The following is a 57,671-nucleotide window of genomic DNA, read 5'->3' on the forward strand; positions in this document are numbered from 1 at the left end:
TATAATCATACTGCGCCGGAATGCTGGCGTGGCCCCAGGCATAGAAGAAGAACTGGAGATACCACATCAGACCGCCGAGGGCGGAGAGCAGAAGGTTGCTGATGATAAGCGGTTTGGCCAGCGAGAAATCGGCTTTGATTGACAGGTTCTTCACTTTCGCCAGACGAATAAAGCAGAAGCCAAGGTTAACCAGCGCCCCGCCGCCCATAATCACCACGTAGCTTGGCAGCGCTGCGTACAGCGGGTCGACGCCGAGCGCCGCGGCGGCATCATGCATCGGTTTGGCGGCGTTCATCGCGAACGACATCCCTGCGGAGAAGATACCGCACATTACCGCCAGCAGAAGCCCTTTCTTCAGATTGAACTCTTCGGCTTTGATGCCCATTTTGCGCTCTTTCAGCTGGCCTGCGCGGGTGACGATGCCGACGCCAATCACCGCCACCAGCACGCCGAGCAGCGTCATTTGACCGCCCTGGGTGTGCATCAGCACTGCAAACTGACCGTTAATAATCGGCGTCATCAGCGTGCCGACAATCAGCGTGATACCAATGGCGATGCCAATCCCCATCGACATGCCAAGATAGCGCATGGTCAGGCCATAGTTGATATTACCAATGCCCCACATGGCGCCGAACAGAAAGACCGGCAGCAGCGTGGAGGCGCTAAAAGAGCGGTAGTAGGCCCAGAAGTCGGGTAACAGCGTGGCGCTGATGGCCCAGGGCAGAATCAGCCAGGAGACGATCCCCCCGACCGACCACATGGTTTCCCACGACCAGTGTTTTACTTTCTTGAACGGGGCATAGAAACAGGCGGCACTGGCGGCCCCTATCAAATGCCAAAAAATACCCATCGTAATCGCGTGGTTCATTGATTTTATCCTCATCTTTTTTTATCGGAGACGGCGGCTTCCGATGGGATGAGTGTAAAAATTGGCCGCTTTGGCCGCCTTCAGGACGTTGCCACAGGATGGCGAACCCTGGCAACCATGGGCTTAATTAGTTGTTCTACATCACAAAACGACGGGTATTTCTTCTGGTTATATCCATATGAAAAATACGGCATTGATAAGCATTTTCAATACCATTTAATTAACTATAATGGACAAACTGCTTACGCGGCGTTAACACTTGAGCCGCTCGACAATAATGGAGATGATTATGAGCTATACCCTGCCATCCCTGCCTTACGCTTACGATGCTCTGGAACCGCACTTCGACAAGCAGACGATGGAGATCCATCACACTAAACACCACCAGACCTACGTGAACAATGCCAACGCCGCGCTGGAAAGCCTGCCGGAGTTCGCTAACCTGTCCGCTGAAGAGCTGATTACCAAGCTGGATCAGCTGCCGGCTGACAAAAAAACCGTACTGCGTAACAACGCCGGCGGCCACGCGAACCACAGCCTGTTCTGGAAAGGCCTGAAAACCGGTACCACCCTGCAGGGCGACCTGAAAGCGGCTATCGAGCGCGATTTCGGTTCCGTGGAGAACTTCAAAGCGGAATTCGAAAAAGCCGCTGCTACCCGTTTCGGCTCCGGCTGGGCGTGGCTGGTCCTGAAAGGTGACAAACTGGCCGTTGTCTCCACCGCCAACCAGGATTCCCCGCTGATGGGCGAAGCCATTTCCGGCGCTTCCGGCTTCCCGATTATCGGCCTGGACGTCTGGGAACACGCTTACTACCTGAAATTCCAGAACCGCCGCCCGGACTACATCAAAGCCTTCTGGGACGTAGTGAACTGGGACGAAGCTGCAGCGCGTTTTGCCGCCAAAAAATAAGGTTGCATTGCGCTAAAAGAGAAGCGAGTCTGATGACTCGCTTTTTTTATATCTGTAGCAAGGAGAGCAGCCATGCATTATCCGGTGAATGTCTTTGTCGGCAAAATCAGGGACTACGCGGGCAGTCGCCCCAGCGCGATCGACAAAATCCAGGTCGACGGAGAATTGCAGCTCGGCGATCTCGGTCTCGATGGGGACCAGCAGGCGGAGAAGAAAATCCACGGCGGGCCGGACCGCGCGCTGTGTCATTATCCGCGTGAACACTATGCCGACTGGATCCGTGACTTCCCCCAGCAGGCCGAGCGGTTCTGCGCGCCGGCGTTCGGCGAAAACCTCTCCACCACCGGGCTTACCGAGCAAAACGTTTATATCGGCGATATTTTTCGCTGGGGCGAGGCGCTGATCCAGGTCACCCAGCCGCGATCGCCGTGCTTCAAGCTCAACTTTCATTTTGCGATCAATGATATGGCGCAGCTGATGCAAAACAGCGGAAAAACCGGCTGGCTGTACCGGGTGATTGCCGGAGGGCAAGTTTCCAGCGATGCGCCGCTCGAGCTGGTTTCCCGGCTGAGTGATGTCAGCGTTCATGAGGCCGGGGCGATTGCCTGGCAGATGCCGTTTGATGATGATCAGTACCACCGCTTACTGTCGGCAGCGGGCCTGTCTGTTAGCTGGAGCCGAACGATGCAGAAACGGCGTTTAAGCGGCAAGATAGAGGATAGTTCGCGGAGATTATGGGGGAAATAACCCCCCATATTAAGTATTCCCGGGATGCTCCCGGCGCAGCGCCGCACAGCGCAGGCCGGGTCGGCGTCAGGTTCGTTTATACAGCGGCAGCCAGATTGTTAAACGCAGACCACCCAGCGGGCTGTCGTCGGCCTTCACCCAGCCGCGGTGCTGCTGAATAGCGGTTTCGACAATCGCCAGCCCCAGGCCGGTGCCGCCGGACTCGCGGTCGCGCGCCTCGTCGGTCCGGTAGAATGGCCGGAAAATCTGTTCGCGATCCTCCGGGCTGACTCCCGGGCCGTCGTCATCGACGTTAACCGTAATCCCGTCTTTATCCACCGAGAAGCTGACGGAAATTTTCGTATGCGAGTAGCGCAGGGCGTTGCGCACGATATTCTCCAGCGCGCTTTCCAGCGCATTGGGGTTACCGTACAGCGGCCATGGGCCCGGCGGATACTCAACGGTGAAAGATTTCCCCATCTGCTCGGCTTCAAACGCCGCATTGTCCAACACTTCGTTCCATAGCTGATTGGCTTTCACCGTCTCGCTGACCAGGGCGTTTTTCGCCTGATTGCGCGACATCACCAGCAGGTCGTTGATCATGCTGTCCAGCCGGTGCGCTTCGGTTTCGATACGCTCCAGCTCCTTGCTCTCTCCGCTGCGGCGGCGCAGCAGAGCGGTGCCCAGCTGCAGGCGCGTAAGCGGCGTGCGCAGCTCGTGCGAGATATCGGACAGTAGCCGCTGCTGGCTGGTCATCATCCGCTCCAGGGCCGTCACCATCTGGTTAAAACTGGCGCCAGCGGCTAAAAACTCCTGCGGCCCGGCTTCCAGCTCCGGATGCTGGCGCAGGTTGCCCTGGGCGACTTCATCGGCGGCATTTTTCAGCTTACGCGCCGGTTTCGCCAGGCTCCACGCCAGCCACAGCAGCAGCGGGGCGCTGACCAGCATCGTGACGATCAGCAGCAGCAGCGGCCGGTCAAACAGCAGGTTGATAAAGTCGGATTGTGAGGTGCTGGCGGGACGAATCAGATAGAGCTGATAGTTATCCTCCCCGTCCCGGACGGAAAACGGGCCCACCATTTCCAGGCGGCCATAGCGTTTTTTCTGCGGATGATCGGCGTTATCGGCCTGGCCGATAAAGTTACGAATGATCTGCATTTCGTTGCGTTCTGCGCCGATCACGCGGCCTTCGCTGGTCACCAGCAGCAGGCGTTGTCCCGGAGGCGCCCATTTATCGATGGCGCGAAACAAACGACGCCACCACATCAGGTCGTTTGGCGGATCGTTGGCCAGCTCGGCCTCGACGTGCTGCTCGATCATGATGCCCTGACGCTGCTCGCTTTCCAGCAGCTCGGTCATCTGCCGGGAATCCAGTTTGGGCAACATCAGCACCAGCATCAACACCAGCGCCAGCGTGAGCCAGAAGATGGCGAAGATGCGTGCAGTCAAACTTCCAATCATGAAGCGGAAACCATCAGATACCCGCGGCCACGCAGCGTTTTAAACCACGGATGGCCATCTTTGCGCTCCGGCAGCTTACGCCGCAGGTTGGAAATATGCATATCGATGGCGCGGTCGAACGGCGTCAGGCGCTTGCCTAACACTTCCTGGCTTAAATGCTCACGGGAGACTACCTGACCGAGATGCTGCGCTAACAGATAGAGCAGGGTGAACTCGGTGCCGGTGAGCTCCAGCGTCTGGCCATCGAAATTGGCTTCCTGGCGGCCCGGATTGAGGCTTAAGGCATCCACTTCCAGGGTTGGTGAGCCGGCTTCGGTCGTCTGCTGCTGCTCGCTCCAGTGGGAACGGCGCAGAATCGCGCGTATACGGGCCACCAGCTCGCGATCGTTGAATGGCTTAGGCAAATAGTCATCCGCGCCCAGCTCGAGGCCGAGAACGCGATCCAGCTCGCTTCCGCGCGCTGTTAGCATGATAACCGGAGTCTGGTGTGTCTGACGCAGCTCTTTCAGCGTATCGATACCGTTTTTCTTCGGCATCATCACGTCGAGCAGCAATAAATCAACGCTGTCGTCCAGAAGGGCCAGCGCCTGTTCCCCATCATGGGCCACCAGCACGTTAAAACCTTCCATATCGAGCAGCTCTTTTAACAGGGAGGTGAGCTCCCGGTCATCATCAACTAACAGGATTTTATTCATTGTTTAAATACCTCCGAGGCAGAAATTACGTCATCAAGGCCCGCTAATCCATGACTTTACGTTGTTTTACACCCCCTGACGCATGTTTGCAGCCTGAATCGTAGACTGTCTCTCGTTGAATCGCGACACAAACGTTTTGGGAGTATGTGATGCGCAATGTTATCGCTGCCGTCATGGCCTCAACGCTGGCGCTAAGTGCATATAGCCAGGCCGCTGAAGTCGTTACCAGCGTTAACTGGCTCCCCGGAGACGAAGGGGGACAGCGCGGTAGCCAAAGCCATATGTTTGACGGCATAAGTTTAACCGAGCAGCAACGTCAGCAGTTACGGGATCTTATGCAACGGGCACGCCACGACAGGCTCCCCGTTAATGTTAGCGAAATGGAGACAATGCATCGCCTTGTCACCGCAGAAAATTTTGATGAAAACGCTGTGCGCGCTCAGGCAGAAAAGATGGCGCAGGAACAGGTTGCCCGCCAGGTCGAGATGGCTAAGGTTCGCAACCAAATGTACCACCTGCTTACGCCAGAGCAGCAAGCGGTTTTAAATGCTAAGCACCAGCAGCGTATGGATCAGTTGCGTGAGGTTGCAAGGATGCAGAAAGGCTCAGCGATGATGCTTTCGAGTAGTAGCAACACCCTGCAACCCCAGTAACAAACCCTGTTTTCCTTGCCATAGACACCATCCCTGTCTTCCCCCACATGATGTGGGGGTTTTTTTTGCCCTTTTTACGGTAAATCAACTCCTTCGCCTATCCCGTGAGCGTCACAAGTTCGGGTTATACTAAGCGCATTGCAGGAGAAGGAGCCTATATGAATCAATCTTATGGCCGGTTGGTCAGTCGCGCCGCTATCGCCGCGACGGCTATGGCCTCCGCGTTACTTTTGATCAAAATTTTTGCGTGGTGGTATACCGGTTCTGTCAGTATTCTGGCTGCGCTGGTGGATTCGCTGGTGGACATTGCCGCCTCGCTGACCAACCTGCTGGTGGTTCGCTATTCGCTACAGCCTGCTGATGAAGAACATACCTTTGGTCATGGCAAAGCGGAGTCGCTGGCGGCGCTGGCGCAAAGCATGTTTATCTCCGGCTCGGCGCTGTTCCTGTTTCTCACCGGCATTCAGCACCTGGTGCGTCCGGAGCCGCTGCAGGCCGCCGGCGTCGGTGTCGTCGTCACATTGATCGCCCTCGTTAGTACGCTGGCGCTGGTGACTTTCCAGCGCTGGGTGGTGCGAAAAACCCAGAGCCAGGCGGTGCGGGCGGATATGCTTCATTATCAGTCTGATGTTATGATGAACGGCGCCATTCTGGTGGCGCTGGGCCTCTCCTGGTACGGCTGGCATCGCGCCGACGCGTTGTTTGCCTTGGGGATTGGCATCTATATTTTATATAGCGCGCTGCGGATGGGCTATGAGGCGGTTCAGTCACTACTCGACCGCGCCTTGCCTGACGAGGAGCGTCAGGACATTATCACCATCGTGACCGCATGGCCCGGCATCCGCGGGGCGCACGATCTACGAACGCGGCAGTCAGGGCCGACCCGCTTTATTCAGATTCATTTGGAAATGGAAGATAACCTCCCGCTGGTGCAAGCCCACGTGATTGCAGACCAGGTGGAGCAGGCGATTCTACGCCGTTTCCCGGGGTCCGATGTCATTATCCATCAGGATCCCAGCTCTGTGGTGCCAGCGGCGCAGCAGGGCTTTTTTGAGCGTTAGGTTATAGTCTGTAAACTCGATGTAAAAATGTGGGGCAGATCGGCATTTTTTGTATAAATTACCGCCGTTTGGTCTGACCTGAATCAATTCAGCTTGAGGCGTTTGATATACTATTGTCATTAGCGTCGTGCACTCCTGGTGAGGGAGCGCTTCAGGCAACAGAATTATTTTTTGCTTCCTAAGTTCAGAGGTAGTCATGATTAAGAAAATCGGTGTGTTGACAAGTGGCGGTGATGCGCCGGGCATGAACGCAGCAATTCGTGGCGTTGTGCGCGCGGCATTAACGGAAGGTCTGGAAGTTTTTGGAATCTATGACGGTTACCTCGGATTGTATGAAGACCGTATGGTTCAGCTCGACCGTTACAGCGTTTCCGACATGATCAACCGCGGCGGTACCTTCCTGGGCTCCGCTCGCTTCCCGGAATTCCGCGAAGAACACATCCGCGCTGTGGCTATCGAAAACATGAAGAAGCGCGGCCTGGACGCGCTGGTGGTTATCGGCGGTGACGGTTCCTATATGGGGGCGATGCGCCTGACCGAGATGGGCTTCCCATGCATCGGCCTGCCGGGCACTATCGACAACGATATCAAAGGCACTGACTACACCATCGGCTTCTTTACTGCCCTGAGCACCGTGGTGGAAGCGATTGACCGTTTGCGCGACACCTCCTCTTCGCACCAGCGTATCTCCGTGGTGGAAGTGATGGGCCGTTACTGTGGCGACCTGACCCTGGCGGCGGCGATTGCCGGCGGCTGTGAGTTCATCATGGTGCCTGAAGTGGAATATACCCGTGACGATCTGGTGGCAGAAATCAAAGCCGGTATCGCGAAAGGGAAAAAACACGCTATCGTGGCCATCACCGAGCACATGTGCGACGTTGACGAGCTGGCAAGCTACATCGAGAAAGAGACTGGCCGTGAAACTCGCGCCACCGTCCTCGGCCACATTCAGCGCGGCGGTTCCCCGGTTCCTTACGACCGCATCCTGGCTTCCCGCATGGGCGCCTATGCGATTGAGCTGCTGCTGCAGGGCCATGGCGGCCGTTGCGTCGGCATCCAGAACGAGAAGCTGGTGCACCACGACATCATCGATGCCATCGAGAACATGAAGCGTCCGTTCAAGAACGACTGGCTGGATTGCGCGAAGAAACTGTACTAAGTTACGCGCCGGATAAACAAAAGGCCTTCTCATGGAGAAGGCCTTTTTTATGGCGGAAGGTTTATTCGATATCCAGCGGGTCTTCCGACAGGATCATCCCGGTGTTATCGGCATACAGATGGTCGCCGGAGAAGAAAGTCACCCCGCCGAAATTGACGCGCACGTCGCTTTCGCCGATGCCTTCGCCAGCCGCGCCGACCGGAATCGCCGCCAGCGCCTGAATACCAATGTCCAGTTCCTCAAGGTCGTCAACCTGGCGCACCGCGCCATAGACCACCAACCCTTCCCATTCATTCTGGACGGCCAGACGCGCCAGGTCAGCGTCAATTAACGCGCGTCGTACTGAGCCGCCGCCGTCGATCAGGAGAATATGACCACGGCCATTCTGCTCGAGCAGATCGTAGAGCAACCCGTTATCCTCGAAACATTTAACCGTAATGATCTGTCCACCAAACGACGACCGTCCTCCAAAGTTAGAGAACAGCGGTTCCACGACGTTGACATCTTCCTGGTAGATGTCACAAAGCTCGGAAGTATCGTATTTCATAGGCTTAACGTTCAGTTGCTGCGAGAGTTTTTAGTATATCCCGCGAATCGCATTGTTGGCAAAATCATCAATTGTTAATTGATATTTGTCAGTTAAGCCATCAGCTTACTGGCAATAATTCCGATAACAAACAGCAGGTTGGTCAGTAAGGCCCCTTTGACCGTCTTTTCGAGCATTGGCCGCATCGCCAGCGGATCGGATTCGCGCAGGACGTAGCGCGCCTGTTTCACCAGCAGCGGCGTGGCGAGAATAAACAGCCAGCCCCAGGCTGAATGCAGCGCCAGCAGGTTAAACAGCGCCAGACACAGCAGGGCGCCGAGCAGCAGGCAGGCATGATAGCGGCGGGCATTGACCGGGCCCAGGCGCACGGCGAGGGTGTTCTTCCCGTTCTGCCGGTCGCTGTCGATATCGCGCAGATTATTGATGTTCAGCACGGCGGTCGCCAGCAGACCGCAGGCTGTCGCCGGCAGAAAAATGGCCGCTTCCACATTATGGGCTTGCAGATACCAGCTGCCGAGGACGCTCAGCCAGCCGAAGAAAACGAGTACTGAGATATCACCCAGACCAATATATCCATACGGACGGGTGCCCACCGTGTAGGTGATGGCGGCCACGATAGACAGGCCTCCCAGAGCGAGGAAGCCGATGAAATCGCCGACGCTCTGCCAGGCGGCGCACAGCAGCGCCAGACCAAACAGGCAGATGAGTACGACGGTGACGATCAGAGCGCGCTTCATCTGCTGGGGGGTAATCACCCCTTTCTGCATCCCGCGCAGCGGCCCGATGCGATCCGGTTTATCGCTCCCCTTAACCGCGTCGCCGTAGTCATTGGCGAGGTTGGAAAGAATTTGCAGCAAGCCGGCGGTGATCAGCGCCAGCAGGGCAACCCAGGGATCAAAATGGCCCTGCTCCCAGGCAAGGACGGTGCCAACAATAATCGCGGCAAATGCCAGCGGTAACGTTTTAGGACGCAGGCTTTCCAGCCACGCCTGTGAACGGCTGATATCAGTCATAGTTATTCTAGCCAATAAAAATGGGGGCGATAGCCCCCATCAACAGTGATGAAAATGCATTGCACCGGATTATAGGATAAAACGGCTCAGATCTTCATCTGCCACCAGAACATCCAGGTGTTTACTCACATATTCGGCATCGATAGTGACGGTCTGGCCGTTCATCTCGCTGGCATCATAGGAGATATCTTCCACCAGGCGCTCCAGCACGGTGTGCAGGCGACGCGCACCGATGTTCTCGGTGGTTTCGTTTACCTGCCATGCGGCCTGGGCGATGCGCTTGATGCCGTCTTCGGTGAATTCGATGTTCACTCCTTCGGTCGCCATCAGCGCCTTGTACTGCACGGTGATGGAGGCATTCGGCTCGGTCAGGATGCGCTCGAAGTCGTGGGTGGTCAGCGCCTTCAGCTCAACGCGGATCGGCAGACGCCCCTGCAGTTCCGGGATCAGATCGGATGGGCTGGCCACCTGGAATGCGCCGGAGGCGATAAACAGGATGTGGTCGGTCTTGACCATCCCATGTTTGGTGGAGACGGTGCAGCCTTCCACCAGCGGCAGCAGGTCGCGCTGTACGCCTTCGCGGGAGACGTCCGGGCCGGAGGTGTTGCCGCCGCGCTTACAGATTTTGTCGATTTCGTCGATAAAGACGATACCGTGCTGCTCTACAGCGTCGATGGCTTCCTGCTTGAGCTCTTCCGGATTGACCAGTTTGGCCGCTTCTTCTTCAATCAGCAGCTTCATCGCGTCTTTGATTTTCAGCTTACGCGGTTTCTGCTTCTGGCCGCCGAGGTCCTGGAACATAGACTGCAGCTGGCTGGTCATCTCTTCCATGCCCGGAGGGGACATGATTTCAACGCCCATCGGCGCCGCAGCGAGATCGATTTCAATCTCTTTATCGTCCAGCTGGCCTTCACGCAGTTTTTTACGGAACGCCTGGCGCGCTGCAGACGGTTCCTGCGACGGCTCAGTCTGGCCCCAGTTGTTCTTCGCCGGTGGGATCAGCACGTCGAGCACGCGCTCTTCCGCCAGCTCTTCCGCGCGGTAACGGTTCTTATCGATGGACTGCATGCGAACCATTTTGATCGCCGCATCGGTCAAATCGCGGATGATGGAGTCCACTTCTTTACCGACATAGCCCACTTCGGTGAACTTCGTCGCTTCAACTTTGATAAACGGCGCGTTGGCCAGTTTTGCCAGACGACGGGCGATTTCGGTTTTACCGACGCCGGTTGGGCCGATCATCAGAATGTTTTTCGGCGTGACTTCATGACGCAGCTCTTCGTTAAGCTGCATCCGACGCCAGCGGTTACGCAGGGCGATAGCAACAGAACGCTTGGCGGCGTCCTGACCGATAATGTGTTTGTCCAGTTCGCTGACAATTTCGCGTGGGGTCATTTCAGACATGGGAGATCCTTACGCTTTAGAAGGTAATTCTTCGATGGTGTGGAAATGGTTGGTATAGATGCAGATATCACCTGCAATATCCAACGCTTTCTCGGCGATGTCGCGCGCGCCCATATCGGTATTTTCCAACAGCGCGCGGGCCGCGGCCTGGGCGTAAGGACCGCCGGAGCCGATAGCAATCAAATCGTTTTCCGGCTGTACCACGTCACCGTTACCGGTGATGATAAGCGACGCGTTTTCGTCCGCGACGGCCAGCAGCGCTTCCAGTTTGCGCAACATCCGGTCAGTTCGCCAGTCTTTGGCCAGCTCAACGGCGGCCTTCACCAGATGGCCCTGGTGCATTTCCAGTTTACGTTCAAACAGTTCGAACAGCGTGAAGGCGTCGGCGGTGCCGCCAGCGAAACCGGCAATCACTTTGTCGTTGTACAGACGACGCACTTTCTTCACATTGCCCTTCATCACGGTGTTGCCCAGCGTGGCCTGGCCATCACCGGCAATAACAACATGGCCGTTACGGCGAACACTTACAATTGTAGTCACGAGCAGACCCCTTGGTTGCAAAAGCGGAACAGGGGCCCCGCGCTGTCCGCGGGGCCGAATGCAATTATAGATGGGGGGGATTTTGAGGGTTTCAACCCCTGGCGGCGAGACGAATGCAGTTCGCGTGTCCAGCCATCTTCAGGCGGGTGATCATCTCGTTGGCGCTTTCTTTGCCTTTCAACGGGCCAATAACCACGCGGTTCCAGCCGTTGTTAGTGGTAATGTGCGAAGCAAACCCTTCGAAAGCCAGCTGAGCGCGGACGGTTTCGGCCTGCTCGGCGCCTTTAAAGGAGCCGCACTGGATCATCCAGCTACGATCGTCTTTCTTCTCGGCGGTGGTTTTCGGCGCTTCTTCCACCCGAGTTACCGGCGCCGCGGCCTGGGTACGCGGCTGCGTGGTATTGGTATGCGCTGGCGTCTGCAGCAGATCCTGGTACGGCTGCTGGTTTGACGCGGTCTGCTTCGGCTGTTGCTGCTGAACCGGCTTCGGCTGCTGAACGCGCGGCGGCTGCTGTTGGACGGTCTGCGCCTGAGTCTGCGCCCATTGTTGCTGCTGCGCCTGCTGCTGTTGCTGCGCTAAACGCTGACGCTGAAGCGTCTGCTGGCGCTGCGCCGGCGTTTGTTCGTTCCACGGCACTTCGGTCAGCTGGGTCGGCTGCTGGCGCATATCGGCCTGCATCTGGGCGAGCAGCTGGCGCTGCTCGTCGGTCAGCTGTTCCGGTTTCATGACTTCGCCACCGGCGGTCGGTTCGGTCGGCGCGCGGACGCCAGGCTGGCGGCTTTCCAGCTCTTTAATATAGCGCCAGCGCTCTTCCGGTTTGGGCGGCAAGCCGTTGCCGGCGGCCTGGCGATTTTGCATCGCTTCCGCTTCTTCTTTCTTATGATGCGTAATGAAATAGAGGCCACCGATAAAGGCCACCAGCACAGCCGCCGCGATCGCCACCATCGCCGGTGAAATCGCCGGAAGGCTGCTTTGCTTATTCCTTGAGCTTCGGGTCGTGCTCTTTTTGCGCCGCGAAGAAGCCGGTTGGCTGCGGCGTACATAATCTCGTTGTGCCACTATCGTTTCGCTGTCTTATATTCGTTCGTCAGCCCGCCATGTTACTTAAGCGGCGGGCCTTTGACCAGAAGAGCAGGCCCGAAAGCCTGATGGTTATCGTCTGATTTTTTGCGTACTGCCGCGAACAATCAGTTCGCAATCGAGCAGACGCGAGCCGCTGTTCACGTTATGCCCCTGCATTTGCTCCAGTAATAGCAGCATTCCTTCACGGCCGATATCAAACCGTGGCTGTGAAACCGTGGTCAACGGCGGATCGCAAAATTCAGACAACGCGATGTTATCGAAGCCGACAATTGACAGGTCGTCCGGCACTTTCAGACCGCGACGTTTTGCCAGCGATAAGGCGCCCAGCGCCATCACATCGCTATGGCAAAAGACCGCCGTGGGCGGCACCGGCTGCGCCAGCAGCTGCTCCAGCGCATTGGCGCCGGCTTCGAAGGTAAAGTTGCCGCGAGCAATATAGTGCGGATCGACGGTGATACCGCTGCGGCGCAGCGCCTGCACATAACCCTGCAGGCGATAATGGCACAACGGCATATCTTCCGGGCCGGCGATACAGCCGATACGCTGATGTCCCAGCTCGTGGAGATAATTTACCGCGTTAAAGGCCGCCGTCAGGTTATCGATATGGACGGTGGGCAGCTCCAGCTCCGGCGCAAACTCATTCGACATGACCATTGGCGGCAAATTGCGCTGCTCTTCCACGCTGGCGTCAAACGGCAGGCGCGAGCTGAGCAGCACCATGCCGTCGATCTGCTTGGTGATGATAAGGTCGATAAAGGTTTTTTCTTTCTGATTCTGGTGGGCGCAATCGCCGATTAACACCAGATAGCCGTGCTCGGCGGCAGTGACTTCAATACCGCGGATCACTTCACTAAAGAAGGGATCGCAGATATCCGGGACGATCACGAGGATCGTCCGCGATTCGTTGCGCTTCATATTGCGTCCGAGCGACTGCGGTAAATAGCCGACTTCCAGCGCCGCCTGCTCGACCCGGTTACGGGTGGCTTGCGACACCTTATCAGGGTTCATCAACGCTCGGGACACGGTTGCCGTGGAAACGTTTGCCTTGAGGGCGACGTCTTTCATGGTGGCGGCAACCACTTGTTTTTTGGGCTTCACCTGGTTTCTCCTCGCTGAATGGCGCTGGCATTTCCCTTGGGCGCTAACTGCTGCATCATTTTTATCAGATAGTCGCGGCAGTGAGTTACAGAATTTTCATGAAAAACGTGATGCTTGTTAAATTTTTCGATCCGGCTCGCAAGAGAAGGCTTATCCTTCAATCGGATCGACATCCAGCACCCACTTCACTTTTCTCGCCTCCGGAAGCGTATTGATCAGCGCCAGCGTACCGCTAACGATATGTTGCAGACGCACCCGCGAAGGATGCTGCAGCAATATTTGCCAGCGCCAGCGGCCGCCGCGCTTTGGCGCCAGCGCCGGAACCGGACCGAGCACCCATAGCTTTTCGTCGGCCAGCGGGCTGGCCTGCAGCAGATTGCGCAGCTGTTGTAAAAACAGCGGCGCCTGCTGGTTGTTATGGTCTTCCGCACGAATCAGCACATGGCTGGTCCACGGCGGCAGCTGCATCGTCTGCCGCTCTGCCAGCGCCTGTTCGGCAAAGGCGTCGTAGCCTTTATACAGCAGGGTCTGCAAAAGAGGGTGTTCCGGATGGTGGGTTTGAAGAATGACCTCGCCCTGTTTTCCTGCCCGGCCCGCTCGTCCGGAGACCTGGGTATAAAGCTGAGCGAAACGCTCTGCGGAGCGGAAATCAGCGGAAAACAGCGCCCCGTCGACATCCAGTAGGGAGACGAGGGTGACGTCCGGGAAGTGGTGCCCTTTGGCCAGCATTTGGGTGCCAATCAGAATACGCGCCCCGCCGCGATGGACGGCGGCGAGATGCTCCTCCAGCGCTCCTTTGCGGCTGGTGGTATCGCGGTCGATACGCGAGATAGGCACCTCAGGGAACAGCGGCGCCAGGGCCTGCTCCAGCTGCTCGGTGCCGATCCCTACCGGCACCAGATGCGTGGAGCCGCAGGAAGGACACTGGCGCGGGATTGGGCGCTGGCTGTCGCAATGGTGGCAGCGCAGATGGTGCTGCGCCTGGTGCAACGTATAGTAACTGTCGCAGCGCGGGCATTCCGCTATCCAGCCGCAATCGTGGCACAGCAGCGCTGGCGCAAAGCCGCGGCGGTTAAGAAACAGGATCACCTGGTTATCCGCTTGCAGGTGCTGGCGCATACGGCTAATCAGCGCGGGAGACAGGCCCGCCTGCAGCGGTAGCCCTTTGAGATCGAGCACGTGCTGCTGGGCCGGGCGCGCATTGCCCGCGCGTTTGCTTAAGGTTAACTGGCGGTATTTACCCTGGCGGACGTTATGCAGAGTCTCCAGCGCCGGCGTCGCCGAGCCGAGAATTATCGGGATCTGCTCGCTATGGGCGCGCCATACCGCCAGGTCGCGGGCATGGTAGCGCCAGCCTTCCTGCTGCTTGTAGGAGCTGTCATGCTCTTCGTCGATGACGATGACGCCGAGATCTTTAAATGGGGTAAACAGCGAGGAGCGGGTGCCGATCACAATGGCCGCTTCGCCATTTTTCGCCTTCAGCCAGGCCGAGAGACGTTCGCTGTCATTGAGCCCGGAGTGCAGCACTTCCACCGGCGCGTTAAAGCGCTGGCGAAATCGGGCGATGGTTTGCGGCGTCAGGCCGATCTCCGGCACCATCACCAGCGCCTGGCGCCCCTGCGCCAGCACATTCTCCAGCACGCTCAAATAGACTTCCGTTTTCCCGGAGCCGGTAATACCCGCCAGCAGCCAGGCGGAGAAACGATCGGCGGCGCTGTGGATCGCCCCGACGGCGGTGGCCTGCTCGGTATTCAGGCGCAGGCGTTCGCCGGCAACCGAATACTCGCTGCGCCAGTCGGTGAGGGCGGGCGCTTCGCAGGTCAGCTCCGCCAGCCCTTTACCGCGCAGCGCCTGCAGCGCCGCTTCATTGAATTCCAGTTCGCCAACCTGATGACGCCAGATTTTGCCCTGGCGCAGCGCCGCCAGCGCCTGCTGCTGCTTCCGGGAGCGTTTCAGACCGTTAAGGTCGACAACCTGCCCCTGCTCGGTGGCGAACCAGTACCACAGCGGCGTGGCGCTGGCGGGTTTGCCCTGGCGCAGCATAACGGGTAATGCATGGAACAGCACATCGCCGATCGGGTGATGGTAATACTCAGCCGCCCACATCAGCAGTCGCCAGACAGTCGTGGAGAAGACCGGCTCGTCGTCCAGCGCTTCGGCGACCGGTTTTAGCTCATCCAGCGGCAGTTCGCTGCGCTCGCTCACCGCCGCGACAATGCCGATCCGCTCCTGTTTGCCGAACGGCACCCGCACCCGACAGCCCGCTTTGACCGCCATGCCTTCAGGCAGCAGGTAGTCAAAAGTGCGCGGTAGCGGAACGGGTAGGGCAACGTGGGCGACGGACATGTCATCTTCCTGACTTGAAATCTGGCGGGATAGTATACACATTACGATAAGGCGGCGCGGATCAGTTTGCATATGCTGGTCAAATTCTGTATGATTCGCCGCCTTTGATGCGCTTTATATCGCATTGAAGATTGACCATTACCGCGTGCTTCACGCTGTCAGCAGCGTAGAAGGCGACGGGAAATTACTAATATCGCGTGGTGTCTGGCGTTAGGGCTGGAAGAGCGACGCGGCCTTAACTGAGGTTCTCCCATGAAAAAAGGTATTCACCCAAATTACGACGAAATTACTGCTACCTGTTCTTGCGGTAATGTCATGAAAATCCGCTCCACCGTTGGTCACGACCTGAACCTCGACGTGTGCGGCAAATGCCACCCGTTCTTCACCGGCAAACAGCGTGATGTTGCTACCGGTGGCCGTGTTGACCGCTTCAACAAGCGCTTCAGCATCCCGGGCAGCAAGTAAGTTGCCAGAAGAAGCCGCCTCAGGGCGGCTTTTTTGTCTCTTCCGCCTGCCTGGGCGGGAAAGAAAAAAGGGCGGAAGATTATTCCGCCCTTTTTATCGTCTCAGTATTCCCACGTATCCGGGTCGATTCCCAGTTCACGCATAATCGCTTTCGCCGCTTCCGGGATCTCATCGCTGCGCTCTTTACGCAGGTCTTCATCGTTAGGCAACGGTTGTCCGGTAAAGGCATGCAGAAACGCTTCGCACAGCAGCTCGCTGTTGGTCGCGTGACGCAGGTTATTCACCTGACGACGCGTGCGTTCATCGGTGAGGATTTTTAACACCTTCAGAGGAATGGAAACCGTAATTTTCTTTACTTGTTCACTCTTCTTACCGTGCTCAGCGTATGGGCTGATATATTCGCCGCTCCATTCAGCCATGAGATACCTTAATCCTCTGTTTATTAGTGAAGGGCCAGAATATTCCGCCCGGGCTATAATTGCGCGTAGTTTACCGTATGCGCGGGCTTTCTGACATGAGATAAGCCGCCGACGACGTGCGCTAATGCATATAATTTTAACGGCTATTTGCACTTTGCTCAATCTATACGCAAAGAAGTTTAGATGTCCAGATGTATTGACGTCTATTGTGACAATGATTACTCTGGAGCCTGACTTTTCACCGATTCAGCCCAGGAACTTCCCAACATGACGCGTAAACAGGCCACCATCGCAGTGCGTAGCGGTTTAAATGACGACGAGCAGTACGGTTGCGTTGTCCCGCCGATTCACCTCTCCAGTACCTATAACTTCACCGGCTTTAATGAACCGCGCGCCCACGACTACTCCCGTCGTGGCAATCCGACGCGCGATGTGGTGCAGCGCGCCTTAGCGGAGCTGGAGGGCGGCGCCGGCGCGGTGCTGACCAATACCGGAATGTCGGCGATCCTGCTGGTGACGACAGTGTTCCTTAAACCGGGCGATCTGCTGGTGGCGCCGCACGACTGCTACGGCGGCAGCTACCGTCTGTTCGACAGCCTGGCGAAGCGCGGCTGCTATCGCGTCCAGTTTGTCGATCAAAGCGATGAGCAGGCGCTGCGGGCGGCGCTGGCGGAAAAACCGAAGCTGGTGTTGGTGGAAAGCCCAAGTAATCCATTGCTGCGGGTGGTGGATATTGCGAAAATCTGTGGTCTGGCGCGTGAGGCCGGGGCAATTAGCGTGGTGGACAACACCTTCCTGAGCCCGGCGTTGCAAAACCCGCTGGCGCTGGGCGCCGATCTGGTGCTGCATTCCTGTACCAAATACCTCAATGGTCACTCCGATGTGGTGGCCGGGGTGGTGATTGCCAAAGATCCGGCAACTGTCACCGAACTGGCATGGTGGGCGAATAATATTGGCGTCACCGGCAGCGCCTTCGACAGCTATCTGCTGTTGCGCGGGCTGCGGACGCTGTCTCCACGGATGGAAGTGGCGCAGCGAAATGCCCTGGCGATCGTTGAGTATCTGAAAACCCAGCCGCTGGTGAAAAAGCTGTATCATCCATCGCTGCCGGAAAACCAGGGGCATGAAATTGCGGCGCGTCAGCAAAAAGGTTTTGGCGCAATGTTAAGCTTCGAACTTGACGGTGACGAGCAGACGCTGCGCCGTTTTCTGAGCGGGCTGTCGCTGTTTACACTGGCGGAATCGCTGGGGGGCGTTGAAAGCCTGATTTCCCATGCGGCAACGATGACGCATGCCGGCATGGCGCCTGAAGCGCGTGCCGCCGCCGGAATTTCAGAAACGCTCCTGCGTATATCGACCGGTATTGAAGATGGTGAAGATTTAATTGCCGACCTGGAAAATGGCTTCCGGGCAGCAAACGAGGAATAAAGATGAGTGTGATTGCGCAGGCAGGGGCGAAGGGTCGTCAGCTGCACAAATTTGGTGGGAGTAGTTTAGCGGATGCGAAATGTTACCTGCGCGTCGCGGGGATCATGAAGGAGTATTCGCAGGCGGGGGATATGATGGTCGTCTCCGCCGCTGGCAGCACCACCAACCAGCTGATCAGCTGGCTTAAGCTTAGCCAGAGCGATCGCCTTGCTGCGCATCAGGTTCAGCAGTCGCTTCGCCGCTATCACACCGAGCTGATTGGCGGTCTGCTGGAGCCTGCGGCGGCGGATACGTTGATAGCCGCCTTTATCCACGACCTTGAGCGTCTGGCTGGTCTGCTGGACGGCGGGGTTTCCGAAGCGGTCTATGCGGAAGTAGTCGGCCATGGGGAAGTGTGGTCCGCGCGCCTGATGGCGGCGGTTCTCAACCAGCTGGGTATGGAAGCCGCCTGGCTGGACGCGCGCGCGTTCCTGCGCGCGGAACGCGCCGCGCAGCCGCAGGTGGATGAGGGATTATCTTACCCACTGCTGCAGCAGCTGATGGCGCAGCATCCTAACAAACGTCTGGTGGTGACCGGCTTTATCTCCCGCAACCAGGCCGGCGAAACCGTCCTGCTGGGCCGTAACGGGTCTGACTACTCTGCCACCCAGATCGGCGCGCTGGCGGGCGCCTCCCGGGTCACTATCTGGAGCGACGTTGCCGGGGTGTACAGCGCGGATCCGCGCAAGGTGAAAGACGCCTGCCTGCTGCCGCTGCTGCGTCTGGACGAAGCCAGCGAGCTGGCGCGCCTGGCCGCGCCGGTGCTCCATGCCCGCACGCTACAGCCGGTTTCCGCCAGTGATATCGATCTGCAGTTACGCTGCAGCTACACGCCGGAACAGGGTTCCACGCGCATTGAGCGCGTGCTGGCCTCCGGTACCGGCGCACGGATTGTCACCAGCCATGACGACGTCTGCCTGGTGGAGTTCCAGGTGCCGGCCGGTCACGATTTCAAACTGGCGCATAAAGAGCTGGACGCTCTGCTCAAACGCGCCCAGCTGCGCCCGTTAGCCGTTGGCGTCCATGCCGACCGTAAGCTGCTGCAGTTCTGCTACACCTCCGAGGTGGCCGACAGCGCGCTGAAATTGCTCGATGAAGCCGGTCTGCCGGGCGAGCTGCGTCTGCGTCAGAAGCTGGCGCTGGTGGCGATGGTGGGCGCGGGAGTCACCCGTAACCCGCTGCACTGCCACCGTTTCTGGCAGCAGCTCAAAGGGCAGCCGGTGGAGTTCACCTGGCAGTCTGAAGAGGGGATCAGCCTGGTGGCGGTGCTACGCGCCGGGCCGACGGAAAGTCTGATCCAGGGGCTGCATCAGTCCTTGTTTCGCGCCGAAAAGCGTATTGGCCTGATGCTGTTCGGCAAAGGGAACATTGGTTCCCGCTGGCTGGAGCTTTTCGCCCGTGAACAAACTACGCTGTCGGCGCGTACCGGTTTCGAGTTTATTCTCGCCGGCGTAGTCGACAGTAAACGCAGCCTGCTGAATTACGACGGGCTGGATGCCAGCCGGGCGCTGGCTTTCTTCAACGATGAAGCGGTGGAGCAGGATGAAGAGTCGCTGTTCCTGTGGATGCGCGCGCACCCGTATGATGATTTAGTGGTGCTGGACGTCACCGCCAGCGAACAGCTGGCCGACCAGTATCTTGATTTCGCCAGCCATGGCTTCCACGTCATTAGCGCCAACAAGCTGGCGGGCGCCAGCAGCAGTGATAAATATCGTCAGATCCACGACGCGTTTGAGAAGACGGGGCGCCACTGGCTATATAACGCCACCGTGGGCGCCGGCTTGCCGGTGAACCATACGGTGCGCGACCTGATCGACAGCGGCGATACTATTCTCGGCCTGAGCGGTATCTTCTCGGGAACGCTCTCCTGGCTGTTCCTGCAGTTCGATGGCACCGTGCCGTTCACCGACCTGGTGGATCAGGCGTGGCAGCAGGGGCTGACCGAGCCGGATCCGCGCGTCGATCTGTCCGGTAAGGATGTGATGCGTAAGCTGGTGATCCTCGCGCGGGAAGCGGGCTATGACATCGAACCGGATCAGGTGCGTGTGGAATCACTGGTGCCGGCGCACTGTGAAGAGGGGTCGGTCGATCACTTCTTTGAGAATGGCGAAGAGCTGAACGAGCAGATGCTGCAGCGTCTGGAAGCGGCCCGCGAGATGGGGCTGGTGCTCCGCTACGTGGCGCGCTTTGATGCCAACGGCAAAGCACGCGTCGGTGTGGAAGCGGTACGCGAAGAGCACCCGCTGGCGGCGCTGCTGCCGTGCGATAACGTGTTTGCCATCGAAAGCCGCTGGTATCGCGATAACCCGCTGGTGATCCGCGGGCCCGGCGCCGGGCGCGATGTGACCGCCGGGGCGATCCAGTCGGATATTAACCGCCTGGCGCAGCTGCTGTAAGCGTCGCGTTATACTCTTGAACCAGTGAGGCCATTATTTGCGTTACGCGCCCTGCGGAATACAGGGCGCTCTGCGCAAACGCGGGTCTGTTTTTCAGCCATATTGTAAACCGTCGGCTGGCCGCAAGGTCTGGTAGAAAGGCGTTCTCTTCTGCAGTGCCGGCAAGCCGGCAGACCATTTTCTGATTCTCTTCCTGCGTCCAACGCTGCCATGAATTTTGCCACCAGCCATGATGGGTTTTCCCCTGTAGCTGCCACGGAGCCGGGCTGGCTGGGTTCCTTATCTCTTCTTCCACATACCATAGATCGCCTTGCCGCTGACGAAAAAGCGGCGCCCAGGCAACGATCGCCGCGCCGCGTAAAAAGCATTCATGCGCAATAACGTGCGTTTTCACCTCTGGAAACCGCTGGCTGAGCAGTTTGAAATGACCGTGCGCGGCGATAACCGGGCGCAATATATTGCCGCGGGCATGGCGCTTTTGCATTGCGCTGCCGTACTGGATTTCATCGAACTGACTGCGTTGTAAAAAGCGCATTTCAGTGAGAGAAATACGTTGAATAATATCGTCAGTCTCCTCCCTGTCGGCTTGTCCGCCGCGCCAGTGATAGCGTAATGACTCGCCTACCGCGAAAGGAGTGAAATTAGAGGTAAGATGAATAACATTACCGCGCACGGCATCAAAGCTTAATAAAAAATAGAGCTTTTGCCCGGCGGCATTACCCTGGAATGGCGCTATCAACGGTACGCTGCAAATACGTCGTGGGGCTTCAATTGGGGCGATGTGTGGGAATTTTGGCGTCCAGACCTTTTTACAGTGGCGGCACTGAAGGCGTTGCGTACCCTGCGGATTGCGGCCGTAGCGAATAATATCCCGCTGATAGCATACCGGGCAAAAATAGCCGTAGCGGCGGGCATGATCCGTCAGATAAGCCGCCAGCCAGGGGCGGAATTCCCGTTCGTTAAACAGGGGGGGATAGCTGCCGCAGGCTGCGCAGTAGAGCGCCGGGTAGCCCAGCCGAAAATTCGGGAAATGATACTCAGCCGCAGACGGTAAACCTAAATTGCGGCAGCCAAAAGTTTTACAGGCATTAATGGTAAAGAGAGTATCCACTGGCAGGTCAATACCAACGATTTTTACAGGTCGTTAATTTTGTCCTGCTCAGGTTGCATACAACTGTGAATGCTCTCACATAAAAAAGTCTTTCAGAACGTAACTTAGCGGTTCTTTATCACTCTGAAAGGAACTCCGATGAAACTAAAAGCAATGAGCGCAGCACTTCTGTTGACTTTGCCTTTCTGGGCCTGCGCCAAAGATGTCACCATAATTTATACCAACGATCTTCATGCCCATGTCGAACCTTATAAAGTGCCATGGATAGCGGATGGTAAACGAGATATTGGTGGTTGGGCGAATATCACGACGATGGTGAAACAGGAAAAAGCGAAAAATAACGCGACCTGGTTTTTTGATGCCGGAGATTATTTTACCGGGCCTTACATCAGTAGCCTGACGAAGGGCAAAGCGATAATCGATATTATGAATACGATGTCCTACGATGCGGTGACTATCGGTAATCATGAGTTCGATCACGGCTGGGATAATACGTTGCTTCAGCTTAGCCAGGCGACATTCCCGATTGTTCAGGGCAATATTTTTTATCAGAACAGCGATAAATCGTTCTGGGATAAGCCCTATACCATTATCGAAAAAGATGGCGTGAAAATTGGCGTGATTGGCCTGCACGGCGTGTTTGCTTTTAATGACACCGTTTCTGCCGCGACGCGAGTGGGTATCGAAGCGCGCGATGAGGTGAAATGGCTACAGCATTATATCGATGAACTTAACGGTAAAGTGGATCTGACCGTGGCCCTGATCCATGAAGGCGTCCCGGCGCGTCAGTCGAGCCAGGGGGGAACCGATGTGCGTCGTGCGCTGGATAAAGATATTCAGACTGCGGGTCAGGTGAAAGGCCTGGACGTTTTAATTACCGGCCATGCTCACGTTGGCACACCGGAGCCCATTAAAGTGGGTAATACGTTGATTCTTTCTACCGATAGCGGCGGCATCGATGTGGGTAAACTGGTGCTGGATTATCAGGAGAAACCGCACCAATTCACGGTGAAGCACTTTGAGCTGAAGACGCTTTATGCCGATGAATGGAAGCCTGATCCGCAGACAAAACAGGTCATCGACGGCTGGAATAAGCAACTTGATCAACTGGTGCAGCAGGTCATTACACAATCGCCCGTTGAACTGACCCGTGCGTATGGCATCTCTTCGCCGTTGGGCAATCTTGCCGCTGACGCCTTGCTGTTGGCAGCAGGTAGGAGTACGCAGATGGCGTTAACCAACTCGGGCGGGATCCGGAATGAGATCCCCGCCGGGGCGGTGAGCATGGGCGCCGTTATCAGCACCTTCCCGTTTCCCAACGAGCTGGTCACCATGGATCTAACCGGGAAGCAGTTGCGTAGCCTGATGGAGCATGGCGCCGGGTTGAGCAACGGCGTGCTGCAGGTCTCCCGGGGACTGGAAATGAAGTATGACAGCAGCAAACCTGTGGGCCAGCGCGTTGTGTTATTTAGGCTAAACGGTAAACCGATTGACGATACGACGGTTTACCATATTGCCACCAACAGCTTCCTTGCAGATGGCGGCGATGGTTTTGTCGCGTTTACCGAGGGGCAGGCGCGTAATACCTCCGGCGGCTATTACGTTTCAAATGCGGTCGTAGACTATTTCAAAGCCGGGCAAAAGATAACGGATGAGCAGCTTAGCGGGCAGCGCGTTGTCGATGTGAAGAAATAAGTTTTTAAGGCCGGGCAGTCAGCCCGGCCTTAAGCGATCAGTGGGCCGCAAATACCGCCCTGGCGGCAAACAGGCCGTTGAGGGCCGCCGGGAATCCGGCATAGACTGCCATCTGCATGATCGCTTCCGTAATCTCCTCTTGCGTCAGGCCGACGTTTAATCCCGCGGCAATGTGTACTTTCAGCTGTGGCTCGGCGTTACCCAACGCCGTGAGCGCGGCGATGGTGGCGATTTCCCGGCTGCGTAAATCGAGCCCTGGCCTGGCGTAAATATCGCCGAAGGGGAACTCAATCAGATAGCGGGCGAAATCGGGGGCGATATCCCGCAGGCTGTCGACGACAGCTTCCCCGCCCTTACCATCCACCCGCTGAAGCATTTCCTGACCGATGATATAACGTTCGCTGGACATCGTTTTTTCCTCTCTGTGATGGTGCGTTAAGAGGAAGGGTAGGGAAGTGTGCCGGACTTGAGTAATACCCTTTTCGTGATACCTTTTCAGTATGACAACTTCGCGATTACATTCCCTGGATATTCGCCTGCTGCGCGCCTTTGCCGTGGTAGCGGAGGAAAATAACATCAGCCGGGCGGCGCAGCGGTTATTTATCTCGCAGCCGCCGCTGACCCGCCATATCCGCCATCTGGAAGCGCAGCTGGGGGTGACGCTGTTTCAGCGCCATAGCAAAGGCCTGATCCTGACCGACGCGGGTAGAGAGGTGCTGGAGATGATTCAACCTCTGCTGGCGCTCCAGGAACGCACGCTGGCGGCATTGAGTGAGCTCGCCGCCAACTCGCCGCAGGCTCTACGTCTGGGCGTGACGACGGCCTTCGAACAGGGCATTTTCGCCGCCGTTGAGGCTGCGCTGAGCGAACATACCCGCGCGTTGCATATCACCCGCCACGCCTCACCGGCGCTGGCTCAGCAGGTACGCAAAGGCAAACTCGATGCGGCGCTGGTCGCGTTGCCGCTCAATACTGAAGGGCTGCACCTGCACCCATTGCCGTATCATGAGCCGCTCATTGCGGCATTACCTGCCTCCTGGCCGGAAGCCGCCAGGCCAGGGCTGACGTTAAGCGCGCTCAATCATCGGCCGCTGTTCTGGTTTAAACGCGAGCGTAATCCTGGTTTCTTTGACTACACGCGCCGCATTTTCGACCGGGCTGGCTATGCCCCGACGTATGTGGAAGAGCCGGCCGAGCATGATGTGCTGCTGGCGCGTATTGCGCGCGGCGAAGGCATGATCCTGCTGCCGGCGTCCTTTTCCGCGATTCAGCGTCAGGGGGTGGCGTTCTGCCCGGTGGCTGAGGGCGACGCGATGCCGTTAAGCCTTGGGGTGATTTATCCGCCTCACCAGGCAGAGTCCGTGCAGCAATGGCTTTCTCTGCTGGATGGCATTCTGGCGACTGGCTAGTCTCAGGCTGACTCGCGAGCCACCTTATATTGCCCACCGAGCCGCTTCCTGTGCGTGGCCAGGTGATCGGAAGATGAAATTTTTTCATGTAGGTGACCTATTCCTCACTCTTTACGCAGATTTTTCTATTGACGCCCGCGCGCTTTTCCGTCATTTTTACATCTGGACGTCTAAACGTATAGAAGTTCGCAATATAACAGCCATTACATGCGATTGATGAGGTAAGGTATGAGCTTTTTTCACGCCAATCAGCGGGAAGCCCTGAATCAGAGCCTGGCGGAAGTCCAGGGCCAGATTAATGTGTCTTTTGAATTCTTTCCGCCGCGCACCAGTGAAATGGAGCAAACCCTGTGGAAATCCATCGATCGCCTGAGCAGTCTGAAACCGAAGTTTGTTTCGGTAACCTATGGCGCGAACTCTGGCGAGCGCGATCGCACCCACAGCATCATCAAAGGCATTAAAGAGCGAACCGGTCTGGAAGCAGCGCCGCACCTGACCTGTATCGATGCCAGCCGCGATGAGTTGCGCACTATCGCTCAGGATTACTGGAACAACGGTATCCGCCATATCGTCGCCCTGCGCGGCGACCTGCCGCCGGGCAGCGGTAAACCGGATATGTACGCCGCCGATCTGGTGACGTTGCTGAAAGAGGTAGGCGATTTTGATATCTCTGTCGCCGCGTATCCGGAAGTGCATCCGGAGGCGAAAAGCGCGCAGGCGGATTTACTGAACCTGAAACGCAAAGTAGAAGCAGGGGCCAACCGCGCGATCACCCAGTTCTTCTTCGATGTGGAAAGCTACCTGCGTTTTCGCGATCGCTGCGTCTCGGCAGGCATCGACGTGGAAATCATTCCCGGTATCCTGCCGGTTTCCAACTTTAAACAGGCGAAAAAGTTTGCGGATATGACCAACGTCCGTATCCCGGTGTGGATGTCAAAAATGTTCGAAGGGCTGGATAACGACGCCGAAACTCGTCAACTGGTGGGGGCGAATATCGCCATGGACATGGTGAAGATCTTAAGCCGGGAAGGGGTCAAGGATTTCCACTTCTACACCCTGAACCGCGCCGAGATGAGCTACGCCATCTGCCATACGCTGGGCGTACGCCCGGCCTGAGTTTTCATTAACGTTTAGTGCGATGGCGAAGCCGGTATTCGCCATCGCTTTTTTTTGCCCAAAACGCTGATACAGGTCAGGGGAGAGCAGAAGATAAAGCGCGTATAGTGCCAGCCTGATAATTGACAGGGATGGGTTATGCAATGGCAAGGAAGAGCGATCCACTGGCGTTTGGCGGTTTGGCGTTATTAACGCTGATCTGGAGCTTTAGCTGGATCGCGATGAAGCAAGTGACGAGCTATATCGGCGCTTTTGACTTCACGGCGCTGCGCTGTATTTTTGGCGCCGTGGTGCTATGGATAGTGATGTTGATCCGCGGTAAAGCGCTCAAGCCGACGCCTTTCGGCTACACCCTGGCGATCGCGTTATTGCAAACCTGTGGCATGGTTGGTCTGGCACAGTGGGCGCTAATGAGCGGTGGCGCCGGTAAAGTGGCGATCCTGAGTTATACCATGCCATTCTGGGTAGTGGTGATGGCCGCGTTATTCTTAGGTGAGCGCATGCGGCGATGGCAGTATATCGCCATCGGGGTGGCATGCGTGGGCCTGATACTCGTACTTCAGCCTTGGCAACTCGACTTTACTTCCCTGAAAAGCGCCTTGCTGGCGATCCTCTCCGGCGTGAGCTGGGGGGCAGGTGCGATCGTCGCGAAGCGTATGTATACCCGGTATCCGCAGGTTGATTTGCTGGCACTAACGACATGGCAGATGCTATATGCCGCCGTAGTAATGAGCGTAGTGGCCTGGCTCGTCCCGCAACGGGCGGTAGACTGGCAGCCCGACGTTTTCTGGGCCCTGGCTTACAGCGCAATCCTTGCAACGGCGCTGGCCTGGAGTCTGTGGCTTTTTGTACTGCGTAATTTACCGGCAAGTATAGCCGGTCTGAGTACGCTGGCCGTACCGGTCTGTGGCGTGCTATTTTCCTGGTGGCTACTACATGAAAATCCAGGAAAGGTGGAAGGTTGGGGCATTGCGTTGATAGTACTGGCGTTGGCGATGATCAGTATCAAGAGACGAGGGGCATAGCCTGCTCCGGCCTGCAGAGATGCATAAAAAACACCCGGCTGTCGCCGGGTGTTTTGCTCTGGTTTATTCCCATTCCTGCAGGAAGCGCTGACCATACTGGTCGGCCACCAGCAGCGCGGCGTAGACCTGGTCGGAATCAACGCCGCCCGGCATATTGTGAATGGTTTCGCCTTCAGCGCAGGCGGCTTCCGCCACCAGACGCATTTTGGTCGGGATATCACCTTTGATATCCAGCTGCGCCAGGGTGATCGGCAGCCCAACGCTGTGGCACAGCGCGGCGACGGTCTCTATTTCGTCCACCGGCGCATTTTCCAGCACCAGCTGCGTCAGGGTTCCGAACGCCACTTTTTCCCCGTGATAATAGTGATGGGCGTCAGGGATGGCCGTCATGCCGTTATGAATCGCGTGCGCCGCCGCGAGACCACCGCTTTCGAAACCCACGCCGCTCAGATAGGTGTTGGCTTCCACCACCCGCTCCAGCGCCGGGGTGACCACGTGCTGTTCGGCGGCCAGCATCGCTTTTTCACCCTCTTCGAGTAAGGTGTTGTAGCATAGCTCGGCCAGCGCCAGCGCCGCCTGGGTGCACTTCCCGCCCGCCATAGTGGTGGCGCCGCTACGGGAGCAGGCGCGGGCTTCGAACCAGGTAGCCAGCGCATCGCCAATCCCGGCGGCCAGCAGGCGGGCCGGCGCGCCGGCAACGATCTGCGTATCGACAATGACCATGTTGGGGTTGCGCGGCAGCATCAGGTAGCTGTCGAATTCCCCTTCGTCGGTGTATATCACCGACAGCGCGCTGCACGGCGCATCGGTGGAGGCGATGGTGGGGGCGATCGCCACCGGCACATTCATAAAGTGGGCCAGCGCTTTCGCGGTATCCAGGGTTTTGCCACCGCCGATCCCCAGCACGGCGGTGCACTTCGCGTTGCCGGCGATATCGCGTAGGCGGTTGATTTCATTATGCGAACACTCACCGCCAAACGGCGCGATTTCGGCCGCCAGGCCAGCGTCGGCCAGGCTTTTACGCAGCATCTCTTCCGCAAACCCCAGGACGAACTTATCACCGACTACCAGCCAGCGCTCGGCCAGCGGTTTCAGATAGTCGCCGAGGCGCTTGATGGCGCCTGCGCCCTGGATATATTTGCCTGGTGATTGAATAATGCGATCCATTTCGATTCCTCCTCGATGACCGTGACGCCGCCCGCAGGCGGCTCGCGGATCCGGTTACAGATTCAGCGTGCCAAAGGCGTTATTCCAGTCCTGTTCAAACTTCTCTATGGCTGACTCTACCGCAGGGGTGCCGAGCATTTGTTGCGCTACATCTAGTGGAAGGGTGATTGCTTCGCAGCCAGCCAGCAGACAATCCAGCGCCTGGCGTGGCGTTTTGAAGCTTGCCGCCAAAACTTTGCTCTCGGGCGCATGCATTTCCAGCAGGGATTGCAGCTCCTGCACCATGCGGATGCCGTCCCCGCCCTGGGCGTCGACGCGGTTAACGTAAGGCGCGACGTACTTTGCGCCGGCCAGCGCGGCCAGCAGGCCTTGCGAAGCGCTGTAGACAGCGGTGCCAAGGGTCGGGATGCCTTCTTTCTTCAGCAGTTTGATAGCGGCGAGCCCTTCGGCGGTGACCGGGATTTTGACCACAATGCCCGGCACGGCATTGCTCAGACGTTTGGCCTCTTCCACCATGCCCTGCGCGTCGCGGCTCATGGTCTGCGCGAAGAGGGTGCCCTCCGGACCGACGGCTTTTTGCAGGCGCGGCAGCACATCCCAGACCGGGACTTTACCGGCGGCGATAATGCTCGGGTTGGTGGTTACCCCGGCCAGCGGGTAGATGCGGGCCAGGCGTTCCACTTCGGCGACGTTGGCGGTATCCAGATAGAGTTCCATTGTGTTTTCCTCAATGCTTAATTCGGTGCTGTCGTTGAGGTAAGCATACGGCTTTCGTTCGAAGGATCGCCAGATGACAAATTTGCCAAAAACTGGATAAATGTACGCATCGTGATTAAGGATGATTTAGATCACATTTATCGGCGCTGGCTGGGATGGGAGGTTACTATAGCGCGCACAAAAGTCAGGTTTAACACACAAAAATCTAGTTTTTTACCGGGGATGCTTTTTCCGTCAGCTGGCTATGGTACTGGCGGCGGTATTCAGACGGCGAGCGTTCCGTAGTTTTGCGGAACAGGCGGCAGAAGTAGTTGCTGTCGGCGAAGCCGCAGGCGTGGGCGATGTCTTTCACTTTCATATCGTGGCCCTTCAGCAGCATACGGGCCTGTTCGAGACGAATATGGTTTAGATATTCATTGAAGCCCATTGGCCCACATTTCTGGAACAGATGGGAAAGATAGTTGGGAGAGAGGTAGAACGCCTGGGCCACCGATTCCCGGCTCAGCGGTTCCGCATAATGGATGTCCATATATTGGCGGATCGCTTCAAACAACGCCTGGCTGCGCGAGGAGGTTTGCGCCTGGCTGCCGAGAAGATCATGGCAGTGGCTGAGCAGGCTGACGACGATGCTGCGGGCGGTTTGCTGCTCCTGCGGTTGCATCCGGAGTTCATTGAGCGCCTGCAGCAGAAATGATCCGACGCGCGGCCCGCGGCGCAGCGCCTGCCGCTTGTCGACAACAGTTATCGCCTTGCCATTCCAGTGCTGCAGCGAGCACTCCAGCTGCTGCTTAGCGAACAGGATGCTTAACAGCAGGCAAGGCGCTTGCCACTGCGGGCAGTTCCAGCTATCGCCAGGAATATAGAGCACGTCGTTGGCTTCGAGGGGAGGGGCGTTATCGCCGAGCGCCTGGTCGGGCAACTGCCCATCGAGGAGGATATTCAGACGGGGAAAATCCACCTGCACCACCGGCTCAGCAGGCGAGCGCGTCTCGCCGGCGAAATAAACCCGGCCGAGGCTGGTCTGCTTTTTTAGCAATGCATCAATAAGCTGATTGATATCGTTGTCCATCATTCTTCCGTTCAGCGCATCACCCTTTTCATCATACCGGACATTATTCCAGCGGTAAAAGCGCTTGCCTGTCGCTCTTGCCTCCCAGATAAGATATGTTATATCGTAACAATTTGTCGCCATTGATAGCAAACTCAGGAGAGAGTAATGACCAGAAAGATCCCCCTGCTGGCCTTAGGATTCGGCATGGCTTTAGCCAGCGCCCAGGCGTTCGCCCACGGCAACCATAGCCATGGCCCGGCGTTAACCGAAGTGGAGCGTCAGGCCAGCGAAGGCATTTTTGCGGATAAAGATGTGCAGGACCGCGCGCTGAGCGACTGGGAAGGCGTCTGGCAGTCGGTGAACCCGTATCTGCTCAACGGCGATCTCGATCCGGTGCTGGAGCAGAAGGCGAAAAAGCCCGGCGGCAAGAGCGTGGAGGAGTATCGCGCCTATTATAAGAAGGGCTACGCCACCGATGTGGAGCAGATTGGCATTGAAGATGACGTGATTGAGTTCCACGTTGGCCAGACCGTCAATAGCTGCAAATACCGCTATTCAGGCTATAAAATTCTGCATTACGCCTCCGGTAAGAAGGGCGTGCGTTATCTGTTCGAGTGCCAGCAGGGCGATGCCAACGCGCCGAAATTTGTGCAATTCAGCGACCATATCATTGGCCCGCGTAAATCACAGCATTTCCATATTTTCATGGGCAATGAATCACAGGAGGCGTTGCTGAAAGAGATGGATAACTGGCCGACCTATTATCCGTATGCGCTGCATAAAGAACAGATCGTTGATGAGATGCTGCACCACTAGAACGGGCGGAAAACCCCCGGCCGGGCGGCCGGGGGGAGATAGATTAACCGGTGTTACGCATACCGGCGGCGACGCCGGCGATGGTGACCATCAGCGCTTGTTCAACGCGCGGATCCGGGTCCTTGCCCTCTATTTCAGCCTGGCGTGAACGGTGCAGCAGTTCCGCCTGCAGGACGTTCAGCGGGTCGGTATAGATATTACGCAGCTGGATAGACTCGGCGATCCACGGCAGGTCGGCCATCAGATGGGAGTCGTTGGCGATGGCCAGCACGACGTTGATATCGGCAGCCAGCAGCTTGCGCAGCTCGGAACCCAGCGCCCACAGCTCCGGCTTCACCAGGCGCTGATCGTAGTACTCCGCCAGCCACAGGTCGGCCTTCGAGTAAACCATCTCCAGCATGCCGAGGCGGGTAGAGAAGAACGGCCAGTCGCGACACATGGCTTCCAGTTCACTCTGTTTTCCACCTTCGACCACCTTCTGCAGCGCAGCGCCAGCGCCCAGCCAGGCCGGCAGCATCAGGCGGTTCTGGGTCCAGGCGAAGATCCACGGAATGGCGCGCAGCGACTCGACGCCGCCGGTTGGACGACGTTTTGCCGGACGCGAACCCAGCGGCAGTTTGCCCAGCTCCTGCTCCGGGGTCGCAGAGCGGAAGTAAGGGACGAAATCTTTGTTTTCACGCACGTAGCCGCGATACATCTTGCACGACACGTCGGACAGCTCGGCCATGATGTCGCGCCATTCTGCTTTCGGCTCCGGCGGCGGCAGCAGGTTGGCTTCCAGAATGGCGCTGGTATACAGCGACAGGCTGCTGATGGTGACTTCCGGCAGGCCGTACTTAAAGCGGATCATCTCGCCCTGCTCGGTAACGCGCAGGCCGCCTTTCAGGCTTCCCGGCGGCTGCGAGAGCAGCGCGGCGTGGGCCGGCGCGCCGCCGCGGCCGATAGAGCCGCCGCGACCGTGGAACAGCGTCAGTTCAATACCGGCTTTTTCGCAGGTTTTGATCAGCGCGTCCTGCGCCTGGTACTGCGCCCAGGAGGCGGCCATCACGCCGGCATCTTTAGCGGAGTCAGAGTAGCCGATCATGACCATCTGCTTGCCCTGGATAAAGCCGCGGTACCAGTCGATATTCAGCAGCTGGGTCATGACGTCGTTGGCGTTGTTGAGGTCATCCAGCGTTTCGAACAGCGGGGCCACCGGCAGAGCAAAGCCAATCCCGGCTTCTTTCATCAGGAGATGAACCGCCAGCACATCGGACGGCGTTTTCGCCATCGAGATCACGTAGGCAGCGATCGATCCGCGCGGCGCCTCGGCGATCACCTTGCAGGTGTCGAGAACTTCACGCGTCTCTTCGCTTGGCTCCCACTGGCGCGGCAGCAGCGGACGTTTGGAATTCAGTTCGCGGATCAGGAAAGCCTGTTTGTCGGCTTCCGACCAGCTTTCGTAGTCGCCGATCCCGAGGTAACGGGTCATTTCACCCAGCGCTTCGGTATGGCGGGTGCTTTCCTGACGAATATCAATACGGACCAGCGGTACGCCGAAAGACTTCACGCGGCGCAGGGTGTCGAGCAGCTCGCCGTTGGCGATAATGCCCATGCCGCAGGCCTGCAGCGATTTATAGCAGGCGTACAGCGGCTCCCACAGCTGCTCGTTCTGAGTGATCAGTCCCGCCGGTTTCGGCAGCTTCTGACCTTTCAGACGCGCTTCCAGCCAGGCCTGGGTCTCCATCAGTTGAGAGCGCAGTTTTTTCATCAGATAACGGTAAGGTTCCTGAGCGCCCTCGGCGCCAGCCAGGGCGCGCAGCTCGTCGGTACACTCCACCATCGACAGCTCGGAGATCAGCACCTGCACGTCTTTGAGGAACAGGTCGGTCGCTTTCCAGCGGCTGAGCAGCAGCACGTGGCGGGTGATGTCGGCAGTCACGTTCGGGTTGCCGTCGCGGTCGCCGCCCATCCACGAGGTGAAACGCACCGGGACGAAGTCCACCGGCAGCTGATAGCCAAGGTTGGCTTCCAGCTGTTCGTTCAGCTCGCGCAGATAGTTAGGCACCCCTTCCCACAGGCTGTTTTCCACCACCGCGAAGCCCCATTTGGCTTCATCGACCGGGGAAGGGCGGTGCTTACGAATTTCATCGGTATGCCACGACTGGGCGATCAGCTGGCGCAGACGGCGCATTAGCTGATGGTGCTCGTAGTCAGCGATATCTTTGTTGTCCAACTGCTTAAGGCAGTTGTTCACTTCCACCATTTTATGGATCAGCGTCCGGCGGGTGATCTCGGTCGGGTGGGCGGTTAACACCAGCTCCAGAGACAGCGATTCCACCGCTTGTTTGATGGTCTCTTCGTTGAGATTGGGTTGGTCTTTGAGCTTTCTCAGGGTACGCGCAATGACTTCCGGATTGCTGGCCGCTTCGCCATTGGCCGAAATGCTGTGGTACTGCTCAGCGGTGTTGGCCAGATTCAGAAACTGGCTGAAGGCACGGGCCACCGGCAGCAGTTCGTCGTTTGACAAATTCTGCAGCGTGGTCAGCAGCTCCTGGCGGTTAGCTTCGTTGCCGGCGCGTGAAGATTTGGACAACTTACGGATAGTTTCGACACGATCAAGAATATTTTCTCCCAATGCATCCTTGATGGTATCGCCCAGCACCTTGCCGAGCATACTGACATTACTACGCAATGCGGAATATTGTTCGTTCATGTTACCCCAGACACCCCATCTCATTTTATTTTGTTATATCCGCTGCGCTGGAACGTGAGCAACGGATAAGCAACCCGTCTTTTATAAAGCCACGTAAATACCCCCACGTCAATTACTGCGAAATCGCTTCAGCAAACGAGTAAATCGCCGTAATTTGCGAAATTTAATTCAGGGAGCGCTGGATAAGTATCGCTTATGGAAATGTGACGATCGTCACCGTTCCGCCCCGGGAGAACGGGGCGGAAAAAGAGGGCGATTTTAGTGCCAGCAGAAGTGATGAACCACCTGGCTAATCAGCTCCCGGGTCGGCTTGATAAAGCGCGTCTCCAGATACTCGTCAGGCTGATGGGCCTGATTGATGGAGCCCGGGCCGAGAACCAGCGTCGGACACAGCGTCTGGATAAACGGCGCTTCGGTGCAGTAGTTCACCACGTCGGTCTGCGCGCCAAGCAGTTTCTCGACCACCTGCACCAGCTTATGGTCCGGCGGGCACTCGTAGCCGGGGATCGGCGGATGCAGCTCAGAGACCGTCAGGCGGCCCGGCCAGCGTTCGCTGACCGGGGCCAGCGCCTCGCCCAACAGACCATTAAGATCGTTTAGGGTCATCCCCGGCAGCGGGCGGATATCCATATGCAGTTCACAGCAGGCGCAGATACGGTTTGAGGCATCGCCGCCATGGATAGCGCCCAGGTTGAGGGTTGGGTAAGGGACCGTAAACGCTTCGAAGTGATAGCGCTCTTTTAGCAGATCGCGCAACTGCATAATCCGGCCGATGGCGTCGTGCATCAGCTCAATCGCGTTGACCCCGCGCGCCGGATCGCTGGAGTGGCCGGACTGGCCCTGAATACGGATCGCGTTGGACATATGGCCTTTATGGGCGCGGATCGGCTGCAGGGAGGTGGGCTCGCCGATGATGGCGCAGTCCGGGCGCAGCCGGGTGGTTTCGGCAAAGTAGCGCGCGCCGGCCATGCTGGTCTCTTCGTCGGCAGTGGCCAGAATATACAGCGGCTTTTTCAGCGTGGTGACGTCGACATCGCGCAGGGCGTCGAGAATAAAGGCGAAGAAGCCTTTCATATCGGCCGTGCCGAGACCGTAGAGCTTGTTATCGTGTTCGGTGAGGGTGAACGGGTCGCGCGTCCAGCGGCCATCATCGAACGGCACGGTATCGGTATGCCCGGCGAGCAGCAGGCCGCCGGCGCCGTGTCCGGTGCTGGCCAGCAGGTTGAATTTATGGCGCGTATCCGGCACCGGCTGTATCTCAACATTGAAGCCGAGATCGCGGAACCAGCCTGCCAGCAAATTGATTAAAGACTCATTGCTTTGATCGAGAGCCTCTTCAGTCGCGCTGATGGACGGTGTGGCGATCAACGCGCGGTAAATCTCGATAAAGGGCGGTAAATTGTTTTTCATTGTTGACACACCTTGGGTCGTGATAGTATCAATATTCATGCATTTATTGTGAATAAAAATACAATATCGTTGAGCGTAAGAAAACCCATCGAATGTAAGGAGATGCGCTTCCAATGTTAAATACGCTGATTGTGGGTGCCAGTGGTTATGCCGGCGCAGAGCTGGTGACCTATATCAATCGTCATCCGCATATGAACATAACCGCTTTGACGGTCTCCGCGCAAAGCAATGATGCGGGAAAATTAATTTCCGACCTGCATCCGCAGCTCAAAGGCATTGTCGATATGCCGCTGCAGCCGATGTCCGATATCAGCGAATTCAGCGCTGGCGTGGACGTGGTGTTTCTCGCCACCGCGCACGAAGTGAGTCACGATCTGGCGCCGCAGTTCCTTGCCGCTGGCTGCGTGGTGTTCGATCTCTCCGGTGCCTTCCGCGTTAACGATGGGGCGTTCTACGAAAAATATTACGGTTTCACTCATCAGCATCCCGACCTGCTCAAACAGGCGGTGTATGGTCTGGCGGAGTGGAGCGCGGATGCGCTTAAAGACGCGCAGTTAATCGCAGTGCCAGGCTGCTATCCGACGGCGGCGCAGCTGTCGCTGAAGCCGCTGATTGAGGCCAATCTGCTGGATCTCAACCAGTGGCCGGTAATCAACGCTACCAGCGGGGTGAGCGGCGCGGGTCGTAAAGCCGCGATCGGCAACAGCTTCTGTGAAGTTAGCCTGCAGCCGTACGGCATATTTAACCATCGCCATCAGCCGGAGATTGCCAGCCACCTCGGGGCAAAGGTAATTTTTACCCCGCACCTGGGTAATTTTAAGCGCGGCATCCTGGAAACCATTACCTGCCGCCTGAAGCCGGGCGTCGACCATGCGCAGATCGCGGCGGTTTACCAGCAGGCTTACGCCGATAAACCACTGGTACGTTTATATGATAAAGGCGTGCCCGCTTTGAAAAGCGTCGAAGGCCTGCCATTCTGTGATATCGGTTTTGCCGTGCAGGACGATCATCTCATCGTCGTCGCGGCAGAGGATAACCTGCTGAAAGGCGCCGCAGCGCAGGCGGTGCAGTGCGCGAATATTCGTTTCGGCTTCGCTGAGACGCAGTCTCTTATTTAAGGTGTGATGATGAACCCATTAATTATCAAACTTGGCGGCGTATTACTCGATAGCGAAGAAGCGCTGGAGCGCCTTTTTACCGCGCTGGTTAACTACCGTGAAGCGCACCAGCGTCCGCTGATTATCGTCCACGGCGGCGGCTGCGTGGTGGATGAGCTGATGAAGCAGCTCAACCTGCCGGTGCAGAAGAAAAATGGCCTGCGCGTTACGCCGGCTGAGCAAATCGACATCATCACCGGCGCGCTGGCGGGAACCGCCAACAAGACGCTGCTGGCGTGGGCGAAAAAACATGGTATTTCCTCGGTAGGCCTGTTCCTCGGCGATGGCGATAGCGTGAAGGTCACGCAACTGGATGCTGAGCTGGGCCATGTCGGGCTGGCGCAGCCGGGCTCCCCGACGCTGATCAACACCCTGCTGGCCGGCGGTTACCTGCCGGTGGTGAGCTCTATCGGGGTGACCGATGAAGGCCAGCTGATGAACGTCAACGCTGACCAGGCGGCGACAGCGCTGGCGGCCACCCTGGGGGCGGATCTGATCCTGTTGTCTGACGTTAGCGGTATCCTCGACGGTAAAGGGCAGCGCATTGCCGAGATGACCGCCGAGAAAGCGGAGCAGCTGATCGAGCAGGGGATTATCACCGACGGCATGATTGTTAAAGTGAATGCGGCCCTTGACGCCGCACGTGCCCTGGGCCGTCCGGTGGATATCGCCTCCTGGCGTCACGCCGAGCAGCTGCCGGCGTTATTTAACGGCACGCCGATCGGCACACGTATTCTGGCTTAAGATTTCATGCCCGGCGGCGCGTCGTCTGCCGGGCTTACAAGACCGTAGGCCGGGCGGCACAATGCCGCCGGCGGAACTAACGAATAAAGGAAGCATGTTATGGCACTTTGGGGCGGGCGTTTTACACAGGCAGCAGATCAACGGTTCAAACAGTTCAACGACTCGTTGCGCTTCGACTATCGTCTGGCGGAGCAGGATATCGTTGGCTCTGTCGCCTGGTCGAAAGCGCTGGTAACGGTCGGCGTTCTGAGTGCCGCTGAACAGCAGCAGCTGGAAGAAGCGCTGAACGTGCTGCTGGAAGAGGTGCGCGCCAATCCGCAGCAAATCCTCGCCAGCGATGCCGAAGATATTCACAGCTGGGTGGAAGGCAAGCTGATCGATAAAGTGGGCCAGCTGGGCAAGAAACTGCACACCGGGCGCAGCCGTAACGACCAGGTCGCCACCGATCTTAAACTGTGGTGCAAAGATACCGTTGTCGAACTGCTCTCAGCGAACCGCCAGCTGCAGAGCGCGCTGGTGGAGACCGCCCAGCAGAATCAGGACGCGGTAATGCCGGGGTACACCCACCTGCAGCGCGCCCAGCCGGTGACGTTCGCGCACTGGTGTCTGGCCTACGTTGAAATGCTGGCGCGTGACGAAAGCCGTCTGCAGGACGCGCTGAAGCGCCTCGACGTCAGCCCGCTGGGCTGCGGCGCGCTGGCGGGGACGGCGTATGAGATCGACCGCGAGCAGCTGGCCGGCTGGCTGGGCTTTGCCTCCGCCACCCGCAACAGCCTCGACAGCGTGTCCGATCGCGATCATGTGCTGGAGCTGCTTTCCGATGCGGCTATCGGTATGGTGCATCTGTCGCGCTTTGCGGAAGATCTGATTTTCTTTAACTCCGGCGAGGCGAACTTCGTCGAGCTTTCCGACCGCGTGACCTCCGGCTCCTCGCTGATGCCGCAGAAGAAAAACCCGGACGCCCTGGAGCTTATCCGTGGCAAATGCGGCCGCGTGCAGGGTGCGCTGACCGGCATGATGATGACGCTGAAAGGACTGCCGCTGGCCTACAACAAAGACATGCAGGAAGATAAAGAGGGGCTTTTCGACGCCCTGGATACCTGGCTCGACTGCCTGCATATGGCGGCCCTGGTGCTGGACGGCATTCAGGTAAAACGTCCGCGCTGTGCGGAAGCGGCGCAGCAGGGCTATGCCAACGCCACTGAGCTGGCGGATTATCTGGTGGCGAAAGGCGTACCGTTCCGCGAGGCGCACCATATTGTCGGTGAAGCGGTAGTGGAAGCCATTGCGCAAGGGAAACCGCTGGAAGCGCTGACCCTGGCCGATCTGCAGAAATTCAGCCCAGTGATTGCGGACGATGTGTATCCGATCCTGTCGCTGCAGTCCTGCCTCGAGAAACGCGCAGCGAAAGGCGGCGTCTCGCCGCAGCAGGTAGCCCAGGCTATCAACGAGGCGAAGGCTCGTTTAAGCTAATCCTTAGATATCTGCCCTCCCTGACCCGGCCAAGCCCAGCGACGCCGGGTTTTTTATGCAAAAAAAAAGCGGACGCAAGGTCCGCAAAAGTTCACGTTGGCTTTAGTTGTTCGGGTAGAGAAACAGTGTGACGGGTCAGTGATTTTCACAGGTAGACCGTCTTTATGGGCGTATTATTGAACAGAAAACTTGATAGGGATAATCGTTCGTTGCTATGCTATCTATCGCCATGGACTATCGTGGCGATGGAGGATGAATAATGAATATTCGCGATCTTGAATACCTGGTAGCGCTCGCCGAACACCGCCACTTCCGGCGGGCGGCTGACTCATGCCATGTGAGCCAACCGACGCTCAGCGGACAGATCCGCAAGCTGGAGGATGAGCTTGGCGTCATGCTGCTGGAGCGCACCAGCCGTAAGGTTCTGTTTACCCAGGCGGGGCTGTTGCTGGTGGATCAGGCGCGTACCGTGTTACGCGAAGTAAAAGTGCTCAAGGAAATGGCAAGCCAACAAGGGGAAACCATGTCCGGGCCGCTGCATATCGGCCTGATCCCGACAATTGGCCCGTACCTGCTGCCGCACATCATTCCGATGCTGCATCAGACCTTCCCGAAGCTGGAAATGTATCTGCACGAAGCGCAGACCCATCAGCTGCTGGCTCAGCTCGACAGCGGTAAGCTCGACTGCGCTATCCTGGCGCTGGTCAAAGAGAGCGAGGCCTTTATCGAGGTGCCGCTGTTCGATGAGCCGATGATGCTGGCTATCTATGAGGATCATCCGTGGGCGAACCGCGATCGGGTGCCGATGTCGGATCTGGCCGGTGAAAAGCTGCTGATGCTGGAGGATGGCCACTGTCTGCGCGATCAGGCGATGGGCTTCTGCTTTGAAGCGGGGGCGGATGAGGATACCCACTTCCGCGCGACCAGCCTGGAAACGCTGCGCAATATGGTGGCGGCAGGCAGCGGCATTACCCTGCTGCCGGCGCTGGCGGTGCCGCAGGAGAGAAAACGCGATGGCGTAGTCTACCTGCCGTGCATTAAGCCAGAGCCAAGACGCACCATCGGTCTGGTTTATCGTCCAGGCTCCCCGCTGCGCAGCCGCTATGAACATCTGGCGGAGGCCATCCGCGGCACGATGGATGGCCATTTCGACAAGGCGTTAAAACAGGCGGTTTAAGCCGTTCAGCGCGGCAACCCGGTACGCTTCCGCCATGGTCGGGTAGTTAAAGGTGGTGTTGACGAAGTACTCGATGGTGTTGCCACCGCCTTTCTGCTCCATGATCGCCTGGCCGATATGAATAATTTCGGCCGCGCGCTCGCCAAAGCAGTGAATGCCAAGGATCTCCTTGGTTTCCCGATGGAACAGGATCTTCAGCGTACCAACGCTCATACCGACGATTTGCGCCCGCGCCAGGTGTTTAAACTGGGCGCGGCCCACCTCATATGGCACTTTCATCGCCGTCAGCTGCTGCTCGGTTTTCCCGACGGAGCTGATTTCCGGAATGGTATAGATCCCGGTCGGGATATCTTCAATCAGATGCGCTGAGGCTTCGCCTTTCACCAGCGCCTGGGCGGCAATGCGTCCCTGATCGTAAGCGGCAGAAGCCAGGCTTGGATAGCCGATGACATCGCCAACCGCATAGATGTGCGGGAGGGCGGTCTGATACATGCTGTTGACCTTCAGCTGACCGCGGCTGTCGGTCTGCAGACCGATATTTTCCAGCGCCAGGGTGTCGGTGTTGCCGGTGCGGCCGTTAGCGTACAGCAGGCAATCGGCCTTCAGCTTTTTGCCGGACTTCAGGTGCATGATCACCCCGTCATCCACCCCTTCAATTTTCTCATACTCCTCGTTGTGGCGAATAACCACGCCGCTGTTCCAGAAGTGATAAGAGAGCGAGTCTGACATCTCCTGATCGAGGAAGGCCAGCAGACGATCGCGGGTGTTGATCAGATCGACCTTCACCTCCATGCCGCGGAAGATCGACGCATATTCACAACCGATCACCCCGGCGCCGTAAATGATCACATGGCGCGGCTCATGCTGCAGGCTGAGAATCGAATCGCTGTCATAGATGCGCGGGTGGTGGAAATCGACATCCGCCGGATGGTAGGGACGCGATCCGCAGGCGATAACGAATTTCTCCGCGGTCACAGTCTCGACCGTGCCGTCATGGCACTCCAGCGCCAGAGTATGCTCATCCACGAAGTGGGCATTGCCCTGCAGAATTTCACAGTGGTTGCGCTCATAGAATCCCTGGCGCATATGAGTCTGCTGGTTGATGACGCTGTCGGCATGGTTAAGGATGTCGGCGAAAGAAGAGCGAAGAAGGCGGGAGTGGTCGCTGTAGAGGGGGTTTTGGTTAAACTCGATAATACGGCTGACGGCATGGCGGAGGGCTTTCGACGGGATGGTGCCCCAGTGGGTGCAACCGCCGCCGACATTATGGTAGCGCTCGATGACGGCAACGCGTGCTCCCTGTTTCACCAGTCCCATGGCGGCGCCTTCCCCGCCAGGACCGGAACCAATCACTATTGCATCATAATCCCAAGAGTGTGACATGGCATTACTCACCTGTTTTATACATAAAATAAACACGATGATAACATTCGCTGCGCTTTAACCCAATTATCGTTGTGCTTTTTTGCAGCATAAAAGCAGAAACGGCTCGTAAACAATCATTCACAATCCAGGGCAAACCGATTAGTTTTAATCTCTGGTATAGTGCCAGCAGGGCTATTGGAAGGATTCATACATCGTGATGGGCGTAAGAGCACAACAAAAAGAAAAAACCCGCCGTTCGCTGGTGGAAGCGGCATTCAGTCAACTTAGCGCTGAGCGGAGTTTCGCCAGCCTGAGCTTGCGTGAAGTGGCACGGGAAGCAGGGATCGCGCCGACGTCCTTTTATCGTCATTTTCGCGACGTCGATGAGCTGGGCCTGACGATGGTCGATGAGAGCGGACTGATGCTGCGCCAGCTGATGCGCCAGGCGCGCCAGCGGATAGCCAAAGGCGGCAGCGTGATCCGCACCTCGGTCTCCACCTTTATGGAATTTATCGGTAACAACCCGAACGCCTTCCGCCTGCTGCTGCGCGAGCGCTCGGGAACTTCTGCGGCGTTTCGCGCCGCCGTCGCACGCGAGATCCAGCACTTTATTGCGGAACTCGCCGACTATTTAGAACTCGAAAACCATATGCCGCGCGCCTTTACCGAAGCGCAGGCTGAAGCTATGGTCACCATCGTTTTTAGCGCTGGCGCGGAAGCGCTGGATGTCGGCCCTGAGCAGCGCCGGCAGCTGGAGGAACGGTTGGTACTGCAGCTTCGAATGATCTCGAAAGGCGCGTATTACTGGTATCGCCGTGAACAAGAAAAAATGTCACATCATTCCGAATAACGTGAAGGACGAGCAATGAAACACTCAGTTCAAGATAAAGGTACGCTGCTGCTGGCGCTGATTGCCGGGTTATCCATTAATGGCGCCTTTGCGGCGCTGTTCAGTTCGATAGTTCCGTTTTCCGTCTTCCCCATTTTATCCCTGCTGCTGACGGTCTACTGTCTGCATCAGCGCTATCAGAATCGCAGTATGCCCGTTGGGCTACCGGGCCTGGCCGCCGCCTTTTTTATTCTCGGGGTGCTGTTGTACAGCACCGTCGTGCGTGCGGAGTACCCGGATATCGGTTCTAACTTCTTCCCGGCCGTTCTGTCCGTCGCGATGGTCTTCTGGATCGGCTACAAGATGCGTAACCGCAAAGATACCGCAGCCGAGTAAGCCGCCAGCGGTAAAAAAAACCGGCAATATGACGTTGCCGGTTTTTTTGGGCCTATTTGCGGGTCAGCAGGACGCCGCACTCCATGTGGTGGGTATACGGGAACTGGTCGAACAGCGCCAGCCGGGTAACGTTGTGCGTCTGGCTTAGCGTTTCCAGATTGCGACACAGCGTTTCCGGGTTGCACGAAATGTACAAAATACGCGGATAGGCCTGCACCATTTTTTCCGTCTCGCTGTCCAGCCCGCTGCGCGGTGGATCGACGAAGATGGTTTCGCACTGATAGCTATGCAGATCGATACCCTGCAGCCGGTTGAACTGCCGCACCCCGTTCATCGCCTGAGTAAACTCTTCCGCCGCCATGCGGATAATCTGCACGTTGTCGATATGGTTAGCGGCGATGTTGTACTGCGCCGCCGCCACCGACGGTTTGGCGATTTCGGTGGCCAATACGCGATCGAAATTACGTGCCAGCGCCAGCGAGAAGTTACCGTTGCCGCAGTACAATTCCAGCAGGTCGCCAGTCGCCCCTTTGGTGACATCCAGTGCCCACTCCAGCATCTGAATGTTCATGGCCGCGTTCGGTTGGGTAAAGCTGTTTTCCACCTGACGGTAGATCATCTCCCGCCCGCCAACCGGCAGGCGTTCATCTATATAGTCTTGATCGAGCTCGATTTTGGTTTTGGTCGCCCGCCCAATCAGATGCACATTGAGCCCCTGGGCTCGCAGGGCGTCACGCAGCGCCTCCGCTTGCTCACGCCAGGCATCGTCCAGCTTTTTATGATACAGCAGCGAAACGACCGCCTGGTTGCTGAGGGTGGTCAGATAGTCAATCTGGAACAGCTTCTGGCGTAGCACGGGATTGTTGCGTACGCCCTCCAGCATGGCGGTCATCAGCTGATTGATCAGCGCGCTGGCGGCCGGGAAGCTGTCAACGCGAATCCGCGACCGGGTCTGCTGATCGAAAATAATATGGTACAGATCGTCGCCATCGTGCCACAGACGGAACTCGGCGCGCATACGGTAGTGGCTGACCGGCGAACGAAACACTTCCGGAACCGGCGCGGCAAAAGGCGCCATCATGGTTTGCAAACGGACGACTTTTTCTGCCAGCTGCGCTTCGTATTGTTCGGTAGGAAGGTGTTCGGGGGTCATGATGTATCCTGAATAAAATAAGTACGCGGGGATTGTAGGGAAAGCGCCGGGGATGTCCAGCCTCGAATGCCGCGGGAAATATAATTAGCAGTCTGGACATCTATATGGTTCTGATTGTAGCATTCGCCTACCGGTCCTGTGAGTTAAAAGGGAACCCAGTGGAAATCTGGGGCTGACGCGCAGCGGTAAGGAAGGTGAGAAATGAGCGCACTCGGTGCAGACACTGCGGCTAGCCGTGGGAAGTCATTATTTCTTGAAACAGCCTCCAAGCCCGAAGACCTGCCGGAATACGTCGCACTGGGTTTTATCGTCGCGAGCAACTGATAAAACCTGCGGCATCCTTTTTCTGTTTCGGATGCTTTTACAATGATTAAAAAAGCTTCGCTGATGACGGCCTTATCCGTCACGGCATTTTCCGGCTGGGCGCAGGATAGCAATTCAGATACGTTGGTGGTGACAGCAAACCGTTTTCAACAGCCGGTCAATACCGTGCTGGCGCCGACCGACATTGTGACGCGCGATGACATCGACCGCTGGCAGTCCAAAGATTTAAACGATGTCATGCGTCGTCTTCCCGGGGTCGATATTGCCCGCAACGGCGGCATGGGGCAGAGCGCTTCGCTGTATGTTCGGGGGACGGAGGCTCGTCACGTGCTGGTGCTGATCGACGGTGTGCCGATGGCGCGTCCGGGGATCTCCAACGGCGTAGATATCAGTCAGATCCCTATCTCACTGGTCCAGCGGGTGGAATACATCCGCGGCCCGCGCTCCGCGGTGTACGGCTCCGGAGCGATCGGCGGGGTGGTGAACATCATCACCATGACCGACGCTGAGCGTTCGCAGATCAACGCCGGCGCGGGTACGAACGGCTATCAGTCCTATGACGGCGCCTTTAACAAGCGGTTTGGCGATACGTTGGTTACCGCTGCTGGCGCCTATCAGACCACCAAAGGGTTTAACGTCCAGCCGAATTCCTCTTACAGCGGCGACAGCGATCGCGACGGCTACCGCAATAAAATGCTGTGGGGCGGGGTACAGCATCAGTTCGATGACAACTTCTCGGGGTTCTTCCGCGGCTATGGTTATTCCGCCAACGCTGACTATGACCAGGGTAACTGGGGCTACGCAGGTGGAAACGATGAAGATCAATCCTATACCCAATCCTGGGATACCGGTCTGCACTACCACTCCGGAATTTACTCCTCCCAGCTGATTGCTAACTATCAGCGCATCAAAGATTACAACTACAGCAGCGACGCTGGCCGCTATGCCGCGGGCACCACCCTGGATGATATGGAACAGCGCTATATCCAGTGGGGAAATAATGTTGTGGTAGGCCATGGGGCAGTGAGCGGCGGCGTTGACTGGAAACAAGAGAAGCTGAAATCCAGCGGAACGACCAGTACCGACGTGTATAAGCGTGACACCACCGGTCTTTATCTGACGGGACAGCAGCAGATTGACAGCGTGACGCTGGAAGCTTCCGGTCGTGAGGATCATGACGAGCAGTTTGGCTGGCACGGTACCTGGCAGACGGCCGCAGGCTGGGAATTTATCGACGGTTATCGGACAACGCTCTCGTACGGCACAGGATTCCTCGCCCCCTCCCTCGGGCAGCAGTACGGCGCAGAACGCTTTGGCATCGCCTCTAACCCGAATCTGAAGCCAGAGGAGTCGAAGCAATGGGAAGCGGGCCTTGAAGGGTTAACGGGGCCGGTCGACTGGCGCCTCTCCGCGTATCGCTATGAGATTCAAAACCTCATCGATTACGACAACAACGCCTATTACAACGTCAAGTCGGCGACGATTAAGGGGCTGGAGTGGACGGGGAATATAACCACCGGGCCGGTGGAGCACCATCTGACGCTGCAGTATGTTGACCCTCGCGATGATGAAACCAATAAGATCCTCTATCGCCGGGCGAAGCAGCAGGTGAAATACGAGCTGAACGGCCAGGTCTACGATCTGGGGTGGGATGTGACGTATCACTACATCGGCAAGCGTTACGATTATGACTACGACAACTCGCGTACCGTCAATATGGGTGGGTTGAGCCTCTGGGATGTCGGTTTATCGTATCCCGTCACCTCACACCTGACAGTTCGTGGTAAAATAGCCAACCTGTTCGATAAAGATTACGAGACAGTTTATGGCTACCAATCTGCAGGACGGGAATACACCTTGTCTGGCAGCTACACCTTCTGATCCACGTCCCACCGTGCTGGTGTTTGATTCCGGCGTCGGTGGGTTGTCGGTTTATAATGAGATTCGGCAGCTGCTGCCGAATCTGCATTACATCTATGCTTTCGATAACGTTGCCTTCCCCTATGGCGAGAAGAGCGAGGAGTTTATCGTTGAGCGCGTTGTGGAAATCGTCACCGCTGTCCAGCAGCGTTATTCCCTGGCGCTGGCGGTGATCGCCTGCAATACCGCCAGTACCGTCTCCCTGCCTGCCCTGCGTGAAAAGTTCGCTTTCCCCGTCGTTGGCGTGGTGCCGGCGATCAAGCCCGCCGCCCGTTTAACGGCGAACGGCATTGTTGGCCTGCTGGCGACGCGCGGTACCGTAAAGCGTCCTTATACCCGTGAGCTGATCGACCGCTTTGCCAATGAATGTCGGATTGAAATGCTGGGGTCGGCGGAGCTGGTGGAGCTGGCGGAAGCGAAGCTGCACGGCGAGCCTGTGCCGTTAGAAGAGCTGCGCCGTATCCTGCGCCCGTGGCTGCGGATGCAGGAGCCGCCGGATACGGTGGTGCTGGGCTGCACCCATTTTCCTCTTTTACAGGAGGAGCTGCAGCGCGTTCTGCCGGAAGGCACGCGGCTGATCGATTCCGGCGCGGCGATTGCCCGTCGCACCGCCTGGCTGTTAGAGCATGAAGCGCCGGATGCGAAGTCCAGCGACGAGAATAAAGCATTCTGCATGGCGCTGACGGCAGAAACAGAACAGCTTTTACCCGTTCTGCGTCGCTATGGCTTCTCGACGCTGGAAAAATTACCGCTCTAAGGGCGTTTTGCACAAAAAAGAGACGGTTGAATAATTTTTTGAAAACAGGGCTTGTCAACGTCTCAGAACTCCCTATAATGCGCCTCCACTGACACGGAACAACGGCAAGCAAGCCGCCGGGTCAGCAGGATTTTAGCGGTGAAGTTCAGCGCTAAAAACTGACAGAGAAAAGCAAAATAAGGGCTTGACTCTGAATGAGGAAAACGTATTATACGGGACCTCGCAACGGTGAGCTGAAAGCCGCGTTGCAACTGCTCTTTAACAATTTATCAGACAATCTGTGTGGGCACTCAAAGTGACATGGATTCTTAACGTCCTCGGACGAAAAATGAATACCAAGTCTCAAGAGTGAACACGTAATTCATTACGAAGTTTAATTCTTTGAGCATCAAACTTAAATTGAAGAGTTTGATCATGGCTCAGATTGAACGCTGGCGGCAGGCCTAACACATGCAAGTCGAGCGGTAGCACAGAGAGCTTGCTCTCGGGTGACGAGCGGCGGACGGGTGAGTAATGTCTGGGAAACTGCCTGATGGAGGGGATAACTACTGGAAACGGTAGCTAATACCGCATAACGTCGCAAGACCAAAGTGGGGGACCTTCGGGCCTCATGCCATCAGATGTGCCCAGATGGGATTAGCTAGTAGGTGGGGTAACGGCTCACCTAGGCGACGATCCCTAGCTGGTCTGAGAGGATGACCAGCCACACTGGAACTGAGACACGGTCCAGACTCCTACGGGAGGCAGCAGTGGGGAATATTGCACAATGGGCGCAAGCCTGATGCAGCCATGCCGCGTGTGTGAAGAAGGCCTTCGGGTTGTAAAGCACTTTCAGCGGGGAGGAAGGCGDTRAGGTTAATAACCTCATCGATTGACGTTACCCGCAGAAGAAGCACCGGCTAACTCCGTGCCAGCAGCCGCGGTAATACGGAGGGTGCAAGCGTTAATCGGAATTACTGGGCGTAAAGCGCACGCAGGCGGTCTGTCAAGTCGGATGTGAAATCCCCGGGCTCAACCTGGGAACTGCATTCGAAACTGGCAGGCTAGAGTCTTGTAGAGGGGGGTAGAATTCCAGGTGTAGCGGTGAAATGCGTAGAGATCTGGAGGAATACCGGTGGCGAAGGCGGCCCCCTGGACAAAGACTGACGCTCAGGTGCGAAAGCGTGGGGAGCAAACAGGATTAGATACCCTGGTAGTCCACGCCGTAAACGATGTCGATTTGGAGGTTGTGCCCTTGAGGCGTGGCTTCCGGAGCTAACGCGTTAAATCGACCGCCTGGGGAGTACGGCCGCAAGGTTAAAACTCAAATGAATTGACGGGGGCCCGCACAAGCGGTGGAGCATGTGGTTTAATTCGATGCAACGCGAAGAACCTTACCTGGTCTTGACATCCACAGAACTTTCCAGAGATGGATTGGTGCCTTCGGGAACTGTGAGACAGGTGCTGCATGGCTGTCGTCAGCTCGTGTTGTGAAATGTTGGGTTAAGTCCCGCAACGAGCGCAACCCTTATCCTTTGTTGCCAGCGGTTAGGCCGGGAACTCAAAGGAGACTGCCAGTGATAAACTGGAGGAAGGTGGGGATGACGTCAAGTCATCATGGCCCTTACGACCAGGGCTACACACGTGCTACAATGGCATATACAAAGAGAAGCGACCTCGCGAGAGCAAGCGGACCTCATAAAGTATGTCGTAGTCCGGATTGGAGTCTGCAACTCGACTCCATGAAGTCGGAATCGCTAGTAATCGTAGATCAGAATGCTACGGTGAATACGTTCCCGGGCCTTGTACACACCGCCCGTCACACCATGGGAGTGGGTTGCAAAAGAAGTAGGTAGCTTAACCTTCGGGAGGGCGCTTACCACTTTGTGATTCATGACTGGGGTGAAGTCGTAACAAGGTAACCGTAGGGGAACCTGCGGTTGGATCACCTCCTTACCTTAAAGAACCTGCCTTTGCAGTGCTCACACAGATTGTCTGATGAAAAACAGCAGTAAAAACCTCTACAGGCTTGTAGCTCAGGTGGTTAGAGCGCACCCCTGATAAGGGTGAGGTCGGTGGTTCAAGTCCACTCAGGCCTACCAAATTTGCGAAGCAAATTTGAAGAGGTTGCAAACGATGGGGCTATAGCTCAGCTGGGAGAGCGCCTGCTTTGCACGCAGGAGGTCTGCGGTTCGATCCCGCATAGCTCCACCATCTTTACTGCGAACACAAGAAAACTTCAGAGTGAACCTGAAAAGGTGCACTGCGAAGTTTTGCTCTTTAAAAATCTGGATCAAGCTGAAAATTGAAACGACACACTGTTTAAGTGTGTTCGAGTCTCTCAAATTTTCGCAATCAGAAGTGAAACATCTTCGGGTTGTGAGGTTAAGCGTCTAAGCGTACACGGTGGATGCCCTGGCAGTCAGAGGCGATGAAGGACGTGCTAATCTGCGAAAAGCGTCGGTAAGGTGATATGAACCGTTATAACCGGCGATGTACGAATGGGGAAACCCAGTGYRATTCGTTGCACTATCGTTAACTGAATACATAGGTTAACGAGGCGAACCGGGGGAACTGAAACATCTAAGTACCCCGAGGAAAAGAAATCAACCGAGATTCCCCCAGTAGCGGCGAGCGAACGGGGAGCAGCCCAGAGTCTGAATCAGCTTGTGTGTTAGTGGAACGGTCTGGAAAGTCCGACGGTACAGGGTGATAGTCCCGTACACCAAAATGCACAGGCTGTGAACTCGAAGAGTAGGGCGGGACACGTGGTATCCTGTCTGAATATGGGGGGACCATCCTCCAAGGCTAAATACTCCTGACTGACCGATAGTGAACCAGTACCGTGAGGGAAAGGCGAAAAGAACCCCGGCGAGGGGAGTGAAAAAGAACCTGAAACCGTGTACGTACAAGCAGTGGGAGCACCTTCGGGTGTGACTGCGTACCTTTTGTATAATGGGTCAGCGACTTATATTCTGTAGCAAGGTTAACCGTATAGGGGAGCCGCAGGGAAACCGAGTCTTAACTGGGCGTTAAGTTGCAGGGTATAGACCCGAAACCCGGTGATCTAGCCATGGGCAGGTTGAAGGTTGGGTAACACTAACTGGAGGACCGAACCGACTAATGTTGAAAATTAGCGGATGACTTGTGGCTGGGGGTGAAAGGCCAATCAAACCGGGAGATAGCTGGTTCTCCCCGAAAGCTATTTAGGTAGCGCCTCGTGAATTCATCTTCGGGGGTAGAGCACTGTTTCGGCTAGGGGGTCATCCCGACTTACCAACCCGATGCAAACTACGAATACCGAAGAATGTTATCACGGGAGACACACGGCGGGTGCTAACGTCCGTCGTGAAGAGGGAAACAACCCAGACCGCCAGCTAAGGTCCCAAAGTCATGGTTAAGTGGGAAACGATGTGGGAAGGCACAGACGGCCAGGATGTTGGCTTAGAAGCAGCCATCATTTAAAGAAAGCGTAATAGCTCACTGGTCGAGTCGGCCTGCGCGGAAGATGTAACGGGGCTAAACCATGCACCGAAGCTGCGGCAGCGACACTATGTGTTGTTGGGTAGGGGAGCGTTCTGTAAGCCTGCGAAGGTGTGCTGTGAGGCATGCTGGAGGTATCAGAAGTGCGAATGCTGACATAAGTAACGATAAAGCGGGTGAAAAGCCCGCTCGCCGGAAGACCAAGGGTTCCTGTCCAACGTTAATCGGGGCAGGGTGAGTCGACCCCTAAGGCGAGGCCGAAAGGCGTAGTCGATGGGAAACAGGTTAATATTCCTGTACTTGGTGTTACTGCGAAGGGGGGACGGAGAAGGCTATGTTAGCCGGGCGACGGTTGTCCCGGTTTAAGCATGTAGGCTGGTTGTCCAGGCAAATCCGGATAATCAAGGCTGAGGTGTGATGACGAGGCACTACGGTGCTGAAGTAACAAATGCCCTGCTTCCAGGAAAAGCCTCTAAGCATCAGGTAACATCAAATCGTACCCCAAACCGACACAGGTGGTCAGGTAGAGAATACCAAGGCGCTTGAGATAACTCGGGTGAAGGAACTAGGCAAAATGGTGCCGTAACTTCGGGAGAAGGCACGCTGGTGTGTAGGTGAAGCCCCTGCGGGTGGAGCTGAGACCAGTCGAAGATACCAGCTGGCTGCAACTGTTTATTAAAAACACAGCACTGTGCAAACACGAAAGTGGACGTATACGGTGTGACGCCTGCCCGGTGCCGGAAGGTTAATTGATGGGGTTATCCGTAAGGAGAAGCTCTTGATCGAAGCCCCGGTAAACGGCGGCCGTAACTATAACGGTCCTAAGGTAGCGAAATTCCTTGTCGGGTAAGTTCCGACCTGCACGAATGGCGTAATGATGGCCAGGCTGTCTCCACCCGAGACTCAGTGAAATTGAACTCGCTGTGAAGATGCAGTGTACCCGCGGCAAGACGGAAAGACCCCGTGAACCTTTACTATAGCTTGACACTGAACATTGAGCCTTGATGTGTAGGATAGGTGGGAGGCTTTGAAGCGTGGACGCCAGTCTGCGTGGAGCCAACCTTGAAATACCACCCTTTAATGTTTGATGTTCTAACGTTGGCCCCTCACCGGGGTTGCGGACAGTGTCTGGTGGGTAGTTTGACTGGGGCGGTCTCCTCCCAAAGCGTAACGGAGGAGCACGAAGGTTAGCTAATCCTGGTCGGACATCAGGAGGTTAGTGCAATGGCATAAGCTAGCTTGACTGCGAGCGTGACGGCGCGAGCAGGTGCGAAAGCAGGTCATAGTGATCCGGTGGTTCTGAATGGAAGGGCCATCGCTCAACGGATAAAAGGTACTCCGGGGATAACAGGCTGATACCGCCCAAGAGTTCATATCGACGGCGGTGTTTGGCACCTCGATGTCGGCTCATCACATCCTGGGGCTGAAGTAGGTCCCAAGGGTATGGCTGTTCGCCATTTAAAGTGGTACGCGAGCTGGGTTTAGAACGTCGTGAGACAGTTCGGTCCCTATCTGCCGTGGGCGCTGGAGAATTGAGGGGGGCTGCTCCTAGTACGAGAGGACCGGAGTGGACGCATCACTGGTGTTCGGGTTGTCATGCCAATGGCACTGCCCGGTAGCTAAATGCGGAAGAGATAAGTGCTGAAAGCATCTAAGCACGAAACTTGCCCCGAGATGAGTTCTCCCTGAGACTTTAAGTCTCCTGAAGGAACGTTGAAGACGACGACGTTGATAGGCCGGGTGTGTAAGCGCAGCGATGCGTTGAGCTAACCGGTACTAATGAACCGTGAGGCTTAACCTTACAACGCCGAAGATGTTTTGGCGGATTTGAGAGAATTTTCAGCTCTGATACAGATTAATCGATACGTCGGTGAGACGTGTTGATAAAACAGAATTTGCCTGGCGGCACTAGCGCGGTGGTCCCACCTGACCCCATGCCGAACTCAGAAGTGAAACGCCGTAGCGCCGATGGTAGTGTGGGGTCTCCCCATGTGAGAGTAGGGAACTGCCAGGCATCAAATTGCAGTAAGCCGGGGTGACAACCGGTGGTAATAAAGCGAAGAAATTCGGTGGAGCGGTAGTTCAGTCGGTTAGAATACCTGCCTGTCACGCAGGGGGTCGCGGGTTCGAGTCCCGTCCGTTCCGCCACTTATTTAACATTAAGCCTGCTCAAATAGCAGGCTTAGTGGTAAGAAAATTTTAGGGGCGTAGTTCAATTGGTAGAGCACCGGTCTCCAAAACCGGGTGTTGGGAGTTCGAGTCTCTCCGCCCCTGCCATTTATAAGAATCCTTTGCTCAGGCAAAGGATTTTTTTTTATCTCTAATCTCCATTGGCAATATCCCCTACGAAAATACCTTGCTGATCTCCGTCCATGGAGAGTAGCGTTTATTCCAGAATAGGGTTTTTCAGGATCTCATGGATCTGCGCCTGCTTATCGCTATTTTGTAACCAGATCGCATAAAGTGGACGGGATAACGTAGCGCTGTCCATGACCGTATGTAACCCATGCTTCTCTTTCGCCCAGCGAACAGGTAGCCAACAGCAGCCGTTCAGGCGCGATAATTGCTGATAGATCAGTTCAGCTGAAGAGGTAGTGAGCAGCGGAACATCATCGCTTCCTATCAGTCCCACTTCGTTTTGCTGAAAATCAGGCCCCCATTCAAGGCGCAAGTAATTCAATTCATTTCTGTTTTTTGCAGGCGATGCGCAATACAGGGCAAGAGTAAAATTACCCAACAGCTGGCTGCTTAATTCATCCATCTTCGGCGATTCGGTGGTGATCAGCAGATCCAACTGGCGTTCGTGAAGCTGTTTAACCAACGACTGCCGCTGCGCGATACGGGCTTCAAACTGGAGATTGTAAGGTGCGCTGTAGAGGGTACCGAGCCAGCTGTTAAGCATACATTCCCACAGGGAGGCGCTGGCCCCAATGGAGAATTCATTATGTCGCGAAGAGTGTGCCACCTCCTTGCGCGCAGCCTGCCAGGTATTCATGAGCGTTTCGGCATAGGGGAGGAGCTTTTCGCCGGCGGTCGTCAGGCGGATGTTATTACGATGACGGGTGAACAGATTCACACCAAGTTGATTTTCCAGCTGACGAATACGAAAGCTGACTGCTGACTGTGTCAGGTAAAGCGCCTCTGCTGCTCGCCCAAAGTGACGAGTTCTACTCACTTCCAGGAAAGTCTTGAGCAATTCCGTATCCACACCGTTCTCCACAAAATTATTTGTCGTGATGATTTAAATGTTTTGTTTGACGCTCTGTCAAGCGTAACTAATACTCCGCGCCATAAATAGCTCGGCCAAAGAATCAGGAGCGTGTAGGATGGCGGAAAGCTTTACGACGACTAATCGTTTTTTCGACAATAAAAATTATCCACGCGGGTTCTCCCGTCACGGTGATTTCACCATCAAAGAGGCGCAACTGCTGGAACGTCATGGTTATGCCTTTAACGAACTGGAACTGGGTAAGCGCGAACCTGTTACCGAAGATGAAAAACAATTTGTCTCGGTGTGCCGTGGTGAACGTGAGCCGGTGACGGAAGCAGAACGCGTATGGATTAAGTATATGGCGCGTATCAAGCGGCCGAAGCGTTTCCATACTCTGTCCGGCGGCAAACCGCAGATGGAAGGCGCTGACGATTACACCGAAAGCGATGACTAAGAAAAAAGGGCGTAAGCCCTTTTTTTACGCCATCATTTTCTGCAGATGGTTGAGCATCCGATCAATTGCCCGATAGCTGAGCGCCTCCTGCAAATGACAGCGTTCAATCTCTTCAACCTCTGCCAGATCGGCAATGGTTCTCGCAACCTTTAACAGACGCTGCCAGGCGCGAATAGAAAGCCCCAGCTGCGTTAGCGTCTGTTCCAGCCAGACAGCATCCTCGCCTTAAGCGGCAGCAGTTCTTCATTTCACGATTCTCAAGATGGGCATTGAGTTTATTTTGCCTGAGCATTTGTCGTTCACGCGCCGCCAGCACCCGCTGCCGGACCGTTGCGCTCGATTCTTCGCCCTGCGAGCCCTGACTCAGTATTCCTGGCGGTGGCAATGGGATCTCTAAGGAAAGATCGAAGCGGTCGAGGAAGGGGCCTGACAGGCGTCCAAGGTAGCGCAATGTCTGCTCCGGCGATGCACGATTATGTTTACCCTGATAATGTCCTGTCGGGCTTGGATTCATCGCTGCAATAAGCTGAAAGCGCGCCGGATAGTCAATTTTGGCGCGCGAGCGTGATATGTGGATCTTGCCTGACTCAATGGGTTCGCGTAGCGCATCCAGTACCCGCCGCTCAAACTCCGGCAGTTCATCAAGAAACAGCACGCCATTATGGGCCAGGGAAATCTCACCGGGGACCGGTATCGAGCCGCCGCCCACCATCGCTGCCAGCGAGGCGCTATGGTGGGGGGCGCGGAACGGCCTCTGACGCCACCGCGTCTTTGCGGTGTGGAGGTTGACCAGACTCTGTATGGCCGCGCTCTCCAGCGCTTCCTGATTGCTTAATGGCGGCAGGAGACCGGGGAGTCGGCTGGCTAGCATGGTTTTCCCGGTCCCGGGCGGGCCTATCAGGAGCAGATTGTGACCACCGGCGGCCACAATCTCCAGCGCTCGTTTGCCCTGCTGCTGGCCGATAACATCGAGCAGATCTTCGTAGCGTTCATCCCGAGCAGGCGCCTCGGCGAGAGGCGGCGAAAGCGATGTCTGCCCCGCAAGAAATGCGCAAACCTCCTGCAGATGGTCGGCGACCAGACAATCGCTGCCGCCGATCAGGCCGACCTCCGCCGCATTGTCAGAGGAGACGACAATGCGCCGGCCGGCTTTGATGGCCTCCATTGCGCTGGGGATCGCCCCTGGAACGCCTCGTAACCCACCTGTAAGGGCGAGTTCGCCCACAAACTCATATTGATTCAGTCGCGTCGTGTTGAGCTGCTCTGAGGCAACGAGAAGCGCGAGAGCGATGGGCAGATCGTATCGTCCGCCTTCTTTGGGCAGATCCGCTGGCGCCAGGTTAATGGTTATCTTCTTCGCAGGAAAAGCGTAGCCGCTGTTGATCAGGGCGCTGCGGACCCGGTCGCGGGCCTCTTTCACGGTGGTTTCCGGCAGCCCGACCATAGTTAGACCAGGAAGACCGTTGCTGAGATGAACCTCAACGGTAATCAATGGCGCTTCGATACCGAGCGCCGCGCGAGTATAGACGATAGCGAGCGACATAAAACCTCCTGGACAGAGAAGAATTATGGTTGGCATGACGTAAAGCGAGAATGGAAAAAGTGCGAATTTAGAACTGCGTATCCATACTTTTCGCGGCATATCGTTACATTTAGCCGAAAATGGACGTTTGATCGCAAAACAGAGCTATGTTGGCAAAGAGGGCGCCGAAGAGCGCGGCAGGGGTGAGAAAACTGAATTTTTTTCATTTTTGATTTTTTTCATATAAAACAATTATTTTTATTGAAACCGTTAGGCTGATCAGCAACGAAGATATAAAAAAATCTTGTGCTTTATGTGATGTCTGTGGTAACTCTTTAGGTATTCCTTCGAACAAGAAGCCAGAAAGTATAGAAAATGACAGCCCTTCTACGAGTGATTAGCCTGGTCGTGATTAGCGTGGTGGTGATTATTATCCCACCGTGCGGGGCTGCACTTGGACGAGGAAAGGCTTAGAAATCAAGCCTTAACGAACTAAGACCCCCGCACCGAAAGGTCCGGGGGTTTTTTTATAACTGAAATAACCTAAGCGAGGAGCAGATGATGACTTTTAGCATAAAATTCTGTTTCTCCCGATTTATGACGGGGAACTAACTATGAATGGCGCGCAGTGGGTGGTACATGCTTTGCGGACACAGGGAGTCGACACAGTTTTTGGCTATCCGGGTGGCGCAATTATGCCGGTTTACGATGCACTGTATGACGGCGGCGTGGAGCACCTGCTGTGCCGGCATGAGCAAGGGGCAGCCATGGCGGCCATTGGTTATGCGCGAGCAACCGGTAAAACCGGGGTGTGTATCGCGACGTCCGGCCCGGGCGCGACCAATCTGATCACCGGCCTGGCGGACGCCCTGCTTGACTCTATTCCCATCGTAGCTATCACCGGCCAGGTGGCCGCACCCTTCATCGGCACGGATGCGTTCCAGGAAGTAGACGTTCTCGGTTTGTCACTGGCCTGTACTAAGCACAGTTTCCTTGTGCAGTCTCTGGACGAACTGCCGCGGGTTATTGCTGAGGCTTTCCAGGTGGCAAACTCAGGCCGTCCAGGTCCGGTGCTGGTTGATATCCCTAAGGATATTCAGATGGCGCAGGGCGACCTCGATCCCCATTTCTCTACCGTCGCCGATGAGATGGCATTTCCGCAGGCGGAAGTGGCGCAGGCTCTGCAGATGCTGGCCCAATCGCAGCAACCGATGCTGTATGTTGGCGGCGGGGTCGGCATGGCGCAGGCGGTACCGGCTTTGCGCGAATTCCTGGCGGTGACCAGGATGCCGGCAACCTGCACCCTGAAAGGGCTGGGCGTGGTGGATGCTGATTATCCCTATTATCTCGGCATGCTGGGAATGCACGGCACTAAGGCGGCCAACCTGGCGGTACAGGAGTGCGATCTGCTGATCGCCGTCGGCGCGCGCTTTGACGATCGCGTGACCGGTAAGCTCAATACCTTCGCACCGCATGCCAAAGTGATCCACATGGACATCGATCCGGCGGAGCTGAACAAGCTGCGTCAGGCGCATATCGGTCTGACAGGCGATCTGAACTGCCTGCTGCCGGCGCTGCAGCAGCCGTTAGCTATCGATGGCTGGCGCGAGCGGAGTGCCGCACTGCGTGCCGAGCATGCCTGGCGTTACGATCATCCCGGTGAGGCAATCTACGCGCCGCTGCTGCTGAAGCAGCTTTCCGACCGCAAGCCGGCGGACAGCGTGGTGACCACCGACGTTGGCCAACACCAAATGTGGTCGGCTCAGCATATGACCTATACCCGCCCGGAAAACTTTATCACCTCCAGCGGCTTAGGCACCATGGGCTTTGGCCTGCCGGCCGCCGTTGGCGCCCAGGTGGCGCGCCCTAACGATACGGTGATCTGTATCTCCGGTGACGGCTCCTTCATGATGAATGTACAGGAGCTGGGCACCGTTAAACGCAAGCAGTTACCGCTGAAGATCGTGTTACTCGACAACCAGCGGTTAGGGATGGTTCGACAATGGCAGCAGCTGTTTTTCCAGGAACGTTATAGCGAAACCACTCTGACTGATAACCCTGATTTCCTCACGCTGGCCAGCGCCTTCGGTATTCCTGGCCAACACATCACCCGTAAAGACCAGGTTGAAGCGGCACTCGACACCATGCTTTCGAGCCAGGGGCCATACCTGCTTCATGTCTCAATCGACGAACTTGAGAATGTCTGGCCGTTGGTGCCGCCCGGCGCCAGTAACTCTGAAATGCTGGAGAAATTATCATGATGCAACATCAGGTCGCTTTACAGGCACGTTTCAACCCGGAAACCTTAGAGCGCGTGCTGCGCGTTGTCCGCCACCGGGGTTTCCACATCTGCGCAATGAACATGGAAACCGCGCCGGACGCACAGAACATAAATATCGAATTGACCGTTGCCAGCCCGCGGCCCGTCGAATTACTGTTTAGTCAATTAAGCAAACTGGTCGACGTTGCCTGCGTCGAGATCCAGCAACCCACATCACAACAAATCCGCGCCTGAGCGCAAAGGAAGAAAAATGACGACGAAAAAAGCTGATTACATTTGGTTCAATGGCGAGATGGTTCCGTGGGGCGAAGCGAAAGTTCATGTGATGTCCCATGCGCTGCACTACGGTACCTCGGTATTCGAGGGGATCCGTTGCTACGACTCGCACAAAGGCCCGGTGGTGTTCCGTCATCGCGAACATATGCAGCGTCTGCATGATTCAGCCAAAATTTATCGTTTCCCGGTCTCCCAGAGCGTCGACGAACTGATGGAAGCCTGCCGCGAAGTCATTCGAACCAATAATCTGACCAGCGCTTATATCCGTCCGCTGGTGTTTGTTGGCGATGTCGGCATGGGGGTAAACCCGCCTCCGGGTTACAACACTGACGTGATCATCGCGGCGTTCCCATGGGGAGCCTACCTCGGCGCAGAAGCGCTTGAGCAGGGGATCGATGCAATGGTCTCTTCCTGGAACCGCGCGGCGCCGAACACTATCCCGACGGCAGCGAAAGCCGGTGGTAATTATCTTTCCTCGCTGCTGGTTGGCAGCGAAGCGCGTCGCCATGGCTATCAGGAAGGTATCGCCCTCGATGTTAACGGCTATATCTCCGAAGGCGCAGGGGAAAACCTGTTTGAAGTGAAGGACGGTGTACTGTTCACCCCGCCGTTTACCTCTTCCGCGCTGCCGGGCATTACCCGCGAC

48 protein-coding genes, 4 tRNA genes, 3 rRNA genes, 1 pseudogene and 1 riboswitch (2 of these 57 cut by a window edge) are annotated in these 57,671 nt (G+C 56.6%); of the genes and pseudogenes, 34 read left to right on the forward strand and 22 right to left on the reverse strand.

Annotated elements, in window-relative coordinates; translation table 11 throughout:
- Positions 1-868 carry the 5' portion of an L-rhamnose/proton symporter RhaT gene (gene rhaT, locus DR88_RS01880; protein WP_025861498.1) on the reverse strand. 167 nt of this gene lie to the left of the window's left edge, so the window shows 868 of its 1,035 coding nt (coding positions 1-868); it begins with the start codon at positions 866-868; its stop codon lies off the left edge, out of view.
- Between the two features lie 289 nt (positions 869-1,157).
- On the opposite strand from rhaT, the gene sodA reads away from it, so the two are divergent.
- Both sodA and yiiM read left to right on the forward strand, forming a co-directional pair.
- Positions 1,158-1,778: a superoxide dismutase [Mn] gene (gene sodA / locus DR88_RS01875; protein WP_002882894.1), complete on the forward strand. Its 621-nt coding sequence runs from the start codon at positions 1,158-1,160 to the stop codon at positions 1,776-1,778.
- Positions 1,779-1,850: 72 nt separating this feature from the next.
- The gene (gene yiiM, locus DR88_RS01870) at positions 1,851-2,525 is read left to right on the forward strand and encodes a 6-hydroxyaminopurine reductase (protein ID WP_002882896.1); all 675 of its coding nucleotides are present in this window, start codon (positions 1,851-1,853) and stop codon (positions 2,523-2,525) included.
- 66 nt (positions 2,526-2,591) lie between these two features.
- Here yiiM and cpxA read toward each other — a convergent pair whose 3' ends face one another.
- Positions 2,592-3,965, reverse strand: a complete 1,374-nt coding sequence (gene cpxA / locus DR88_RS01865) for an envelope stress sensor histidine kinase CpxA (RefSeq protein WP_002882898.1) — start codon at positions 3,963-3,965, stop codon at positions 2,592-2,594.
- Positions 3,962-4,660 (reverse strand): envelope stress response regulator transcription factor CpxR, encoded by a 699-nt coding sequence (cpxR, locus tag DR88_RS01860; protein WP_002882901.1) that lies wholly within the window; start codon positions 4,658-4,660, stop codon positions 3,962-3,964. Before cpxR ends, cpxA begins: the two co-directional genes overlap by 4 nt.
- Positions 4,661-4,809: 149 nt before the next feature.
- Here cpxR and cpxP point away from each other — a divergent pair, with 149 nt between their 5' ends.
- From cpxP to pfkA, 3 genes are all read left to right on the forward strand, one after another.
- Positions 4,810-5,313, forward strand: a complete 504-nt coding sequence (gene cpxP, locus DR88_RS01855; RefSeq protein WP_004178004.1) for a cell-envelope stress modulator CpxP — start codon at positions 4,810-4,812, stop codon at positions 5,311-5,313.
- A gap of 158 nt (positions 5,314-5,471) precedes the next feature.
- Entirely contained in the window at positions 5,472-6,374 is a 903-nt protein-coding gene (gene fieF / locus DR88_RS01850) for a CDF family cation-efflux transporter FieF (protein WP_002882907.1), read from the forward strand.
- Positions 6,375-6,570: 196 nt separating this feature from the next.
- Entirely contained in the window at positions 6,571-7,533 is a 963-nt protein-coding gene (pfkA, locus tag DR88_RS01845) for a 6-phosphofructokinase (RefSeq protein WP_002882911.1), read from the forward strand.
- A gap of 61 nt (positions 7,534-7,594) precedes the next feature.
- On the opposite strand, the gene rraA is transcribed toward pfkA, so the two are convergent.
- The 7 genes from rraA to priA all read right to left on the reverse strand — a co-directional run bounded on the left by rraA (position 7,595) and on the right by priA (position 15,565).
- The gene (gene rraA / locus DR88_RS01840; RefSeq protein WP_002882913.1) at positions 7,595-8,080 is read right to left on the reverse strand and encodes a ribonuclease E activity regulator RraA; all 486 of its coding nucleotides are present in this window, start codon (positions 8,078-8,080) and stop codon (positions 7,595-7,597) included.
- Between the two features lie 92 nt (positions 8,081-8,172).
- On the reverse strand, positions 8,173-9,093 hold the full coding sequence (menA, locus tag DR88_RS01835; protein ID WP_002882914.1) for a 1,4-dihydroxy-2-naphthoate polyprenyltransferase: 921 nt from the start codon (positions 9,091-9,093) through the stop codon (positions 8,173-8,175).
- 69 nt (positions 9,094-9,162) lie between these two features.
- Positions 9,163-10,497, reverse strand: coding sequence for an ATP-dependent protease ATPase subunit HslU (gene hslU, locus DR88_RS01830; protein ID WP_025861501.1), 1,335 nt, complete (start codon positions 10,495-10,497; stop codon positions 9,163-9,165).
- Positions 10,498-10,506: 9 nt separating this feature from the next.
- Positions 10,507-11,037: an ATP-dependent protease subunit HslV gene (gene hslV, locus DR88_RS01825; RefSeq protein ID WP_002882918.1), complete on the reverse strand. Its 531-nt coding sequence runs from the start codon at positions 11,035-11,037 to the stop codon at positions 10,507-10,509.
- Positions 11,038-11,128: 91 nt separating this feature from the next.
- Positions 11,129-12,097, reverse strand: a complete 969-nt coding sequence (gene ftsN, locus DR88_RS01820; protein WP_002882919.1) for a cell division protein FtsN — start codon at positions 12,095-12,097, stop codon at positions 11,129-11,131.
- Positions 12,098-12,190: 93 nt separating this feature from the next.
- Positions 12,191-13,219, reverse strand: coding sequence for a DNA-binding transcriptional regulator CytR (cytR, locus tag DR88_RS01815; protein ID WP_002882921.1), 1,029 nt, complete (start codon positions 13,217-13,219; stop codon positions 12,191-12,193).
- Between the two features lie 150 nt (positions 13,220-13,369).
- Entirely contained in the window at positions 13,370-15,565 is a 2,196-nt protein-coding gene (gene priA, locus DR88_RS01810) for a primosomal protein N' (protein WP_025861504.1), read from the reverse strand.
- 252 nt (positions 15,566-15,817) lie between these two features.
- Between priA and rpmE the strand changes: the two genes are divergently transcribed.
- Positions 15,818-16,030 (forward strand): 50S ribosomal protein L31, encoded by a 213-nt coding sequence (rpmE, locus tag DR88_RS01805; RefSeq protein WP_002882922.1) that lies wholly within the window; start codon positions 15,818-15,820, stop codon positions 16,028-16,030.
- 101 nt (positions 16,031-16,131) lie between these two features.
- On the opposite strand, the gene metJ is transcribed toward rpmE, so the two are convergent.
- Complete coding sequence (gene metJ, locus DR88_RS01800) at positions 16,132-16,449, reverse strand: met regulon transcriptional regulator MetJ (protein WP_002882924.1); 318 nt, start codon at positions 16,447-16,449, stop codon at positions 16,132-16,134.
- A 267-nt stretch (positions 16,450-16,716) separates the two neighbouring features.
- Here metJ and metB point away from each other — a divergent pair, with 267 nt between their 5' ends.
- Together metB and DR88_RS01790 are read left to right on the forward strand one after the other, a co-directional pair.
- Positions 16,717-17,877 carry a cystathionine gamma-synthase gene (gene metB / locus DR88_RS01795; protein ID WP_004150388.1) on the forward strand — a complete coding sequence of 387 codons (1,161 nt, stop codon included), beginning with the start codon at positions 16,717-16,719 and terminating at the stop codon, positions 17,875-17,877.
- Positions 17,878-17,879: 2 nt separating this feature from the next.
- Positions 17,880-20,312: a bifunctional aspartate kinase/homoserine dehydrogenase II gene (locus tag DR88_RS01790; RefSeq protein WP_002882944.1), complete on the forward strand. Its 2,433-nt coding sequence runs from the start codon at positions 17,880-17,882 to the stop codon at positions 20,310-20,312.
- On the opposite strand, the gene DR88_RS01785 is transcribed toward DR88_RS01790, so the two are convergent.
- On the reverse strand, positions 20,287-21,423 hold the full coding sequence (locus DR88_RS01785; RefSeq protein ID WP_004150389.1) for an IS1/IS1595 family N-terminal zinc-binding domain-containing protein: 1,137 nt from the start codon (positions 21,421-21,423) through the stop codon (positions 20,287-20,289). The genes DR88_RS01790 and DR88_RS01785 overlap by 26 nt on opposite strands.
- A gap of 138 nt (positions 21,424-21,561) precedes the next feature.
- On the opposite strand from DR88_RS01785, the gene DR88_RS01780 reads away from it, so the two are divergent.
- Positions 21,562-23,118, forward strand: a complete 1,557-nt coding sequence (locus tag DR88_RS01780) for a bifunctional metallophosphatase/5'-nucleotidase (RefSeq protein WP_004150390.1) — start codon at positions 21,562-21,564, stop codon at positions 23,116-23,118.
- 37 nt (positions 23,119-23,155) lie between these two features.
- Here DR88_RS01780 and DR88_RS01775 read toward each other — a convergent pair whose 3' ends face one another.
- A complete protein-coding gene (locus DR88_RS01775) occupies positions 23,156-23,527 on the reverse strand; it encodes a carboxymuconolactone decarboxylase family protein (protein WP_002882947.1) in 372 nt (123 codons plus the stop codon).
- A 91-nt stretch (positions 23,528-23,618) separates the two neighbouring features.
- Between DR88_RS01775 and DR88_RS01770 the strand changes: the two genes are divergently transcribed.
- The 3 genes from DR88_RS01770 (at position 23,619) to DR88_RS01760 (ending at position 26,668) form a co-directional block, all read left to right on the forward strand.
- Positions 23,619-24,527 carry a LysR family transcriptional regulator gene (locus DR88_RS01770; protein WP_025861507.1) on the forward strand — a complete coding sequence of 303 codons (909 nt, stop codon included), beginning with the start codon at positions 23,619-23,621 and terminating at the stop codon, positions 24,525-24,527.
- Between the two features lie 228 nt (positions 24,528-24,755).
- Positions 24,756-25,643 carry a methylenetetrahydrofolate reductase gene (gene metF / locus DR88_RS01765; protein WP_002882952.1) on the forward strand — a complete coding sequence of 296 codons (888 nt, stop codon included), beginning with the start codon at positions 24,756-24,758 and terminating at the stop codon, positions 25,641-25,643.
- Positions 25,644-25,786: 143 nt separating this feature from the next.
- Entirely contained in the window at positions 25,787-26,668 is an 882-nt protein-coding gene (locus DR88_RS01760; RefSeq protein WP_023283106.1) for a DMT family transporter, read from the forward strand.
- A 63-nt stretch (positions 26,669-26,731) separates the two neighbouring features.
- Here DR88_RS01760 and gldA read toward each other — a convergent pair whose 3' ends face one another.
- The 3 genes from gldA to DR88_RS01745 all read right to left on the reverse strand — a co-directional run bounded on the left by gldA (position 26,732) and on the right by DR88_RS01745 (position 29,744).
- The gene (gldA, locus tag DR88_RS01755; protein WP_004146274.1) at positions 26,732-27,835 is read right to left on the reverse strand and encodes a bifunctional L-1,2-propanediol dehydrogenase/glycerol dehydrogenase; all 1,104 of its coding nucleotides are present in this window, start codon (positions 27,833-27,835) and stop codon (positions 26,732-26,734) included.
- A gap of 54 nt (positions 27,836-27,889) precedes the next feature.
- Positions 27,890-28,552, reverse strand: coding sequence for a fructose-6-phosphate aldolase (gene fsa, locus DR88_RS01750; protein WP_004177977.1), 663 nt, complete (start codon positions 28,550-28,552; stop codon positions 27,890-27,892).
- Positions 28,553-28,757: 205 nt separating this feature from the next.
- On the reverse strand, positions 28,758-29,744 hold the full coding sequence (locus DR88_RS01745; RefSeq protein ID WP_004150392.1) for an AraC family transcriptional regulator: 987 nt from the start codon (positions 29,742-29,744) through the stop codon (positions 28,758-28,760).
- 24 nt (positions 29,745-29,768) lie between these two features.
- Between DR88_RS01745 and zinT the strand changes: the two genes are divergently transcribed.
- The gene (gene zinT / locus DR88_RS01740) at positions 29,769-30,419 is read left to right on the forward strand and encodes a metal-binding protein ZinT (protein ID WP_004187297.1); all 651 of its coding nucleotides are present in this window, start codon (positions 29,769-29,771) and stop codon (positions 30,417-30,419) included.
- Between the two features lie 43 nt (positions 30,420-30,462).
- Here zinT and ppc read toward each other — a convergent pair whose 3' ends face one another.
- Both ppc and argE read right to left on the reverse strand, forming a co-directional pair.
- A complete protein-coding gene (gene ppc, locus DR88_RS01735) occupies positions 30,463-33,114 on the reverse strand; it encodes a phosphoenolpyruvate carboxylase (protein WP_025861519.1) in 2,652 nt (883 codons plus the stop codon).
- 258 nt (positions 33,115-33,372) lie between these two features.
- Positions 33,373-34,524, reverse strand: coding sequence for an acetylornithine deacetylase (gene argE, locus DR88_RS01730; protein WP_004177969.1), 1,152 nt, complete (start codon positions 34,522-34,524; stop codon positions 33,373-33,375).
- 113 nt (positions 34,525-34,637) lie between these two features.
- Here argE and argC point away from each other — a divergent pair, with 113 nt between their 5' ends.
- The 4 genes from argC (at position 34,638) to oxyR (ending at position 39,075) form a co-directional block, all read left to right on the forward strand.
- Positions 34,638-35,642 (forward strand): N-acetyl-gamma-glutamyl-phosphate reductase, encoded by a 1,005-nt coding sequence (gene argC / locus DR88_RS01725; RefSeq protein WP_004150396.1) that lies wholly within the window; start codon positions 34,638-34,640, stop codon positions 35,640-35,642.
- 6 nt (positions 35,643-35,648) lie between these two features.
- The gene (argB, locus tag DR88_RS01720) at positions 35,649-36,425 is read left to right on the forward strand and encodes an acetylglutamate kinase (RefSeq protein WP_015959218.1); all 777 of its coding nucleotides are present in this window, start codon (positions 35,649-35,651) and stop codon (positions 36,423-36,425) included.
- 99 nt (positions 36,426-36,524) lie between these two features.
- Positions 36,525-37,898: an argininosuccinate lyase gene (gene argH / locus DR88_RS01715; RefSeq protein WP_004146283.1), complete on the forward strand. Its 1,374-nt coding sequence runs from the start codon at positions 36,525-36,527 to the stop codon at positions 37,896-37,898.
- 259 nt (positions 37,899-38,157) lie between these two features.
- Positions 38,158-39,075, forward strand: a complete 918-nt coding sequence (gene oxyR / locus DR88_RS01710) for a DNA-binding transcriptional regulator OxyR (RefSeq protein WP_002883015.1) — start codon at positions 38,158-38,160, stop codon at positions 39,073-39,075.
- Here the strand turns inward: oxyR and sthA are convergent.
- A complete protein-coding gene (gene sthA / locus DR88_RS01705) occupies positions 39,058-40,458 on the reverse strand; it encodes a Si-specific NAD(P)(+) transhydrogenase (protein ID WP_002883016.1) in 1,401 nt (466 codons plus the stop codon). The genes oxyR and sthA overlap by 18 nt on opposite strands.
- A 196-nt stretch (positions 40,459-40,654) precedes the next feature.
- On the opposite strand from sthA, the gene fabR reads away from it, so the two are divergent.
- A complete protein-coding gene (gene fabR / locus DR88_RS01700; RefSeq protein ID WP_004151856.1) occupies positions 40,655-41,290 on the forward strand; it encodes an HTH-type transcriptional repressor FabR in 636 nt (211 codons plus the stop codon).
- Between the two features lie 15 nt (positions 41,291-41,305).
- Positions 41,306-41,665, forward strand: coding sequence for a YijD family membrane protein (locus DR88_RS01695; protein ID WP_002883021.1), 360 nt, complete (start codon positions 41,306-41,308; stop codon positions 41,663-41,665).
- 52 nt (positions 41,666-41,717) lie between these two features.
- On the opposite strand, the gene trmA is transcribed toward DR88_RS01695, so the two are convergent.
- Positions 41,718-42,818: a tRNA (uridine(54)-C5)-methyltransferase TrmA gene (trmA, locus tag DR88_RS01690; RefSeq protein ID WP_002883023.1), complete on the reverse strand. Its 1,101-nt coding sequence runs from the start codon at positions 42,816-42,818 to the stop codon at positions 41,718-41,720.
- A 114-nt stretch (positions 42,819-42,932) separates the two neighbouring features.
- A riboswitch (cobalamin riboswitch) is annotated at positions 42,933-43,119 on the forward strand.
- A gap of 65 nt (positions 43,120-43,184) precedes the next feature.
- Between trmA and btuB the strand changes: the two genes are divergently transcribed.
- The 9 genes from btuB (at position 43,185) to DR88_RS01645 (ending at position 51,558) form a co-directional block, all read left to right on the forward strand.
- Entirely contained in the window at positions 43,185-45,023 is a 1,839-nt protein-coding gene (gene btuB, locus DR88_RS01685; protein WP_004146288.1) for a TonB-dependent vitamin B12 receptor BtuB, read from the forward strand.
- The gene (gene murI / locus DR88_RS01680) at positions 44,968-45,819 is read left to right on the forward strand and encodes a glutamate racemase (protein ID WP_032437468.1); all 852 of its coding nucleotides are present in this window, start codon (positions 44,968-44,970) and stop codon (positions 45,817-45,819) included. Before btuB ends, murI begins: the two co-directional genes overlap by 56 nt.
- Before the next feature lie 396 nt (positions 45,820-46,215).
- Positions 46,216-47,754, forward strand: a 16S ribosomal RNA gene (locus tag DR88_RS01675).
- Between the two features lie 69 nt (positions 47,755-47,823).
- A tRNA-Ile gene (locus DR88_RS01670) sits at positions 47,824-47,900 on the forward strand.
- 36 nt (positions 47,901-47,936) lie between these two features.
- Positions 47,937-48,012 (forward strand) — tRNA-Ala (locus tag DR88_RS01665).
- Positions 48,013-48,181: 169 nt separating this feature from the next.
- Positions 48,182-51,082, forward strand: a 23S ribosomal RNA gene (locus DR88_RS01660).
- 97 nt (positions 51,083-51,179) lie between these two features.
- Positions 51,180-51,295: ribosomal RNA gene (gene rrf / locus DR88_RS01655) — 5S ribosomal RNA — on the forward strand.
- The 16S, 23S and 5S rRNA genes sit together here with 4 tRNA genes alongside, the layout of an rRNA operon.
- Positions 51,296-51,352: 57 nt before the next feature.
- Positions 51,353-51,429: transfer RNA gene (locus DR88_RS01650), tRNA-Asp, on the forward strand.
- A 53-nt stretch (positions 51,430-51,482) separates the two neighbouring features.
- Positions 51,483-51,558, forward strand: a tRNA-Trp gene (locus DR88_RS01645).
- Between the two features lie 109 nt (positions 51,559-51,667).
- Here the strand turns inward: DR88_RS01645 and hdfR are convergent.
- Entirely contained in the window at positions 51,668-52,489 is an 822-nt protein-coding gene (hdfR, locus tag DR88_RS01640) for an HTH-type transcriptional regulator HdfR (protein WP_004181639.1), read from the reverse strand.
- Positions 52,490-52,607: 118 nt separating this feature from the next.
- Here hdfR and DR88_RS01635 point away from each other — a divergent pair, with 118 nt between their 5' ends.
- Positions 52,608-52,946, forward strand: a complete 339-nt coding sequence (locus tag DR88_RS01635) for a MaoP family protein (RefSeq protein ID WP_004146520.1) — start codon at positions 52,608-52,610, stop codon at positions 52,944-52,946.
- Between the two features lie 24 nt (positions 52,947-52,970).
- Here DR88_RS01635 and DR88_RS01630 read toward each other — a convergent pair.
- Positions 52,971-54,489, reverse strand: a pseudogene (locus tag DR88_RS01630) (YifB family Mg chelatase-like AAA ATPase).
- Positions 54,490-54,843: 354 nt separating this feature from the next.
- Between DR88_RS01630 and ilvL the strand changes: the two are divergent.
- From ilvL to ilvE, 5 genes are all read left to right on the forward strand, one after another.
- Positions 54,844-54,942, forward strand: coding sequence for an ilv operon leader peptide (ilvL, locus tag DR88_RS28725; protein ID WP_001311244.1), 99 nt, complete (start codon positions 54,844-54,846; stop codon positions 54,940-54,942).
- Between the two features lie 87 nt (positions 54,943-55,029).
- Positions 55,030-55,080, forward strand: coding sequence for a peptide IlvX (gene ilvX / locus DR88_RS31795; RefSeq protein WP_175426296.1), 51 nt, complete (start codon positions 55,030-55,032; stop codon positions 55,078-55,080).
- Between the two features lie 2 nt (positions 55,081-55,082).
- Entirely contained in the window at positions 55,083-56,729 is a 1,647-nt protein-coding gene (ilvG, locus tag DR88_RS01625) for an acetolactate synthase 2 catalytic subunit (RefSeq protein ID WP_002883142.1), read from the forward strand.
- Complete coding sequence (gene ilvM / locus DR88_RS01620; RefSeq protein WP_002883170.1) at positions 56,726-56,983, forward strand: acetolactate synthase 2 small subunit; 258 nt, start codon at positions 56,726-56,728, stop codon at positions 56,981-56,983. Before ilvG ends, ilvM begins: the two co-directional genes overlap by 4 nt.
- A 16-nt stretch (positions 56,984-56,999) precedes the next feature.
- A protein-coding gene (gene ilvE / locus DR88_RS01615; protein ID WP_002883171.1) for a branched-chain-amino-acid transaminase crosses the window boundary here: on the forward strand, positions 57,000-57,671 show its 5' portion. 258 nt of this gene lie beyond the right edge of the window; only the first 672 of its 930 coding nucleotides appear in the window; the start codon lies at positions 57,000-57,002; its stop codon lies beyond the right edge, outside the window.

The sequence above is a fragment of the Klebsiella pneumoniae genome, assembly GCF_000742135.1.
Classification (GTDB): domain Bacteria; phylum Pseudomonadota; class Gammaproteobacteria; order Enterobacterales; family Enterobacteriaceae; genus Klebsiella; species Klebsiella pneumoniae.

What these genes read in the sequence shown, in the direction of transcription:
- sodA (WP_002882894.1), top strand. Translation starts at nt 1,158, where the DNA reads ATGAGCTATACCCTGCCATCCCTGCCTTACGCTTACGATGCTCTGGAA.
- yiiM (WP_002882896.1), top strand. Translation starts at nt 1,851, where the DNA reads ATGCATTATCCGGTGAATGTCTTTGTCGGCAAAATCAGGGACTACGCG.
- cpxA (WP_002882898.1), bottom strand. Translation starts at nt 3,965, where the DNA reads ATGATTGGAAGTTTGACTGCACGCATCTTCGCCATCTTCTGGCTCACG.
- cpxR (WP_002882901.1), bottom strand. Translation starts at nt 4,660, where the DNA reads ATGAATAAAATCCTGTTAGTTGATGATGACCGGGAGCTCACCTCCCTG.
- cpxP (WP_004178004.1), top strand. Translation starts at nt 4,810, where the DNA reads ATGCGCAATGTTATCGCTGCCGTCATGGCCTCAACGCTGGCGCTAAGT.
- fieF (WP_002882907.1), top strand. Translation starts at nt 5,472, where the DNA reads ATGAATCAATCTTATGGCCGGTTGGTCAGTCGCGCCGCTATCGCCGCG.
- pfkA (WP_002882911.1), top strand. Translation starts at nt 6,571, where the DNA reads ATGATTAAGAAAATCGGTGTGTTGACAAGTGGCGGTGATGCGCCGGGC.
- rraA (WP_002882913.1), bottom strand. Translation starts at nt 8,080, where the DNA reads ATGAAATACGATACTTCCGAGCTTTGTGACATCTACCAGGAAGATGTC.
- menA (WP_002882914.1), bottom strand. Translation starts at nt 9,093, where the DNA reads ATGACTGATATCAGCCGTTCACAGGCGTGGCTGGAAAGCCTGCGTCCT.
- hslU (WP_025861501.1), bottom strand. Translation starts at nt 10,497, where the DNA reads ATGTCTGAAATGACCCCACGCGAAATTGTCAGCGAACTGGACAAACAC.
- priA (WP_025861504.1), bottom strand. Translation starts at nt 15,565, where the DNA reads ATGTCCGTCGCCCACGTTGCCCTACCCGTTCCGCTACCGCGCACTTTT.
- rpmE (WP_002882922.1), top strand. Translation starts at nt 15,818, where the DNA reads ATGAAAAAAGGTATTCACCCAAATTACGACGAAATTACTGCTACCTGT.
- metJ (WP_002882924.1), bottom strand. Translation starts at nt 16,449, where the DNA reads ATGGCTGAATGGAGCGGCGAATATATCAGCCCATACGCTGAGCACGGT.
- metB (WP_004150388.1), top strand. Translation starts at nt 16,717, where the DNA reads ATGACGCGTAAACAGGCCACCATCGCAGTGCGTAGCGGTTTAAATGAC.
- DR88_RS01790 (WP_002882944.1), top strand. Translation starts at nt 17,880, where the DNA reads ATGAGTGTGATTGCGCAGGCAGGGGCGAAGGGTCGTCAGCTGCACAAA.
- DR88_RS01780 (WP_004150390.1), top strand. Translation starts at nt 21,562, where the DNA reads ATGAAACTAAAAGCAATGAGCGCAGCACTTCTGTTGACTTTGCCTTTC.
- DR88_RS01775 (WP_002882947.1), bottom strand. Translation starts at nt 23,527, where the DNA reads ATGTCCAGCGAACGTTATATCATCGGTCAGGAAATGCTTCAGCGGGTG.
- DR88_RS01770 (WP_025861507.1), top strand. Translation starts at nt 23,619, where the DNA reads ATGACAACTTCGCGATTACATTCCCTGGATATTCGCCTGCTGCGCGCC.
- metF (WP_002882952.1), top strand. Translation starts at nt 24,756, where the DNA reads ATGAGCTTTTTTCACGCCAATCAGCGGGAAGCCCTGAATCAGAGCCTG.
- DR88_RS01760 (WP_023283106.1), top strand. Translation starts at nt 25,787, where the DNA reads ATGGCAAGGAAGAGCGATCCACTGGCGTTTGGCGGTTTGGCGTTATTA.
- gldA (WP_004146274.1), bottom strand. Translation starts at nt 27,835, where the DNA reads ATGGATCGCATTATTCAATCACCAGGCAAATATATCCAGGGCGCAGGC.
- fsa (WP_004177977.1), bottom strand. Translation starts at nt 28,552, where the DNA reads ATGGAACTCTATCTGGATACCGCCAACGTCGCCGAAGTGGAACGCCTG.
- DR88_RS01745 (WP_004150392.1), bottom strand. Translation starts at nt 29,744, where the DNA reads ATGGCGACAAATTGTTACGATATAACATATCTTATCTGGGAGGCAAGA.
- zinT (WP_004187297.1), top strand. Translation starts at nt 29,769, where the DNA reads ATGACCAGAAAGATCCCCCTGCTGGCCTTAGGATTCGGCATGGCTTTA.
- ppc (WP_025861519.1), bottom strand. Translation starts at nt 33,114, where the DNA reads ATGAACGAACAATATTCCGCATTGCGTAGTAATGTCAGTATGCTCGGC.
- argE (WP_004177969.1), bottom strand. Translation starts at nt 34,524, where the DNA reads ATGAAAAACAATTTACCGCCCTTTATCGAGATTTACCGCGCGTTGATC.
- argC (WP_004150396.1), top strand. Translation starts at nt 34,638, where the DNA reads ATGTTAAATACGCTGATTGTGGGTGCCAGTGGTTATGCCGGCGCAGAG.
- argB (WP_015959218.1), top strand. Translation starts at nt 35,649, where the DNA reads ATGATGAACCCATTAATTATCAAACTTGGCGGCGTATTACTCGATAGC.
- argH (WP_004146283.1), top strand. Translation starts at nt 36,525, where the DNA reads ATGGCACTTTGGGGCGGGCGTTTTACACAGGCAGCAGATCAACGGTTC.
- oxyR (WP_002883015.1), top strand. Translation starts at nt 38,158, where the DNA reads ATGAATATTCGCGATCTTGAATACCTGGTAGCGCTCGCCGAACACCGC.
- sthA (WP_002883016.1), bottom strand. Translation starts at nt 40,458, where the DNA reads ATGTCACACTCTTGGGATTATGATGCAATAGTGATTGGTTCCGGTCCT.
- DR88_RS01695 (WP_002883021.1), top strand. Translation starts at nt 41,306, where the DNA reads ATGAAACACTCAGTTCAAGATAAAGGTACGCTGCTGCTGGCGCTGATT.
- trmA (WP_002883023.1), bottom strand. Translation starts at nt 42,818, where the DNA reads ATGACCCCCGAACACCTTCCTACCGAACAATACGAAGCGCAGCTGGCA.
- btuB (WP_004146288.1), top strand. Translation starts at nt 43,185, where the DNA reads ATGATTAAAAAAGCTTCGCTGATGACGGCCTTATCCGTCACGGCATTT.
- murI (WP_032437468.1), top strand. Translation starts at nt 44,968, where the DNA reads ATGGCTACCAATCTGCAGGACGGGAATACACCTTGTCTGGCAGCTACA.
- DR88_RS01635 (WP_004146520.1), top strand. Translation starts at nt 52,608, where the DNA reads ATGGCGGAAAGCTTTACGACGACTAATCGTTTTTTCGACAATAAAAAT.
- ilvL (WP_001311244.1), top strand. Translation starts at nt 54,844, where the DNA reads ATGACAGCCCTTCTACGAGTGATTAGCCTGGTCGTGATTAGCGTGGTG.
- ilvG (WP_002883142.1), top strand. Translation starts at nt 55,083, where the DNA reads ATGAATGGCGCGCAGTGGGTGGTACATGCTTTGCGGACACAGGGAGTC.
- ilvM (WP_002883170.1), top strand. Translation starts at nt 56,726, where the DNA reads ATGATGCAACATCAGGTCGCTTTACAGGCACGTTTCAACCCGGAAACC.